The 57671-nt window shown below is 44.0% G+C and carries 52 protein-coding genes and 1 other annotated feature (2 of these 53 running past the window's edge); of the genes, 32 read left to right on the top strand and 20 right to left on the bottom strand.

Annotated elements, in window-relative coordinates:
• The gene (gene prfB / locus M3204_RS04030; RefSeq protein WP_251478782.1) for a peptide chain release factor 2 occupies nt 1-964 on the top strand (it extends 147 nt beyond the left edge of the window). Within the gene, nt 1-964 belong to an annotated coding region that runs on past the window's edge; the region does not span the whole gene.
• A gap of 75 nt (nt 965-1039) precedes the next feature.
• Here the strand turns inward: prfB and M3204_RS04025 are convergent.
• From M3204_RS04025 to M3204_RS04015, 4 genes are all read right to left on the bottom strand, one after another.
• The gene (locus M3204_RS04025; RefSeq protein ID WP_251478780.1) at nt 1040-1999 is read right to left on the bottom strand and encodes a nuclease-related domain-containing protein; all 960 of its coding nucleotides are present in this window, start codon (nt 1997-1999) and stop codon (nt 1040-1042) included.
• Between the two features lie 117 nt (nt 2000-2116).
• The gene (locus M3204_RS23640; RefSeq protein WP_285856893.1) at nt 2117-2245 is read right to left on the bottom strand and encodes a hypothetical protein; all 129 of its coding nucleotides are present in this window, start codon (nt 2243-2245) and stop codon (nt 2117-2119) included.
• A gap of 175 nt (nt 2246-2420) precedes the next feature.
• A complete protein-coding gene (locus M3204_RS04020) occupies nt 2421-4982 on the bottom strand; it encodes a CoA-disulfide reductase (protein ID WP_251478778.1) in 2562 nt (853 codons plus the stop codon).
• 24 nt (nt 4983-5006) lie between these two features.
• Nucleotides 5007-5309, bottom strand: coding sequence for an ArsR/SmtB family transcription factor (locus tag M3204_RS04015; RefSeq protein WP_251478776.1), 303 nt, complete (start codon nt 5307-5309; stop codon nt 5007-5009).
• A gap of 454 nt (nt 5310-5763) precedes the next feature.
• Here M3204_RS04015 and M3204_RS04010 point away from each other — a divergent pair, with 454 nt between their 5' ends.
• The 7 genes from M3204_RS04010 to M3204_RS03980 all read left to right on the top strand — a co-directional run bounded on the left by M3204_RS04010 (nt 5764) and on the right by M3204_RS03980 (nt 13887).
• Nucleotides 5764-6627, top strand: a complete 864-nt coding sequence (locus tag M3204_RS04010) for a YitT family protein (protein ID WP_251478774.1) — start codon at nt 5764-5766, stop codon at nt 6625-6627.
• 47 nt (nt 6628-6674) lie between these two features.
• The gene (gene cccB / locus M3204_RS04005; protein ID WP_435367716.1) at nt 6675-6989 is read left to right on the top strand and encodes a cytochrome c551; all 315 of its coding nucleotides are present in this window, start codon (nt 6675-6677) and stop codon (nt 6987-6989) included.
• 447 nt (nt 6990-7436) lie between these two features.
• The gene (ftsE, locus tag M3204_RS04000) at nt 7437-8123 is read left to right on the top strand and encodes a cell division ATP-binding protein FtsE (RefSeq protein ID WP_251478772.1); all 687 of its coding nucleotides are present in this window, start codon (nt 7437-7439) and stop codon (nt 8121-8123) included.
• On the top strand, nt 8113-9006 hold the full coding sequence (gene ftsX / locus M3204_RS03995; protein ID WP_251478770.1) for a permease-like cell division protein FtsX: 894 nt from the start codon (nt 8113-8115) through the stop codon (nt 9004-9006). Before ftsE ends, ftsX begins: the two co-directional genes overlap by 11 nt.
• 117 nt (nt 9007-9123) lie before the next feature.
• On the top strand, nt 9124-10443 hold the full coding sequence (locus tag M3204_RS03990; protein ID WP_251478768.1) for a murein hydrolase activator EnvC family protein: 1320 nt from the start codon (nt 9124-9126) through the stop codon (nt 10441-10443).
• A gap of 205 nt (nt 10444-10648) precedes the next feature.
• Nucleotides 10649-12100, top strand: a complete 1452-nt coding sequence (locus M3204_RS03985; RefSeq protein WP_251478766.1) for a S41 family peptidase — start codon at nt 10649-10651, stop codon at nt 12098-12100.
• 593 nt (nt 12101-12693) lie between these two features.
• Complete coding sequence (locus M3204_RS03980; protein WP_251478764.1) at nt 12694-13887, top strand: PDZ domain-containing protein; 1194 nt, start codon at nt 12694-12696, stop codon at nt 13885-13887.
• Between the two features lie 158 nt (nt 13888-14045).
• On the opposite strand, the gene M3204_RS03975 is transcribed toward M3204_RS03980, so the two are convergent.
• From M3204_RS03975 to M3204_RS03960, 4 genes are all read right to left on the bottom strand, one after another.
• Nucleotides 14046-15170: a Ger(x)C family spore germination protein gene (locus tag M3204_RS03975; RefSeq protein WP_251478762.1), complete on the bottom strand. Its 1125-nt coding sequence runs from the start codon at nt 15168-15170 to the stop codon at nt 14046-14048.
• Complete coding sequence (locus tag M3204_RS03970; protein ID WP_251478760.1) at nt 15151-16278, bottom strand: GerAB/ArcD/ProY family transporter; 1128 nt, start codon at nt 16276-16278, stop codon at nt 15151-15153. Before M3204_RS03970 ends, M3204_RS03975 begins: the two co-directional genes overlap by 20 nt.
• Before the next feature lie 16 nt (nt 16279-16294).
• The gene (locus tag M3204_RS03965; protein WP_251478757.1) at nt 16295-17806 is read right to left on the bottom strand and encodes a spore germination protein; all 1512 of its coding nucleotides are present in this window, start codon (nt 17804-17806) and stop codon (nt 16295-16297) included.
• Between the two features lie 189 nt (nt 17807-17995).
• Nucleotides 17996-19333 (bottom strand): sodium-dependent transporter, encoded by a 1338-nt coding sequence (locus M3204_RS03960; protein ID WP_251478755.1) that lies wholly within the window; start codon nt 19331-19333, stop codon nt 17996-17998.
• 85 nt (nt 19334-19418) lie between these two features.
• Nucleotides 19419-19634, bottom strand: a binding site (T-box leader).
• Nucleotides 19635-19760: 126 nt separating this feature from the next.
• On the opposite strand from M3204_RS03960, the gene M3204_RS03955 reads away from it, so the two are divergent.
• A complete protein-coding gene (locus tag M3204_RS03955) occupies nt 19761-20990 on the top strand; it encodes an MFS transporter (RefSeq protein ID WP_251478753.1) in 1230 nt (409 codons plus the stop codon).
• A 218-nt stretch (nt 20991-21208) separates the two neighbouring features.
• Here M3204_RS03955 and M3204_RS03950 read toward each other — a convergent pair whose 3' ends face one another.
• From M3204_RS03950 to M3204_RS03940, 3 genes are all read right to left on the bottom strand, one after another.
• Nucleotides 21209-21592: a hypothetical protein gene (locus M3204_RS03950; protein WP_251478751.1), complete on the bottom strand. Its 384-nt coding sequence runs from the start codon at nt 21590-21592 to the stop codon at nt 21209-21211.
• A 95-nt stretch (nt 21593-21687) separates the two neighbouring features.
• Entirely contained in the window at nt 21688-22881 is a 1194-nt protein-coding gene (gene chrA / locus M3204_RS03945; protein WP_251478748.1) for a chromate efflux transporter, read from the bottom strand.
• 108 nt (nt 22882-22989) lie between these two features.
• Nucleotides 22990-23298: a PadR family transcriptional regulator gene (locus M3204_RS03940; RefSeq protein ID WP_251478746.1), complete on the bottom strand. Its 309-nt coding sequence runs from the start codon at nt 23296-23298 to the stop codon at nt 22990-22992.
• A gap of 388 nt (nt 23299-23686) precedes the next feature.
• Here M3204_RS03940 and M3204_RS03935 point away from each other — a divergent pair, with 388 nt between their 5' ends.
• The 3 genes from M3204_RS03935 to M3204_RS03925 are packed head-to-tail and all read left to right on the top strand — an operon-like array spanning nt 23687 to nt 26639.
• Complete coding sequence (locus tag M3204_RS03935) at nt 23687-24313, top strand: hypothetical protein (protein ID WP_251478744.1); 627 nt, start codon at nt 23687-23689, stop codon at nt 24311-24313.
• Between the two features lies 1 nt (nt 24314).
• Nucleotides 24315-25682: a 4Fe-4S binding protein gene (locus tag M3204_RS03930; protein ID WP_251478742.1), complete on the top strand. Its 1368-nt coding sequence runs from the start codon at nt 24315-24317 to the stop codon at nt 25680-25682.
• 18 nt (nt 25683-25700) lie between these two features.
• On the top strand, nt 25701-26639 hold the full coding sequence (locus M3204_RS03925) for a F510_1955 family glycosylhydrolase (RefSeq protein ID WP_251478740.1): 939 nt from the start codon (nt 25701-25703) through the stop codon (nt 26637-26639).
• Nucleotides 26640-26943: 304 nt separating this feature from the next.
• On the opposite strand, the gene M3204_RS03920 is transcribed toward M3204_RS03925, so the two are convergent.
• Nucleotides 26944-27204: a hypothetical protein gene (locus M3204_RS03920; protein WP_251478737.1), complete on the bottom strand. Its 261-nt coding sequence runs from the start codon at nt 27202-27204 to the stop codon at nt 26944-26946.
• Nucleotides 27205-27377: 173 nt separating this feature from the next.
• On the opposite strand from M3204_RS03920, the gene M3204_RS03915 reads away from it, so the two are divergent.
• Entirely contained in the window at nt 27378-28013 is a 636-nt protein-coding gene (locus tag M3204_RS03915) for a nitrite reductase (RefSeq protein WP_251478735.1), read from the top strand.
• A gap of 149 nt (nt 28014-28162) precedes the next feature.
• Complete coding sequence (locus tag M3204_RS03910) at nt 28163-28684, top strand: hypothetical protein (RefSeq protein ID WP_251478734.1); 522 nt, start codon at nt 28163-28165, stop codon at nt 28682-28684.
• Nucleotides 28685-28937: 253 nt separating this feature from the next.
• Here M3204_RS03910 and M3204_RS03905 read toward each other — a convergent pair whose 3' ends face one another.
• Nucleotides 28938-30428, bottom strand: a complete 1491-nt coding sequence (locus M3204_RS03905) for a multicopper oxidase family protein (RefSeq protein ID WP_251478733.1) — start codon at nt 30426-30428, stop codon at nt 28938-28940.
• A gap of 359 nt (nt 30429-30787) precedes the next feature.
• On the opposite strand from M3204_RS03905, the gene M3204_RS03900 reads away from it, so the two are divergent.
• The 6 genes from M3204_RS03900 (at nt 30788) to M3204_RS03875 (ending at nt 36316) form a co-directional block, all read left to right on the top strand.
• The gene (locus M3204_RS03900; protein ID WP_251478732.1) at nt 30788-31261 is read left to right on the top strand and encodes a hypothetical protein; all 474 of its coding nucleotides are present in this window, start codon (nt 30788-30790) and stop codon (nt 31259-31261) included.
• On the top strand, nt 31248-31760 hold the full coding sequence (locus M3204_RS03895) for a hypothetical protein (protein WP_251478731.1): 513 nt from the start codon (nt 31248-31250) through the stop codon (nt 31758-31760). Before M3204_RS03900 ends, M3204_RS03895 begins: the two co-directional genes overlap by 14 nt.
• 51 nt (nt 31761-31811) lie before the next feature.
• Nucleotides 31812-32657 carry an ABC transporter permease subunit gene (locus M3204_RS03890; RefSeq protein WP_251478729.1) on the top strand — a complete coding sequence of 282 codons (846 nt, stop codon included), beginning with the start codon at nt 31812-31814 and terminating at the stop codon, nt 32655-32657.
• Complete coding sequence (locus M3204_RS03885) at nt 32654-33586, top strand: peptide ABC transporter permease (protein ID WP_251478728.1); 933 nt, start codon at nt 32654-32656, stop codon at nt 33584-33586. The genes M3204_RS03890 and M3204_RS03885 overlap by 4 nt, the downstream gene beginning before the upstream one ends.
• 230 nt (nt 33587-33816) lie before the next feature.
• The gene (locus M3204_RS03880; RefSeq protein ID WP_251478727.1) at nt 33817-35676 is read left to right on the top strand and encodes a GAF domain-containing sensor histidine kinase; all 1860 of its coding nucleotides are present in this window, start codon (nt 33817-33819) and stop codon (nt 35674-35676) included.
• A complete protein-coding gene (locus M3204_RS03875; RefSeq protein ID WP_251478726.1) occupies nt 35651-36316 on the top strand; it encodes a response regulator in 666 nt (221 codons plus the stop codon). Before M3204_RS03880 ends, M3204_RS03875 begins: the two co-directional genes overlap by 26 nt.
• A gap of 268 nt (nt 36317-36584) precedes the next feature.
• Here the strand turns inward: M3204_RS03875 and M3204_RS23635 are convergent, their stop codons facing one another.
• Entirely contained in the window at nt 36585-36710 is a 126-nt protein-coding gene (locus tag M3204_RS23635) for a hypothetical protein (RefSeq protein ID WP_285856892.1), read from the bottom strand.
• Between the two features lie 258 nt (nt 36711-36968).
• Between M3204_RS23635 and M3204_RS03870 the strand changes: the two genes are divergently transcribed.
• From M3204_RS03870 to M3204_RS03815, 12 genes are all read left to right on the top strand, one after another.
• Entirely contained in the window at nt 36969-38396 is a 1428-nt protein-coding gene (locus tag M3204_RS03870; protein WP_251478725.1) for a S8 family serine peptidase, read from the top strand.
• Between the two features lie 256 nt (nt 38397-38652).
• Complete coding sequence (locus tag M3204_RS03865) at nt 38653-41121, top strand: S8 family serine peptidase (protein ID WP_251478724.1); 2469 nt, start codon at nt 38653-38655, stop codon at nt 41119-41121.
• Between the two features lie 152 nt (nt 41122-41273).
• Nucleotides 41274-42995 carry a methyl-accepting chemotaxis protein gene (locus M3204_RS03860; protein WP_251478723.1) on the top strand — a complete coding sequence of 574 codons (1722 nt, stop codon included), beginning with the start codon at nt 41274-41276 and terminating at the stop codon, nt 42993-42995.
• A gap of 202 nt (nt 42996-43197) precedes the next feature.
• A complete protein-coding gene (locus M3204_RS03855; RefSeq protein WP_251478722.1) occupies nt 43198-43764 on the top strand; it encodes a DNA-binding protein in 567 nt (188 codons plus the stop codon).
• A 133-nt stretch (nt 43765-43897) separates the two neighbouring features.
• Nucleotides 43898-45142 carry an EAL and HDOD domain-containing protein gene (locus M3204_RS03850; RefSeq protein WP_251478721.1) on the top strand — a complete coding sequence of 415 codons (1245 nt, stop codon included), beginning with the start codon at nt 43898-43900 and terminating at the stop codon, nt 45140-45142.
• Between the two features lie 144 nt (nt 45143-45286).
• Nucleotides 45287-45520, top strand: a complete 234-nt coding sequence (locus M3204_RS03845) for a CsbA family protein (RefSeq protein WP_251478720.1) — start codon at nt 45287-45289, stop codon at nt 45518-45520.
• 383 nt (nt 45521-45903) lie between these two features.
• Complete coding sequence (uvrB, locus tag M3204_RS03840; protein WP_251478719.1) at nt 45904-47883, top strand: excinuclease ABC subunit UvrB; 1980 nt, start codon at nt 45904-45906, stop codon at nt 47881-47883.
• 9 nt (nt 47884-47892) lie between these two features.
• Nucleotides 47893-50772: an excinuclease ABC subunit UvrA gene (gene uvrA / locus M3204_RS03835; RefSeq protein ID WP_251478718.1), complete on the top strand. Its 2880-nt coding sequence runs from the start codon at nt 47893-47895 to the stop codon at nt 50770-50772.
• Nucleotides 50773-51000: 228 nt separating this feature from the next.
• The gene (locus M3204_RS03830) at nt 51001-51318 is read left to right on the top strand and encodes a DUF4870 domain-containing protein (protein WP_251478717.1); all 318 of its coding nucleotides are present in this window, start codon (nt 51001-51003) and stop codon (nt 51316-51318) included.
• A gap of 17 nt (nt 51319-51335) precedes the next feature.
• Complete coding sequence (locus tag M3204_RS03825; RefSeq protein WP_251478716.1) at nt 51336-52445, top strand: DUF4097 family beta strand repeat-containing protein; 1110 nt, start codon at nt 51336-51338, stop codon at nt 52443-52445.
• Between the two features lie 13 nt (nt 52446-52458).
• Nucleotides 52459-52650 (top strand): PspC domain-containing protein, encoded by a 192-nt coding sequence (locus M3204_RS03820; protein WP_251478715.1) that lies wholly within the window; start codon nt 52459-52461, stop codon nt 52648-52650.
• 2 nt (nt 52651-52652) lie between these two features.
• Nucleotides 52653-53009: a phage holin family protein gene (locus M3204_RS03815; RefSeq protein ID WP_251478714.1), complete on the top strand. Its 357-nt coding sequence runs from the start codon at nt 52653-52655 to the stop codon at nt 53007-53009.
• Nucleotides 53010-53053: 44 nt separating this feature from the next.
• Here the strand turns inward: M3204_RS03815 and M3204_RS03810 are convergent, their stop codons facing one another.
• From M3204_RS03810 to murQ, 6 genes are all read right to left on the bottom strand, one after another.
• Complete coding sequence (locus M3204_RS03810; RefSeq protein WP_353056024.1) at nt 53054-53779, bottom strand: N-acetylmuramoyl-L-alanine amidase; 726 nt, start codon at nt 53777-53779, stop codon at nt 53054-53056.
• A gap of 108 nt (nt 53780-53887) precedes the next feature.
• Complete coding sequence (locus M3204_RS03805; protein WP_251478712.1) at nt 53888-54115, bottom strand: DUF2164 domain-containing protein; 228 nt, start codon at nt 54113-54115, stop codon at nt 53888-53890.
• A 193-nt stretch (nt 54116-54308) separates the two neighbouring features.
• Nucleotides 54309-55034 (bottom strand): GntR family transcriptional regulator, encoded by a 726-nt coding sequence (locus tag M3204_RS03800; protein WP_251478710.1) that lies wholly within the window; start codon nt 55032-55034, stop codon nt 54309-54311.
• Between the two features lie 42 nt (nt 55035-55076).
• The gene (gene nagB, locus M3204_RS03795) at nt 55077-55802 is read right to left on the bottom strand and encodes a glucosamine-6-phosphate deaminase (protein ID WP_251478708.1); all 726 of its coding nucleotides are present in this window, start codon (nt 55800-55802) and stop codon (nt 55077-55079) included.
• Nucleotides 55803-55816: 14 nt separating this feature from the next.
• Nucleotides 55817-57010 (bottom strand): N-acetylglucosamine-6-phosphate deacetylase, encoded by a 1194-nt coding sequence (gene nagA / locus M3204_RS03790; RefSeq protein ID WP_251478706.1) that lies wholly within the window; start codon nt 57008-57010, stop codon nt 55817-55819.
• Nucleotides 57011-57181: 171 nt separating this feature from the next.
• A protein-coding gene (gene murQ, locus M3204_RS03785; protein WP_251478703.1) for an N-acetylmuramic acid 6-phosphate etherase crosses the window boundary here: on the bottom strand, nt 57182-57671 show its 3' portion. 413 nt of this gene lie beyond the right edge of the window; 490 of the gene's 903 nt are visible here — the last part of the coding sequence; the start codon falls outside the window, past its right edge — the gene reads right to left on this strand; it ends in the stop codon at nt 57182-57184.

The raw sequence follows: 57671 nt of genomic DNA, 5'->3' as shown, positions 1-57671 counted from the left end.
GCAAAACGCTCAGAGTGTTATTAACGAAACGAATGGGCTGAAGGAACAGGTAAATGTGTTTCATGAGCTTTATGAAACATATGAGAATCTTGATCTGACTTTTGAACTTGTAAAAGAGGAAGATGACGCTGAACTAAGAGAAGAGCTTGAAAAGGAGCTCATTGAGTTTAAAGACCGCATGAGCGAGTTTGAGCTTCAGCTTCTGCTGAGTGAAGAGCATGATAAAAACAATGCGATCCTTGAACTGCACCCAGGAGCGGGCGGAACGGAATCTCAGGACTGGGGCTCGATGCTTCTGAGGATGTATACGCGCTGGGCGGAAAAGCGCGGCTTCAAGGTCGAGACGCTTGATTACCTTCCTGGTGATGAGGCCGGAATAAAGAGCGTGACATTGGCGATCAAGGGACATAATGCTTATGGTTATCTTAAGGCTGAAAAAGGGGTGCACCGTTTAGTGCGTATTTCTCCGTTTGACTCTTCAGGCCGCCGCCATACATCCTTCGTTTCCTGCGAAGTGATGCCGGAATTCAACAATGAAATCGAGATCGACATCCGTACTGAAGACCTGAAAATCGATACGTACCGTGCGAGCGGTGCCGGCGGTCAGCATATCAATACGACTGACTCAGCTGTCCGGATCACGCACTTGCCAACAGGTGTGGTTGTATCATCACAGGCAGAACGTTCACAGATCAAGAACCGTGAAACGTCGATGAAAATGCTTAAGGCTAAGCTTTACCAGCGAGAAATCGAGCAGCAGCAAGCGGAACTCGATGAAATCCGCGGCGAGCAAAAAGAAATCGGCTGGGGCAGCCAAATCCGTTCCTATGTGTTCCATCCATATTCAATGGTTAAGGACCACCGCACAAGTGCCGAATCCGGTAACGTCCAGGCTGTCATGGACGGGGATATTGATATGTTTATTGATGCTTACTTGAGGTCGAAGCTGACTTTGGGTGAATAATTGTACTGATGCCGAAATGCATTGGTGAAAAAATAACCTTTAAGATTAGCCCCAGCCAGAACTTGGCGGGGCTTTTTATTGTGGTGTGTAATAGCAGCTTCTGCGCGCAGCCCCATGGCATTCCAGGTCCATGCTTGCAAGTAGCTTGGTGGCAAGTTTAGGAGAGTGTATGTGAAGGAATATCCGAAATTGCTTATTGGTTATTGTATCGCTGATCAGGAGGAAATAATCTTCGATTGCCTGCTTATGTGCATCCTTGGAAGTGGTCCCGCAGTGTGGGCAATTCCAGGTGCCGCCGTATCGCTCCATTGCATATTGAAAACAGGAGGGGCATTGAACACCTGTCAGATAGTCAGACGGGGCGATTTTAAACTGGTGAAGATGAGATCCTGGTAGGACATCACTCTTCAATAAAAGTTTGCTCAGATTTTTTTGTTCTCTTAAAGAAAGAATCTCTTTTTTATATTTAGATATGAACTCTTCGATTTTAAAGATGATTTTTCCTGGAGGACAGACACGCTGGTAGATTTCCTGATCATTAAATGGGTTGCGTAATGAAGTTGAAGGATTGCTGCTGAAGACTATATACTCAATAGGGAGCTGAGGGAAATGGTGAAGTTTAAGCCATTTTTGTAAAAGCAGACGGTGTCTTTTTGCCTGAAGGATGGGATCTTCGTAAGTATCTGTTTTGTCATTAAATGTTCGTTCCATTTGATTAAAAGAAGAATTGAAGGTGAGAGTGCCTGCCATATTCTTAGCTTCGATAATGAGTGCAAACGAGGGAGAAAGGAGCAAGGAATCCATTTGGAAGTAGGCTTGACCTGAATTGAGCCGAAGTCCTTGGAATATGTGGAATTCATCTTGGTGAAGGAGGCTGGTGTAATAGTCTAAAGCTTCTTCACCTTTATGGCCCGCCCGAGCTTTCAGAGAATCCTGAATTACTTCCGGGAGTTTGGGGTGATTTACAGGTAACCTTCTTTGAACAGCATCATTTACTTTGATACGCAGTGGGAAAATTCTTCTTTTTACGATCAAAATTGTCTCATTCCTTTCGTTCTATTTAAATACGGTAAAAAGATTCGCTAACATGTGGTGAAACTCCTGCTTTTTGCAGGCTTAAGGGTCAGTTATTTTAAAATGGGAGAGTGAAGCCTACACCATCACTACGAAATGAATGATAATCACTACGAAAAATGGCTTCATCACTACGAAAATGCTGCGAATCACTACGAAAATCGGATTAATCACTACTATTTTCGCCCTAATCACTACTTTTTCCATATAAATGGATACACCCCGATACAGACCCAAGGGCCAATTACCTTTTTTCAGCAACCCCAAACCCAAGGGCCAATTACCTTTTTTCAGCAACCCCAAACCCGCAGACAGATGCACCTCCTCTAATAACAGCTAACAAAAAAGCGGCCCTTCGCAGAAGGCCGCTCTCCAATCCATATTAGATAAACAAATTCAATCCAGAATCCTCAGCATCGCCCAGATAAGCAGCCACGCCGCCAATCTCGACTCCATCTATCAGTTCTTCCTTAGCAATGCCCATGAGGTCCATGCTCATGCCGCAGGCAACTAGTTTTACGCCGGCATCCATTGCGTTTTTCATCAATGTTTCGAGACTGTCGACGTTATGGTTGGCCATGACGGTTTTGATCATCTTGGCGCCCATGCCGCCCATGTTCATTTTAGATAGCGGCAGATCGTTTACGCCTTTTGGCATCATCATGCTGAACATTTTTGCCATCATGTCTTTTTCTGTAGCCGGTGCGTCGCCGCGTTTGAGGATGTTCAGTCCCCAGAAAGTGAAGAACAATGTGACTTCTTTTCCCATTGCAGCCGCGCCGGAAGCGATGATGAATGTTGCGATTGCCTTATCCAGATCGCCGCTGAAGACGACCATTGTCGCGCCGTTTTTAGCTGGAGCAGCCGGGATGCCAGTTGGAATCTCAGCCGGAGCCGCAACAGTGTTCACAGGCACCACTACGTTCCCTTTCATGATCTGTGCTTTGAACTTCTTATCTTCAAACTTGTTGCTGACAAGCTTGTTGCCCGTCTTGTCGCACCAGGCTTTGATATCCTTTGCGAAGCCAGGGTCGGTTGCGTGGACTTCAAGCACTTCGCCGTCTTTCATGTCACCGATTGTCTTATACACCTTCATGATCGGGCCAGGGCAAGACAGGCCGCAAGCATCAAGTGTAGTCGTAACAGCGGGTGGAGCAGTATCCACAGCAGTTACCGGAGCAGCTTTTTCAGCGACTGCCACACTTGCTTGTGCAGATCCGGCAGTGATTTCTGCTGCCGCCTTGCGCCTGGCAACACCGTTGTCGCTGATTGGCGTACCGCAGTTTTCACTTGCATCTGGCTCGTATACACAAGAGTACGTCTTGTAGCCCCCGTCAAGATTGCGCACTTTGAAGCCAGCTTGCATGAGAATTCGTGTAGCAAGGTAGCCGCGAAGGCCGACTTGACAGTATACATAGATGTCTTGATCGTTCGGTATTTCACTAAGGCGTGCGCGAAGATCTCCAAGCGGAATGTTTACAGAGCCTTCGATCATGCCCATTTCCCGCTCAATTGGTTCACGGACATCGATCAGATAGCCGCCGTTTGCAAGGATGTCATTGATTTCATGCCATTGAACTGTTTCCACAAGTCCTTCAGCGATATTTTTAGCAGCATAGCCAGCCATGTTGACTGGATCTTTAGCAGAAGAGTATGGAGGCGCATATGCAAGCTCAAGATCTGGCAGGTCAAAAATCGTCATGCCGCCTTTAATTGCAGTTGCCAAAACGTCGATTCGCTTATCTGCTCCATCGTAGGATACAGCCTGAGCACCAAAGATCTTTCCGGTCTCGCGGTCAAAAATCAATTTCAGCGCGATTGGGAAGGCACCTGGATAGTATCCAGCGTGCGAGCTTGGATGAACGTGCACGACCTCATAAGAAATGCCAAGTCGCTTCAACGTTTTTTCATTATTGCCTGTAGCGGCTACGGTCATGTCGAACACCTTGGCAATGGATGTGCCCAGTGTGCCCTGGTATTTAACATCAATTCCGTTGATTAGGTCAGCGACAATACGTCCCTGGCGGTTGGCCGGCCATGCAAGCGGGATATGTGTTGCCTGTCCGTTGATGTAATCTTTTACCTCAACAGCATCGCCGATTGCGTAGATGCTTTCGTCAGCAGTCTGCAGGCGTTCGTTCACACGGATTGCGCCGCGAAGGCCAAGCTCAAGTCCAGCTTCCTTCGCCAGCTTGTTCTCCGGTGCTACGCCAATCGCCAAGATGATCAGATCGGTTGCGATTTGCTTGCCACTGTTCAGGTTGATCAGCTTGCCGTTCTGTTCGAAAGATTTCACGCCGTCTTCAAGGACAAGGTTCACGCCTTTTTCACGAAGGTGCTGATGTAAAATTGAAGCCATTTCAAAGTCGATCGGCGCCATGATTTGGTCGGCCATTTCGACCAGTGTTACTTCGACACCGCGATCCCAAAGGTTTTCCGCCATTTCCACGCCGATGAAACCGCCGCCGATGACAGTCGCTTTCTTCGGCATTTGCTCGTCAACATATGCTTTGATTTTATCGGTATCCGGAATGTTGCGGAGTGTGAACAATGCTTCCGCCTTATCGATACCAGGAATAGGAGGTTTGATTGGGCTGGCGCCTGGTGATAAAACAAGGACGTCATAGTTTTCTTCGTATGTTTCGCCTGTTTTCAGATTTTTAATTTCAACCACTTTGCGCTCGCGGTCAATCCGAGTCACTTCGCTTAAATTGCGGATGTCCATGTTGAATTTCTTTGACATGCCTTCAACGGTTTGTAAAAGCAATGCGTCGCGCTCCTGGATGGCGCCGCCGATATAATAAGGAAGTCCGCAGTTTGCGAAAGAAATGTATTCACCGCGTTCGACCATCACGATTTCTGTGTTTTCATCTAATCTTCTTAAGCGTGCAGCCGTAGTAGCGCCGCCAGCAACTCCACCAACGATAATAACTTTTTTAGCCATATTGATTACCCTCTTTCTGAGAATTTATATATTCGAATTTTGCGATTTGATTAAAAGGAGAAAAACGTTTTTTATTTCATCATTTGCTAAATTGTAAGTCACTTCATTGCCATTGCGAATTCCGCTAATCACTCCCGCACTTTTCAGTCTGGCAAGATGCTGGGATACGGTTGATTGCGGAAGCTTAAGTCCCTTGTAAAGGGAAGTGACATTGCAGCTGCCATCCCTGAGCCTGTCAATAATCTGCAGGCGGACTGGATGGGCGATTGCTTTTAGCAATTCGGACGACTTTTCGTAAACATCCGAGTTGCAGGAAAGACTAATCATGTGATCGCCTCCTTATACGTGAAATATATCACAAAGTACGACTAGGGGTAAGGGTATTTAAGTAAACGTCAAAAATTGTTCATAATTTCACAAACTCATATAAAAACAGACAGCTTTTTCTTGCAATTCAATTTGAAACAAGTTGTTTCTATATATCTTAATTGGTTAGGTCACCATAAAAGCAATCCGAAGATGTGTCTTCAATCATTCATGAAGGCAGTATTTAGGGGGATTTGCAGGAACAAAAAAGTAAGCACGAGAACCGTCCCCATGCTCCTTTAATGCGGTACATCGTTAGCGTTTACAGAAAATTCGACACATGCTATACTCACTGACGGCAAATGGTTCGTCTAGCTAACAACAGGGGTTTTACCACGCCTGCTGAGGGTTAGGTGAATCATTTCAAAAAGGGCAGTCGTCTGCACTTGGTAATAATAAAAAAGGGGATAGTAAGTTGAGGAAGAGGCGTAATCAGACAACAAATCCAACTTTAGAAAAGTTGATTGAGTATTTATATGTATTGATTGGATCGGGTATTGTAGCAATTTCATTCAATGTGTTCCTGCTTCCTAACCGGGTTGCTTCCGGGGGAGTGAGCGGAATCAGTACGATACTGGATGCTACGATTGGTTGGGAACCTGCGTATGTTCAGTGGGCATTCAATATTCCATTGTTTATTGCAGGGGTTGTTTTACTGGGAAGGCAATATGGGTATAAAACTCTCGCAGGGACCATTTTCCTTCCATTTGTTGTTTTCTTAACAAATGATATTAAACCCTGGACATTGGATCCCTTGCTGGGATCACTGTTTGGCGGTATCGGTGTTGGTCTGGGACTCGGAATTGTCTTCAGGGGAAATGCGTCAACTGGCGGTACAGATCTAGCGGCACAAATCATCCATAAATACACTGGACTTTCACTTGGAACCTGTGTAGCGATGATTGACGGTCTCATTGTACTGTCAGCGGCTATTGTATTCGATATTGAGAGAGGTCTTTATGCATTGATCGGCCTTTATGTAACAAGTAAAACGATTGACCTTGTGCAAGTCGGGATCGGGCGTTCCAAGATGGCTATGGTCATTACCAACCGTCAGGAAGAAGTTCGAGAAGCAATTTTGAATAAAATTGACCGTGGAGTGACAAAACTATCAGCATACGGCGGCTATACCGACCAAGAACGGCCAATTATCATGTGTGTCGTGGACCAGACGGAGTTCACAAAATTGAAACAATTGGTCCAATCCATTGACCCTGCTGCGTTTGTCATCGTTATGGATGCTTCAGAGGTATTGGGTGAGGGTTTTAAAAGGAGTTAAATTTGGTATAAAATAGTCGTGTATGCAAAATTTTCTTAGGGGGAGTTATGTTGAAGAAAAAATTATTGGCTTTATTAATGGGAACCTCCATAGCACTGGCAGCTTGCGGCGGCGGCGGCGATGAAGCTGGCGGCGACAAAGCTGGTGCTGATCCAGAAAAACTTTTTAACCAGAAATGCTCAAGCTGCCATGGCGGAAATCTTGAAGGCGGTGTAGGACCTAAGTTAAGCGATGTTGGATCTCGTCTATCTCAGGAAGACATCGAAGGGATCATTGCCAAAGGCCAGGGTTCAATGCCTGCGAAACTGTTAGAGGGCGACGATGCATCCGCAGTCGCTGAATGGCTTGCAAACAAAAAATAAGCTTTAATAAGGAAACGTCCTGAAAAATGATCAGGGCGTTTTTTTTATGCCTATTTCCAATTGTATAATAGGTATAATGCTGCCTTTATGCATTTTTGTAAAATCGCCAAATTATTGAGCAATTCAGCAAGCTTCACATTTTGTTCATACATAATTTGTCAAACCTTCGTTACAAAACTGAAATGAAACTGAAGATTTAACCTATTTTAAAATGCTATTAAAGATAAAATTATAAAGGTAACTGGCTAAATGGGTAGTCTAAAATATGGTAAAAATAATAGATTTGTTTAGCATTAGAGGAAGTAAATGGATATAAAATACTAATTTGAAAAGAAACTGTAATAATTAAATAGGTTTTTTTACTAGATAGAGATGCTATAATAGGTTTGTTGCAAATTGTCGAAGTTTAGCCGAGTGATAAGACTAACTTTCTAAGGTGATACAGAAATGATAGATATGCAAGATGTTTATAAAACGTACCGGAACGGCATAACTGCCGCTAATGGGATAAATGTTCATATAGATGCAGGTGAATTTTTATACGTAGTAGGGCCCAGCGGCGCTGGAAAATCTACTTTTATAAAGATGATGTACCGAGAAGTAAAGCCTACTAAAGGTTCGATCATTATTAATGGTGTAAACCTGGCAAAGCTGAAGGATAGCAAAGTCCCTTTGCTGCGACGAAATATCGGTGTCGTGTTCCAGGACTTCAAATTGCTGCCGACTCTCTCAGTCTATGAAAATGTCGCGTTTGCGATGGAAGTTATAGAAGAACAGCCACAATATATCAAAAAGCGTGTACTGGAAACTTTGGAGCTTGTGGGCCTAAAACATAAAGCAAGATCTCTTCCGACTGAACTGTCAGGCGGAGAACAGCAGCGTGTTGCCATCGCTCGTTCAATAGTGAACGCACCTAAAGTGGTGATTGCCGATGAGCCGACAGGAAACCTTGACCCGGATACATCATGGGAAATCATGAAGATTTTTGAAGAGATTAATTTGAGGGGAACCACGATTGTCATGGCCACCCATAATAAAGAAATCGTCAACACAATCCAGCATCGCGTCATTGCGATTGAAAATGGCAGGATTGCGCGTGATGATATGAAAGGTGAATACGGATATGAAAGCTAGAACATTTCGCCGCCATGTCCGAGAGAGCTTCAAGAGTTTAGGCAGGAACGGCTGGATGACTTTTGCCTCCGTAAGTGCCGTAACTGTTACTTTGCTTTTGGTCGGTGTCTTTTTCGTCATTATGATGAATCTTAATAAAGTCGCAACCACGATTGAGGAAGATGTAGAAATCCGAGTGCATGTGGATGTGGCAGCGAACGACAAAGATAAAGAGATATTGGAACAGCGTATTAACCAGGTTGCTGGGATTAAAAGTGTAACCTATTCTCCAAAGGAAAAAGAACTTGAAAGTTTAATAGAAAGCCTTGGGGACGAAGGGGAAGCTTTTCAGCTGTTTGAACAAGATAATCCTTTAAATGATGTCTTCGTCATAAAGACGAAAAATCCTACTGATACAATGAAAGTTGCCAAACAGATAGAGAAAATGGAATATGTCGCTACTGTAAAGTATGGGCAAGGCAAGGTAGAACAGCTTTTCAGCTTTATAAAAGTCAGCCGGAATGTCGGTTTAGTGTTGATTGTCGGGCTGCTTTTTACAGCGATGTTCCTGATTTCCAACACAATAAAAATCACGATTATGGCCCGTAAACGGGAAATTGAAATCATGAGGCTCGTTGGGGCTACAAATGGATTCATCAGATGGCCGTTTTTCCTGGAAGGCCTCTGGTTAGGAATTCTTGGTGCCATGATACCGATTGGCATAGTATCTGCAGCATATTTTTATGCTTATGACTTCTTGAATGAAAAGCTGAAAGATCATTTTATCAAATTACTTGAATTTAACCCGTTTGTTTACCAGCTGTCAGCAATCCTGATCATTATGGGAGCTGCAATTGGAATCTGGGGAAGTCTCATGTCAGTCCGCAAGTTTTTAAGGGTGTAAAAGGTGAGTTTCCGGAATTTTCCTGGAAACTTTCCCTAAACACTACATAATCAATAGACGATAGATAGAAAGACAAAGTTACGAAACTATCATAAGTATGAGAGGGGTATAATCCTAGTGAAAAAACAGATACTCTCACTAGCAGTAGTCAGTACTTTAAGCCTGGGTTCTTTATTAAGCCCGTTAACAGTGGAACATGCATCAGCAACAAGCATTTCGGAAATGCAAAAACAGAAAAAAGAACTTCAAAATCAACGTTCGGGCATTAATGCTGAAATAAATGTTAAGAAATCAAAAATTGGCGAGCTTCAGACTGAGCAGCAAAACGTGAATGACCAAATCAAAAGACTAGATTTGGCTGTGGAAGATGCCGAAAAGAAAATAGCAGAGAAGAACGCTGAAATTACGCAGACAACTGCTGAAATCGAAAAGCTAAAAGTGGAAATTGAAGTATTGGTCAAACGCATCGACAAGCGAAATGAATTGCTTAAGAACAAAGCTCGTTCCTTCCAGGAGAACGGTGGAACTGTGAACTATCTTGATGTACTTCTTGGAGCGCAGAGCTTCAGCGATTTTGTTGACCGTGTAAATGCAGTTACAACAATCGTACAAGCAGATAAGGACATTCTGCAGCAGCATAAGATAGATAAAGAAGAGCTTGAAACGAAACAAAATCAGGTAGAAACAAAGCTTGCTAGTCTTCAGGGAATGAAAAAGGAATTAGAGGGACTGAAAGTTAAGCTAAATGGACAAATCAAAGAAAAGAATAAATTGATGAGCACGCTTAAGCATGAAGAAGAACAAATGCATGCGGAATCAATGGAGATGGCAGAAGCAGCAGACATCATTGCTGCACAGGAAGCTGCGTTGCAGCAGGCTATCGCGCTAGAAAAGAAGCGCCAGGCAGCCGTTGCAGCTGAGCGAGCTAGACAAGCAGAACTTGCAAGACAGAGAGCTGCAGCAGCAGCTAAGGCAAAGACAAGCGGAGGTGGATCAGCAGTTTCAACACCTGATCCAGTTGAAGCAGCGCCTCCTGCCTCAAGCGGTATCCTGCAAATGCCAGCAAGCGGCCGTTTAACTTCGGGCATTGGACAGCGCTGGGGAACTTTCCATGCTGGTATTGACATTGCCAATAAAGCTGGTAATGTACCAATCTTTGCTGCAACAGATGGTGTCGTAATCCGTTCCTACTATTCGTCCAGCTATGGAAATGCAATCTTTATTGCACACTCCATTAATGGGCAAACATATACAACTGTTTATGCCCATATGAGCAACCGTATGGTAAGCAATGGACAAGTTGTATCTAGAGGCCAGAGAATTGGAACGATGGGTAACACTGGTCAGTCTTACGGCCAGCACTTGCATTTCGAATTGCATAAAGGTTCTTGGAATGCTTCTAAATCTAATGCAGTTAATCCAATGCCATACTTTTAAGTAAAATCGTCAGGAAGAGACATCGGTCTCTTCCTTTTTTATTTTCCCGATTAAAAGTCTTAGAAACTTGTAAATTATAACCATCTGGAAGTCCGCTCTAAAATTAATCCTTCATACCCTGTCCCTGTTCGTCATATAATTGGAATCATAGAAATTTTTTACGGCAGAGGAGCAGATTTTGCGGTAAACGGGGAGGAGCATGGCAATGGAACGGAAGTGGGTTGCCTTTTTGATGGCGGGTTCTCTGCTCACAGGAGCGGGGAGTACATACGCCGGAATGCAATGGTACGAAAGCAAAGCGGGCATTTTGGAACGGCAGATTGTGCCTCAGCAGCAAAATGCACAGGCGGAGTCGAATAATCCTGAAAGTCTTGAAAAAGTTGAACAGGCTTACAGCTTGATTTTTAACAGTTATGTTGAAAAAGTTGAAGAAAATAAGCTTGTTGAAGGTGCGATCCAGGGAATGCTTTCAACCTTGAAGGATCCGTATTCCGTCTATATGGACAAGGAAACGGCTAAGCAATTCAATGACACTCTGGAGTCTTCTTTCGAAGGAATTGGAGCTGAAGTCAGTTCGGTTGATGGAAAGATTGTGATTGTTTCACCGTTCAAGGATTCGCCGGCGGAAAAAGCAGGCTTGAAGCCGAATGATCAAATTGTGAAGGTGGACGGGGAAAGTATCGAGGGTTTGGACCTTTACGAGGCCACATTGAAAATCCGTGGTAAAAAGGGAACAGCTGTCGTGCTGGAGATCGAGAGGAAAGGCTTGAAGGAGCCTTTAAATGTAAAAGTGATCCGAGATGAGATTCCGCAGATTACGGTCCATGCGGATATGAAGAAGGTTAATGGCGAAAAGGTTGGCTATTTGGAAATCACCTCGTTCTCAGAGGATACATCAAAGGAATTCAATAAAGAACTTAAGGCTCTTGAAAAAGATGGGATGGATTCGCTATTGATTGATGTGCGCGGAAATCCTGGCGGACTGCTCTCTAGCGTCGAAGAAATTTTACGTGAATTGATTTCCAAGGAGAAGCCGCTCTACCAAATTGAAGAGCGGGATGGAGAAAAGACACGTTATTTTTCTAACCTGGAAAAAGTGAAGGATTACCCGGTTGGCGTGCTGACGGATAAAGGGAGTGCTTCGGCTTCGGAAATTTTAGCAGGGGCGCTAAAGGAAGCCGGCGGCTACCCGGTAATTGGTGAGAAAACATTCGGCAAGGGTACAGTCCAGCAGGCCGTGCCGATGGGCGATGGCAGCAATATCAAGCTGACTTTGTTCAAGTGGCTCACACCTGACGGGAACTGGATTCATAAAAAGGGAATCGAACCAACAGTAGAAGTAAGCCAGCCGGCGCTGTATGATACTCATCCTATCCAGATCGATAAGCCGCTTAAGCTGGACATGAATAACGAGCAGGTAAAAAATGCGCAGGAAATCTTGGTGGGACTTGGTTTTGAACCTGGACGTACGGATGGCTATTTCAGTAATCGCACAGAAATTGCTGTCAAAGCGTTCCAGCGAAAGAATGGAAGGAACGTTACGGGCATCATTGACGCCAAAACAGCTACCGCTCTGGAAGATGCGGCAAGAGAAGCGATGAAACAAGAAGAAAACGATATCCAGCTTCAGACAGCATTGAGACTGATGGCAAAATAAGATTCATTTTACGCTGCACTTCGATTGAGGTGCAGCGTTTTTTATTGGTAGCTAACAAGTTTTTTGGTAGTGATTTGGAAAAAGTAGAGATTATGGTTGAAATCGTAGAGATTATGCTGATTTTCGTAGAGATTAGTGTAGATTTCGTAGAGATTTTGGTGATGTTCGTAGAGATTAGTGCAATTTTCGTAGATATTGGTGTAGGTTTTGTAGTAATGATCGCTCATTTATTGTTATCATGCATCATTCCGTTGTAATGATCGCTTATTTATTGTTATCATGCATCATTCCGTTGTAATGATCGCTTATTTATTGTTATCATGCATCATGCCGTGATGATGATCGCTCATTTCTTAGTGTTATGCATCATATCTTTTACTGAAAAGTTCATGGGAAGAACCCTGGAGGTGGATTATTCCTTAATTCATTCCTTACTAAGTAGATTTTCAAACTATTGCTGCTATTATATTCATGTTTGCAAAAAATCCCATCACGATTCCTAAACTATTGATAGGTTTTAACCATCAGATTTGATAGAATAAGCTTAATATCATACTAAAATCAATAATTAATTAAAGGCTGGTGACATAGGGGTGGCACAGGATTGGTTCATTGAACTTCTAAAAGGGACGGGCAGGCTTCTGCTTCACCCTGTGTTCTATTATTCTATAATTTTGTCCGCGATTCTTGGTGTATCGCGGGTTAAGCGGGAACGGAAAAACTTCACTGTCAGGGCAGAGGATGCTTTTTTTGAACTCAGGCAGCTGTTTCCAATAGGATTTCTGGTTGGCCTCATGATTTCGATTGTTACTGTAGCGGCAGGGATTCCGATTCCATTTGCAGCGATTATTTTAGTTGGTGCATTCACGCTGCTATTAAGCCTGACAACAAGGGTAAGAATGCTGGCACCTGCGTATACATTAGGTGCTGCGTTTTTTGCGATGATTTTCCTCGCTGGAAAAGACATCAACCTTCCATTAATAGGAGACTTATTTAGTAATCTTGATGAAAAAATCTACCCATCAATCGCAATTCTTTTAGCGCTTTTAACAATCGGGGAAGGATTCCTTATTTTACGGAACGGAAAAAAGGGTACGTCGCCAAAGCTCATTAAGAGCAAACGCGGCCAAACGGTTGGTGTGCATGAAGTAAAGCGTCTATGGGTCGTTCCAGTATTCCTGTTGGTGCCTGGCACCGTACTGACGATGCCGTTCGAATGGTGGCCAGTATTCTCGATCGGAGACAATACATATTCACTGATTCTTGTTCCATTGGCAGTTGGCGTGCACCAACAGATCCAGGGGATGCTTCCTAAAGAAGCTGTCCAGCAGCTTGGCAGCCGCGTGATCGGTCTTGGGATTCTCATCACTCTCGTTGCGGGAGCTGGATATTGGTTCCCGATTGCGTCAATCGCTGCTGTGGCACTTGCGATTATTGGCCGCGAAGCACTCACGCTAAGCCAGAAGCTGCAGGAGGACAACCGGCCGTTTTATTTTTCAAAAAAGAACCATGGAGTCATGATCCTGGGGATCTTACCGGAATCTCCAGCAGATAAAATGGCTCTTGGGGTGGGCGAACTGGTCACGAAGGTGAATGGAACCAACGTCCATGATGAAAAAACATTCTACGAAGCGCTATCCCGCAACAGGGCACATTGTAAGTTGGAAGTTCTCGACACGAACGGGCAAATACGATTCGTGCAAAGGGCATTGTATGAAGGCGATCATCACGAGCTCGGAATTCTGTTCGTTCAGGATGAGAAGAAGTGGGATAGTGCGGCCGTATAATGAAATTTGGCTGTGTAATATGTCATTGTTGATTATGGAATCAGCAGTCTGGTTTAACACATCCTTAAATCTAAATAAGTACGGCGGGTGGCACAATATAAGCCACCCGCCGTTTTATTTAGACACGTGCACGTCATGCATGGGATTTTAACACAATCTTATTCCACAACCCCGGTCCTCAATATTTCAAAGTCAATATCAACGTTCACCTTGCTTTCCGGGTACATCTTATGCCATTTTTCTGTCGTCAGATTCGATTTTCGGACGCTTTTTCGGTAGACTTCCCCAAATCCGAATGGATCGGACCCGGCTTCCTGGGCTTTTGCTATTAATGCTTCAACGTCAGTTTTTATTTTTTCGGCAAGCTTCTCTTCAAGCAGCTTTAAGTTGTTGGGATTCTTGATATCCAGGGTTTGGTTGATTTCCAAAAGCCTGGTTTTCAGTTTTATTTTAAGTGTGAATTCTAAGTTTTCCTTACTCTTTAGCTTGATATCACTTTTGCTATTGATAGTATCGATCACTACTGCTAATTCTCTGGGTGATTGAGCCTGGTTTACAATAGTAAATCCATCTTTACTGATAATTAACTCCACGGATCCAGCCTCGTAGCGGTCATTGATTAATTTTAAAAAAAAGGCTTCTGTCGAGTTGATCTTGCCAACCATTCTATCGGTATTCATAAGGGCCATACCTGTGATTTTAATTTCGCCATTCCCACCCTTTATAGTAGGCAGGACGGGATCAATCCCATCTGCATAGTAATCGTGCATTGTTTCCTGCAAAGTAGAGGAAGGAATTGTTTCCCCCTTAATATTCTGATCCAGTTCCTTATAAATAAGCTGACTGATATCTGTGAAGTGAGTGTTTTTCTGATTAATCAAACTATTGGCGCTTCCTTCTACGACTGCAAGATAAGTAAGGTCGCTGATAGAAGGATCGCGAGCCAGGGTGTCCGCAAGGTTAATGAGGCCCAGTTTCACGACTTCTTCACTTAAAAGTGCTACCCGAAGCTGCCCTGACTGCAATTTTTTAGGGCTTTTTAAATCTGCCTTGATCCTGGCCCCTTTGCTGGTAGAGGCTTTTGCCGTCAGGATAGCAGAATTCTGTGGCGCTTCCGGGTCGATATGGAGCAGCACCATCGTTGCTAATACCTCCCCATCTTCTGTAACATCATAACCAACCGTCGTGACTAATCCCATCCGTTCAAGTGTTTTAGGATCAGCGCAGGCAGATAGCAGGACAACAAGTATGATAGCTATTAGCTTAATTACTATTTTCCACATTGGCCCCACCTTTTTTCCGGAAAAATTTCTTCTTGATCAACACAGCTGCAAAAAGGAGAAAAGGATAGCAAAATACAATATAAAAGGCTCCTTTGGCAAAATAGTCATTCATCATATTAATCTCCATCCGATTCAAAGGATAAAGGAGGCTTAGGTAAAGGAACGCCAATAAAAGCCAGTTGATCTTTTTCTCTTTTTTACCGACAATCCTTGCTATTCCACGGGAAGCCGACCAAAGGTAAAACATGAGATTTGGCAGGATTAACAGAACCCAGAAGGTAATGGCTACGTATTCAAACCTTTCGATGAAAGGAAAGCGGACGATCTTAAAGAGTGACAATGTACCCCAAATCGTTCTTTCCAGCTGGCCGCCGCTAAAATAAGCAAGAGACACCACCATCAGCCCAAGATATAGAATAGTCGTGAATAATAATCCATATTGCATATGCTTGTGAACCCTGTCCTTTTCCTTTAAAAAAGGATAAATGACAAAGATGATTTCAAAGCCGATAATCGTGAAGGTCATTTGTTTAGCCCCTTTTAAAATTTCCGTGACGCTCGATTCTAAAATGGGAAATAAATAATCCCAATTCGTGAATTGGAAGGGGTAAGCAAGCAGGAGGATCAGCCATAATGACAAGATCACACTAAAGAAGCTGACACCGACAATTGTCCGCAGCCCTCCATTCAAGCCATAAAACACAAGAAAAACTAACGTAAAAGACAGCAGCCAGTTAGGGAGTTCAGGAAACACCCATGCCTGGATGACTTCGATATAATTGCGGACGATGACATGGAAGCCGCCAAGACTGTAGAGGACATATAATATATTCATTAAGTTGCCGAGCCATTTCCCGAATACATCATACTGAATGCCATAAAGGTCAGAGCATGCGTAGGCGGCCAATGTTTTAACCATGACAAAGCCAACGATGGCAGAAGCCACTCCGCTAAGGATGACTGAGATCCAGGCATCATGCTTGGCTTCAAGGTAAATAATTCTTTGGAAACCTTGAATCCCAACTCCCAGCTGCATAGAGTGCACAACGAAGATGAGCAGGAAAGTATTGACCATATTTTGAGGTTTTGGCTCGATAAGCACCTTCATTTAGAACACCACAACTTTATTCTTTCTTGTTGGATTTGCGAATTCGGTATTTGAACCGATCCTTTGGCCTCGCCTGAAGAGGTCTGAGATTTGTGAAGCCGATGGGCAGGCGAATGATACTATCCCGCCAGTCTGCAAAGCGCGGCGGATAAAATGGAGCCAGAAAAGGCGTTCCCAGGCTTGTCTGCCTGATTAGATGAATCAGCAGGAAGCAAAACCCAATCATCAGACCATAAAATCCCCACAAGCCGGCTAGTATGATCAATGGGAAGCGCAGTACTCTGATGACATTCCCCATCATATAGTTAGGTGTTGTAAATGAGGCCAGGGCGCTGACAGCAATGATGATAATCAGGATATTGCTCGTAAATCCGGCCTCAACAGCAGCAGTCCCGACAACAATACCGCCAACGATACCCATCGTCTGGCCAACCTTTGTCGGCAGCCGTGCTCCAGCCTCCCGCAGGAGTTCAATCATCGCCTCGAGAAGCAAAGCCTCGATAATGGGAGGAAACGGTACCCTCGATCTGGATTCTCCCAAAGGGACGAGCAGTGTCTGCGGGATGATTTCATAATGGAAGGTGAGGGCAGCTACATATATCGCCGTAAAAAAGATCGAAACAATCATGGAAAAAATGCGCATCAGCCTTAGGAAGGTAGCGATTTGCCACCTTACACTCTCATCCTCCATGCTTTGGAAAAATTCGATAAATGTCTGTGGACAGCCTATCACCTGCACACTGCCATCCACGAGGACAATCATCTTGCCATTGAGAAGCCACGAACAGGCTCGGTCAGGGCGCTCTGTCATCAGCATCTGTGGAAAAATTGCATATGAATTGTCTTCAATTAGTTGTACAAGGGTAGAGCTGTCAAGGACACTGTCGACTTTGATATTTTTAATCCTTTCCCGAAGTCTGTCTACCATCTCTTCATCCGCAATCCCTTTCATATAAAGGATTGAGACACCCGAATTCGTTTGTTTTCCCAGCGAAAAGCTTTCATTGCATACGTTTGGATTGGTGAGATACCTTCTTATCAGGGAGATATTTGTAGCCAGGCTTTCATTAAAGGCGATTTGCGGACCCAAAACCTGTGACTCATTTTCCGGGCGCGTTAATGAACGATGCTCCTGCGTCCCAATCGATGCCGATACGATGCAAGGATGACCGGATGTATGGATCAGCACAGCACCTTTCAGCATTGTATCGACCGCTTCTACAATGAATGGGTATTTAGCAACATTCGATACATTGATGTCTTTAAGAATTTGATCTGGTGATACCTTTCCATCATGAAGGCATGCCAGTATATCCCCATGCAGCATTTTATTATCAATTAAGGAATCTAAAAAAATAAGCGTAATCCCGTTCGGCCGGTCCTTGATATTTAAATCAGCACTATTATGGAGCCGCTTCTTCATCTCGTTAATAAAATCCTCTGTATCAGCAGGGATCATTTCACGCTCTTCGATATTTTCCTGATTCATGCTGTTAAGTGAGTCTGCTTTCTTTTTCTTGAAAAACATCCAATCCCCCCGATGCATTCATCTAATCAACAGGTTTTGCTTTAAAGGGTAAAATTATACTACTGCTAGTTTGTGTGAATGGATGAAAGAGAAGATAGCAGAACATTGAGTACAATTCATAAAAAAAGAAGCCGACGAGACGTCAGCTTCCTTCTTATTAGATGTTCTCTATAATTCGTTATGCCCTGCTTATAATATTCCCAATGAATCCAGGAAAACAACGACAATCACGATTGGCACGACAAAACGCATGACATTGTACCAAAGATTGAACAGCCAGCTTCCGCCTTTTGAATGCTGCAGAAGCTCCTGGCGCAAAACTTCTTTCTTGATTTTAAGCGGGACGAAGATTGAGATTAATAGCACGCCAAGCGGCATTAGTATATTGCTGACCAGAAAGTCTGCTGCATCAAAGATGCTTTTTCCAAACACTGTTACTTCAGCGATCGTACCGAACGAAAGGGCAGAAGGGATGCCTAACAGGAAAATAAGCCCGCCGGCAATCCAAGAAAAAGCAGCTCGTTTTTTCGGGTTGCCTTTAGCCAGAGTGGCAACGACAATCTCAAGCATCGAGAATGCTGAAGTCAAGGTCGCGAATAAGAACAAAGCAAGGAATAGCAGGAGGAACAATTCGCCAAAGACCAATTTTTCAAAAACAGCAGGGAGGACGATGAACAATAGTCCCGGTCCTTCAGCAGGTTCAAAGCCAAGCGAAAAGACGGCTGGGAATATTGCAAGCCCGGCTAGAAGCGCGATAAACAAGTTCATCCCTACTACCGAAAGGGCGGGCTGGACGATGCTCTCCTTTTTCGGCAGGTAGGAACTGTACGTCACCATCACTGAAACGCCGACACTTAATGAGAAAAAGGATTGTCCCATGGCAAACAGGACACTTTCTGAGGTGATGCTTGAGAAATCAGGCTCAAGGAAGAATTTTACCCCTTCCAGCGCATTTTCTAATGTTAATGAACGGACAATTAAAATAATGAATAAAACGAACAATGCCGGCATCAGGATTTTGCTCGCTTTTTCAATGCCCTGCTGGACACCTTTAGCCACAACTGCAATTGTAATTAGTAAGAATGCAGCCTGGGCAGCAAGCACGCTCCAGGAGCTGCTGATGGTCTGGCCAAATAGTTCGCCATAATTAGCACCATCCTCGATAATTCCTCCTGCCAGTCCCTTTACAAAGTAGAGGCTGATCCATCCTCCGACAACGCTGTAAAAGCTGAGCAAAACGAAGCAGGTGACCACACCAAGTATGCCTATCCAGTACCACTTGCTTTTTGGTGCAATCTCTAAATATGCCCGGATTGCTTCCTTGCCTGTACTGCGTCCGATAACGAACTCGGCCAGCAGCAAAGGCAGCCCAATGAAAAGCGAAAATAAGATAAACATCAGGAAAAATGCCCCGCCGCCGCTGACACCTGTCACATACGGCAGCTTCCAAATCGCCCCGATCCCGATTGCCGAACCGGCAGCTGCTAATACGAATCCAATCTTAGATGACCACTGTTCCTTTTCCATGTTAATCTCCCATTTCTCTCTATTTTTCAGCTGTAATGACTGATGTCAGGGCAAAATAAAAAACCACGCCGCTATCCATCATCTGGATAGGGACGTGGCTGAACACGCGGTACCACCCTATTTGGAAGCAAGCTGCTTCCCGCTCAAGTTTTAGATAACGGCCTAAACCGTTCCTTTTTGAAAATCCAAAAGGAAAAGCTCCAAGAACGAAATTCACCTAATCTTTGTATCAGTTTTCACCAACCACTGATTCTCTGCAAACAGGGAGACCGGCTTAATATACTCTCTTCAACGCTTCAACTTATTAAACTATTTTTCGAAATTATATTATGATAATGAGATTGTGTCAACCGCATGAGTAAAAGATATTCTTTTTTCGCAACTTGCTGATATACTTATAAGGGTATTGTTGAGCAGAGGTGATAAAATGAAAAATGTTAAATTCGGCATTAAAGAGAACATTCTGCAATTTATGTTATTAGTAGTAACGAATCTTTTTGTAGGTTCGATGGTGGGAATCGAGCGGACTGTTCTTCCTTTGCTCGGGGAGGAACAGTTTGGACTGGCGTCAGCCAGTGCAGCACTGTCCTTCATTATCAGTTTTGGTTTTTCAAAAGCGATTGTGAACTATTTTGCTGGACAGATTGCCGACAAGCTGGGCCGAAAGAAAGTTTTGTTGCTGGGCTGGTCTGTCGGTCTCTTAGTGCCAATTCTCATCATTTTTGCTCATGAGTGGTGGGTAATCATCGTGGCAAATATTTTACTTGGAATCAACCAAGGTTTGGCCTGGTCGATGACCGTCAACATGAAAATTGATCTATCGAAAGCGGGTCAGCGAGGTACAGCGGTTGGTCTGAATGAATTTGCCGGTTATTCTGGTGTCGCGCTCATGGCAGCTGTCTCCGGCTATATTGCCTCATCGTATTCGCTAAGGCCAGAGCCTTTTTATCTTGGAATCGGGATTGTCCTTATTGGGATTCTCTTATCCCTTATAGTTAAAGACACAGGGGAACACCTAAAGCTCCAGATAAAAAATACGGCAGTTTATAATAAAGGCAATCAGCGTTCCTCCAAGGAAGTTTTTGCGCTGACAACGTGGAAGGATAAAGACCTTTCCAGCATCAGCTTTGCAGGGCTGTCGACGAATTTGAAGGATGGGATGGCGTGGGGCCTTTTCCCAATATTTTTTACCGCGGCTGGGTTGAGTGTTGGGGAATTCGGTACGATCGTAGCAGTTTACCCTGCTGCCTGGGGATTCTTCCAGCTATTTACCGGGGTATTAAGTGATAAGGTGGGCAGAAAGCTGCTGATCACTTATGGGATGTGGCTACAGGCTGCTGCCTTGTGGTTCATTTTGTTCTCCAGCCAGTTTTGGTTATGGATTGTTGGCGCCATCCTTCTAGGCTTGGGGACTGCCATGGTTTACCCAACGCTTCAGGCGGCAATCAGCGATGTGGCTGCTCCGGAATGGCGGGCTTCCTCAATGGGTGTTTATCGGTTCTGGCGTGACAGCGGCTATGCCTTCGGCGCTTTGTTTGCAGGGATCATAGCGGACGTTCTTGGCGTGAATTGGGCTATAGGGCTTGTAGCATTTCTTCCTTTGCTTGCAGGTGTTAATACATTTTTTCGCCTGAAAGAAACCCTTGTGCAAAAATAAAAGCAAAACCTTGGCTTTTTACAGAGCCAAGGTTTTTTAGAAAGGTTCTTTTCGTAAACTTTTTTGCTTTCACAGACAGAAGTAAAAATCGGCAACTGGATTTTTACGATTTTTAATGCATTCCCTGTTTGGAAACCTCATGGAAAAGAGCTCGTCGTCAAGAGATATACGGGATAAGAACTTTGTTCGAAAAACAACAATCTGTGCGAAAACAGCCTTTAGAGAAAATAACCGATAAATGTCCCCGCCATCAAAATGAAAATTCCTGTAAAGCCCATGGTATACAACAACAGGTTTCTGCTGCCGTTCCTTTTGGCGAGCAAATATTGTTTGTAGGTTAATTTTCCATTAGAGAATTGGAGACCCAATTCGTTCGGCTCAATATGATATTGTTTACCATCTGCGTCTTCTAAAAGGACCTTTTTGATCAGTGGCAGATCGGATATGTGTTTTAGCTGAGAAGCTAGAGTGGTGTCCGAATCAACTTTAACACTTGTATCGCCTAAAAAATCAATCCGCACCAATTTATATCTAGAGCCCTTATTAATCTTTTCAGTGAAGCTATATGCCTGAAGTTCGAGTGCATTGCTTGAAAAACACATGTTTTTCACCTCTTTAAATATAAGTATGCAACGATTAATCCTTTTGCACAACATGAAAAAACCTTGGCTTCAGAAGCCAAGGTTTATAGGTAGTTCTAAAAAACAACCGATAACAGCAGTCCGCCGACAGCTCCGGTCACTACTACGATCCAAGGGGAAAGCTTCCAGTAAACGAGCATGCTGAACAAGACAGCAGCGAATACAAAATCAATCGGTGCCAAAATCGAGCTCGTCCAGATTGGGTGATAGAAAGCGGCGATCAGGATTCCGACTACAGCAGCGTTTACACCCATCAGAGCGCGGCTGATGTTGCTGTTGCGTCTTAAAGCATCCCAGAATGGCAGGGTACCGAGTATAAGCAGGAATGCCGGCAGGAATATAGCAACAGTAGCCAGCAATCCGCCTTGCCAACCGTTAATGATAGCTCCAATATAGGCAGCGAATGTGAACAATGGTCCCGGTACTGCCTGCGCAGCTCCGTATCCGGCCAGGAAGGCTTCTTCACTCAGCCAGCCTGTTGGCACGAATTCACGTTCAAGTAAAGGCAATACAACATGCCCGCCGCCAAAAACGAGTGATCCTGATCTGTAAAAGCTGTCGAACATCGCAATCCAGTTCAAAGCAGTGGCTTCACGTAAAATAGGGAGGAGAATAAGCAATCCAAAAAATAGGCCCAATGAGACGTATCCAACACCTTTGGAGATCGGGAAATGCATTCTTGAATCATCCTCGGCATTATGAGATTTGAATAAAATATACCCCATAATCGCAGCGACGATTATGACGCCAACTTGAGTGAAAGCCGTTTGCCATAGCAAAGTGGCAGCGAGCGCAAACAGAGCGATCGATTTTCTCGGAAGGTCAGGAGTGAGTTTTTGCGCCATTCCCAATACAGCATGGGCGACAACAGCGACGGCGACAATTTTAAGGCCGTGAATCCAGCCTGCGTCTCCAACATCAAATCCCTGAAGAATCAGGGCGAAAATAATTAGCGCTAAAACCGAAGGAATAGTAAAGCCGAGAAAGGCGAATAGGCCGCCTAACAGGCCACCACGCATCAGCCCTACACCGATGCCGACCTGGCTGCTTGCCGGACCAGGGAGGAATTGGCATAATGCCACTAGATCTGCGTAGCTTTTTTCATCCATCCACTTTCTGCGGCGGACATATTCTTCATGGAAATATCCCAGGTGGGCAACCGGTCCTCCAAATGAAGTGAGACCCAGCCGGGTAGAAACCATCAGAATTTCCATGAGTGACTGAAATGTTACACTCTTTTTTTCTGTCATTTTCACTTCTCCTCCTTGACTATAATAACGGATTGAAATCTTCCGAAAGATTGGTAAGGTTGGTTGATGAAAAAAACATTCACTCTAACACAAACCTATGACCATCAATCAATCTTTGATCTCCTTGAATAATTCATAAGCTTTCTTTTGTGCTTCCTCCAGCACACTATTTCCCTTATCAGTAGTGCGATAGTATTTTCGTATTTTTCCATCCACGTTTTTTTCTTCTTTCAACAGAAGCCCATCAGATTCCATTGTGTGAAGAATCGGATACAGTGTACCGGCACTTAAGCTGTAGCCATGTTCCTTAAGCTCTTCCAGCATCCATAAGCCAAAAATCGGATGCTCTTTTGCATGGTGCAAAATGTGGATGTGGATGAATCCGAGAAAAAGCTTCCTTAGAACTTTATCCTCCATCTTAATCCTTCTTTCCTTGATATCGAAATTCAATAACGATTACCGATATCATTTTAGCAAAAGAACGGGATTATTCAACAGTTTTGAGAAAATAGATGACTAAAGGTGAAGTTAATACTTTTTCAGAGCCTATATAAATGGTGGGGTTTTATTTCAGGGGCAGATTTATAGTGGCATATAGATAATAGTCATTTCAACGGCTGGACACAGGCCGTTTTTTACTGTAAACACCGTCATAAATAGGCTTTTACAATCTGTTGAACAAAGAAGTCTTTTTGAGAAAGTGCATTATTTATCCATATAAAAAGCATAAAAACTGCACAGTTTCATTCTAAATTTAAGCTAAATCTAAGGATTCTATCCAAACGATAAACAGGAGGTGGCAGTGTTGAAGAAGAAATACATCCCTTTATTTATATTAAGTTTTCTTTTAACCTTTAACATCAGCGTATTGGCCGATGAAGGACATGATCATGAAGACAAAATTAAGAATGCTGCTGAGAATTTCAGGAATGGGAAAACAGAAAGCTCCACTCAGCATTCAGATGGTGCCCAGGCTGACAGCCACCATGAGGATGGAAACAGCCATGGTGGAGATGATCCTGATGGCGGAGAGGAAAGCAGTCATGGAGATGGCGGTAACCATCAAGATGGAGGTAGCGGCCATGATGATAGCGGCTCACATGAAGAAGATTCCGGTCATGATGACGGCGAGTCACATGATGGAGGAGTTACCGGCCATGATGACGGCAAGACACATGATGAAGGAGATTCCAGTCATGATGACGACGAATCACATGATGAAGGAGATACCGGCCATGATGATGGCGGCTCACATGAAGAAGGTTCCAGCCATAGTGATACGGGCGAGCACGGGGAATCAGGCGTCCACGATGAAGAGGCTATCGTTGAACCAGGTCCGGATTATAAGATTTTGGGTGCCTTCGGTACAGTAAATCTGGCTTTCCTCATAATTGGAATCAGGAACAAGTGGTTCAGAAGGAAGGGTGAATGACATGTCGATGCCTGAAAAACAGCATACTAAACAAAAAGAGCCATTCAATCTATTATCGATTCCGATTCTTAAAAAGTTCATCCAAAGTAAATGGTACCCAGGAATTTTTCAGTGGATGGTCATCTTCGTTTTCTCGATTATTGTCTTTGAATTGGTCGCTGGCACGATCAGTCCGCACCGGAATTTCGGGACGACGATGACATGGGTGCTCTGGTGGCCGTTAATTCCAGTCATGTTCATTGCTGCAGGGCGGTTCTGGTGTGCGATCTGTCCCTTTGGGAAACTTAGTGATATTGTCAGGAAGCTTGTCGGAGCTGAACGGCCGATGCCAAAGTTTCTCCGGAAATATGGCATTTGGCTGATCGATATATTCTTTATTGCGATTACCTATAGTGATCATGTTTGGGGAATCGTCGAATCGCCTCGGGGTTCTGGATACTTGCTGTTGCTTTTGGTGACAATGGTCGTGGTGACATCGGTTTTTTATGAAAGAAGGACCTTTTGTAAAACACTTTGCTTCCTCGGCGGCCTGGCAGGAAACTATTCCCGGTCAGGAGCGCTTGAACTGAGAGGGACTCCGGATATATGCAAAACATGTAAATCGCAGTCCTGCTTTAAGGGAAGCGAAAAAGCAGAAGGCTGTCCGATGTTCCAATATGTCAGGACTATGGATTCTAGCGCTGAATGCAATGTTTGCGGAAACTGTGTGAAAAATTGCCCTAATGACTCCATCAGGCTCTCTGTACGAGTACCAACAAAAGAGATATGGGGACTTAAGAATCCAAAGCTTGAACATGCTTCTTTGGCAGCCGTTATCATGGGTATCGTCTTCGTCCAGAATATTACAATGCTTGAAATCTGGCAGGATATCCTTTTGGCTATAGGGTCAGTAACAGGAACTGCAAACTATGTCGTCAACTTCACGGTTGCCTATATCATTTCAATGGCCTTGCCGATCCTGATGCTTATAGGTACTGCAAAAATTGCCTCGTTTATGGGAATGGACGGGTCGGTTAAAAAAATCTTCACCCGGTTTGGGTATGCGATCATTCCGCTTGATCTTGCCGGGCACCTTGGACATAACCTATTCCATATTATTACCGAAGGAAAAGCGGTTTGGTACAATTCAGCTGCCCTGGTTGGAATGAAAGTAAATTCTGGCGACCTTAGCCTGGCATCGACATCCACTGTCCAGATGCTGCAATATGCCATCATCGTGCTTGGATTCTTCGGATCTTCTTACACAGCTTATAAGCTTGGAAACAAAGCGAAATTCAAATCGATGCTCCCAATTTACTTATTTATGATTTTACTTGCATTGATCAATATTTACTTGTTCTCATTGCCTATGAACCATCGAGTCCATTAACAGAAAGAGGGGATTAGAATGAAAAAATACGGAGTTATAGCCGCACTAATCACGGCTGCGGTCATTATATCGGGATGCAGCTCATCCACGGAAGCAAGCAAGGAGGAAACAAAGATTGATAAAGGCTTTAAAGCCGAGCACTTACACGGTCTTGCCTATGGAGCTGACCAGAATATCTATGTTGCCACCCATGAAGGGATGCTGGCAACTGGGAGCGATGGCGGGAATTGGGTGCTGAAGGGAAACTATGATTTTGATTTTATGGGATTCAATGTCATGAGTGACGGGACGATGATCACGAGCGGCCATCCTGGTAAAACTTCTAATCTGCCAAATCCTTTAGGCGTTATGATCAGCGACAACAACGGCTCAAAATGGGATTCAAAATCGCTGCTCGGAAAAGTCGATTTTCATATTTTAGCTTCAAACTTCAGCAATCCAAAGGTCATTTACGGAGTCAATCAGATGGACAGCGGCAGCTATAAGGCAGGAATTTATAAGAGTACAGATAAAGGGGGGAACTGGGAAAGAATTGACTCAGTTGGTCTTCCTCAGGATTTGCATCAGATTTACTCCCTGATCTCGATGCCGGATGATGAAAATACTCTCCTGGCCGGCACAGAAATGGGTGTTCTTAAGTCCAGTGATGGAGGGGAGAATTGGGAGTCGCTCGACCAGAAAAGGTTAATTACTGCCATCAATGTTCTTCCAGATTCAAAGGATCTGATCAGCTATTCGATTACAAATGAAGCAGCAGGGATCATGGTCAGCAAGGATGGTGGCCAAACGTGGGAGAATAGAGGCTTAGACCTTGGCCAGGATGCTGTCGCCTACTTCGGAATCAATCCAAATGATGCGAACAAGATGGCCATTTCCACATTTGAAAACAGTGTGTTCACTTCCGATAATGGAGGGGAGAACTGGGTTGCGCTGATGGAAAAGGGAATTGTTAAATAGCGAAATATAATTTTAAAGGAGCCATCACAATTGATATGTGATGGCTTCTGCAAAAGAGGGGCGAATGCGAATGAATCAGCAGCAGGCTATGAGGTTTATCATCCGGAATAAGGAAAGGGAAGCGCAGGACAGGAAAGAAAAGAGATATAAGAACAGTTTTGATAGTGGTTTTTGGAAACCCATTAGAAAGCTCATTACCCTTTTAAAAGCTTAATATAAAAATGAGTAAAAGGTTGATGAAGGAAATCCTAATCATTGACGATGAAAAGCGAATTGCAGAATGAATGCCATTCTTCAAATCCCTCTATCCGATGATCACTACGAAAAAGACTCTAATCACTACGAAATTGCCGATGATCACTACGAAAAAGCCAATAATCATTACGAAATTGCCGATGATCACTACGAAAAAGACCCTAATCACTACGAAATTGCCGATGATCACTACGAAAAAGACCCTAATCACTACGAAAAAGACCCTAATCACTACGAAATTGCCGATGATCACTACGAAAAAGACCCTAATCACTACGAAATTGCCGGTAATCACTACGAAAAGAACCATAATCACTACTTTTTACAATTTTTGTAAAATAAAAAGAAAGGTATCACCATTAAATCGGAATACTAAACCAACAGTCAACAGCCTTAAAAAGTACAATCGCTATTTCAATCTATGATAAAATAAAATTGTTTTTCTATTCGAAAAAGTAAGATAGTTATAGGGAGGGAGTAACCATGTCTGCACCCGAAAAAATGATTAAGATTGCCGTGAACGGTGGGATAAACTTTGGTTCAAAGCTTTCTGCCAGGCAGCTGATCGTTTTAGCTAAGTATATGGATGACTGCCAGGAGCTGGAATTGACTACGTTTCAGCAGCTGTACATTGAAATACCGGAAGGCCGGAAAGACGAGGCTGTAGCAGAATTTGAACAAGCAGGACTCAGCTGTTATCCGGTTGGGAACTTTGTGAAAAGCCTAAGAACGTGTAATTTTTGCAAAGGGGCCGAAGAAGAAGGCATGCCCGTGGCCATCGAGCTTAATAAGCGAATTGCAGGCATACCTGTTCCGTTTACCTTAAAGCCTGCGTACACAGGCTGCCCTGTTGGATGTGGTGAACCGCTGATCAATGATATCGGCATCATGAAAATAAATGATGGCTATAACTTATATGCAGGCGGCAAGTCAAAAGGCCAGGACGCCGCACCAGGAACCTTGCTCTTCGAAAAGCTAACACCTGAAAAACTTTATCTTAAGGTAGAAAAGCTGCTCGAAATATACGGAGAACACGGAAAGAGACGGGAGCAAATGCATAAGTTCATCAACCGCTTTGGCAAAGAACAGCTTATGGAGCTTCTAAGTGTAAACGAATAATTCATCTTCATGCTTTATAGGCTGGAGTGAACCAACTGGAGAATAGCCAGCTGAAAACAAACATGTAAGCATGAGGACGATTGCAGGTCCTCATGCTTTTTTCGATTTGCGGGTATGATAGGTAAAGAATTGAAAGGCGGTGGAAAAAGATGTCCAGTGCTGCATTTACAAGGTTTGTTAAAGCCAGCGGATTATTACTTATTGCAATTTTTTCAGGTCTATTCATCCTTGGCTTCGTAATTGGAGAAACGGACTTGATGAGTGAACTCTTCGAAAAAATAGGAACAATCGCCGAAATAGGGGCAATTGCAGCTTTTTCCCTTTGGGTAATAAGGATTTTATTGATGCAGTTAAAGAAAAGGGAATTTACATATCTAAGATGGGTTCAGCTTGCGTTTAAATTCTTGAAAGAGCACCATATATTGATTGGCTGGGCAGCTTTTTCTGCAGCGTTTGCCCATGGTACATATTTTCTGCTGCAAACGTCAGAAGAAACGGAAAGTATTTATAGCGGGTTGGTCACTCTGATCGGGTTTACAGTCCTCGTAACATTTGGCCTGTTCCTCGACAATCGGGGGAAAGGGAGGAAGTATCTTAAATATAAGAAAATCCATCAGGGCATTTCAGTCCTCTTTGGGATTGCGCTGGTGGTTCATTTGCTGTTTGGTTAAGTCGTTTTTTAAAAAGGCTGTTATCGAATTGGTTGATGCTTTCGATTAGGCCATTCACCGGAGAAGAAGTGAAGAAAAAGAGACGAAATTAAGAGGGGAGAAGGTCTTTGAGGTCTGGCCAGTAGAATTAGTACAAATGTCGAACCCTTCAATAGGATAGGGTCAGTAACAAAGGATTTCAGCCGCAGAGAAAACCACCCGTTCTCTCACGGGTGGTTATTATTATTGGGTGTTTTCGTCGAAAAGAGCCTATTTATTGAACGTCAAACTGTCCCATCATCCCGGCATCCTCGTGCTCAAGGATATGGCAGTGGTACATGAAAATTCCTTTGTGATCGAATGTGGCAATCGCCCTGACCTTCTCGCCGGGATAGACGAGAATCGTATCCTTCCAGCCCGTTTCATTGGCTGGCGGCGGATTGCCGTCTCGGTCAAGAATCAGGAATTGGGTGCCGTGAGCGTGGAATGGATGCGCCATGCCGCCATTTCCGCCCATCATTCCAGTGCTTTCATTCGAAATCTCCCAAATTTCTGTATCATGAAGCTTAAGTTCCTCGTCCACTCTGTCCATGTCCATCTGCTTCCCGTTGATCGTGACATTCCGGCCCATTCCGGCCATGACGAATTCCCTTGTTCTAGTGGCAGTCGACGGATCGACATCCGGAATATCCGCTAATTGTGCAGGGATTTCAGAAGGACCTGTTTGTTCACCAGTCACAACGAACTTCATGAATGATGTTCCCTGATCGGTCAGTTCGACAGTTTCTCCTTCTTTGAAAGTCGAGAAATCGACGATCAGTTCAGCCCTTTCCGCAGAACTAAGCACAAGATTATTCATTTTCACAGGCTGTTCTAACAGGCCGCCATCACTTCCAATTTGGTAAAATTCCTGCCCATTGCTCAGGCTGAAATTATAAATCCTAGCATTCGATCCATTCAGCAGGCGGAATCTCACCTTGCCTTTCGGTACTTCAACATAAGGATTAACGGCTCCGTTGACCATGATTGTGTCACCTTGAAGACCCATCATCACATCATGCATACTTAAATCGTAATCAAAGCTGCCATCGGAATCCAGCTGCTTGTCCTGGACAATCAACGGGATATCATTTACACCATAATCTTTGGGAATATCGAGTCTTTCAGATACCTCATCATCGATTAAAAATAATCCAGCCAGCCCTTTGTATACATGCTCTCCTGTTTTATCGAGTAGGTGAGGGTGATACCATAAAGTCGCTGCTGGCTGTTCGATTTTGAACTGGGGATTCCAGGTTGTGTCTGGCTGGATTCCAGTATGCGGGCCGCCGTCCTGCTCTCCATCCACTTCAAGTCCGTGCCAATGGATTGTAGTAGCTTCACCAAGCTCATTTTTTACCTTTATCGATACTTCTTCTCCTTTTTTAACCCGGATAACCGGTCCGAGATAATCTCCGTTGTATCCAAATGTGTCCGTTTCTTTTCCTTTTAGGAATTCCATTGATCCCTTTTGTGCGACAAGGCTGAACTCGGCTTTACCCGGTTCCGGATTCTTGTCTTCCAGGATCGGCGGGATTGGCAAAGGTTTTTCTCCGTCGGAAAAGGAATCATTATTTACATTGTTATTGGAACCACCCATCATGCCTTGTCCCATTCCGCCTTGCTCAGGCACATTGCCTCCCATGCCCATATTTCTCATGAAAAGCCAGCCGCCCGCCACGACTAATAAGATGATTATGATTGCAGCCAAACCAGCTTTTTTCATTCCCAAGGACCTCCTCATGAAGTTTTTTTAGTTTTTCCAAGCTATCAAACTTAAATACGTTATACCTCGTACTGTATTTTAAAAGCCTGTTTTTTCAAAAGCAACTAAAAGACCGCAAATCCGCTAAGTATGCATTTTCTGTGGAGTTTATTCAAAGATCAAATGGAGCAGGTATAAAAAAATATAAAGAGGATTGATCGATATGTTACCGCCAGGATTCGAAGGTAAACACATATATAGATGGCTCTTAAACAAGTGGGAATGAAATCATAGCTCTTTACGAAGAAAGGATAGTAAACGATAAATTTGGAAACATATATGAGGTAAGGCTGCTAAATTCATTTCAAAAGGATGTCATTATGGCACTTTCGATTTATTTGACAATCACGATCCTGCTGCTGCATTTTGCTTTTTATATAAAGAAGCCGTTAAACTTCCTGCAAAACTCGCTTGTTTTCATGGTGATTGCGATCATTACCCGTCAATGCTTGACTCTTTCAGCATTGGAATGGGGTTTATTTAAGATGACCGAGGATGATTGGCTATTCGTCTGTTTATTATTGTGCCGTGATCTGTTTACGCCGATGATTTCCGTCATTTTCGTGAATTTCTACGTGCGGGGAGAATATAAACTTGCTTCCTTCCTCATCTCGCTTGCTGTCCTTCTTGGTCTGCACGAACTTGCGGTCCAACTTGGAATCTTGACTTACATCCACTGGAACTTCTTTTACACGATTTTGTTGAACACAGGATTCCTGCTGGCTGCACTTGGCGTTTTAAAATTGATTTACTTCATAAAGATTCGGGAGAACCGCCAAAATGAAAACATATGATAATGCATTTAATGAAAATGAGTGGTTTGTGATTGTCAGCATCATTATTTTGAATCTGGCAATTTGGGTAGTTCCTAAAATCTTCACCAAACTCGAGGCAATAACTTATTATATTTTCGGCATTTACATAGGGTTATTTTATGATCATACGATCAGCATCAAGCCGTGGGACTTTTATGATGTAAATGATACATCTGCCTATCAGTTCATAGATTTCTTGAGCTATATCATGTATGGTCCGTACGGGTATTTTTTTCTTTATTTTTATGTAAAATGGAACATCAACGGATTCAAAATTATCTTTTATATCTTAGTGTGGTCTTCGTTTTCAATACTGATGGAATGGATCAGCTTGAAGGTTGGGCTATTCCACTTTGACAAGGGCTATAAAATGTACTGGTCGTTCCCGATTTATCTGCTGTCTCAAAGTATGATGATTATTTTCTATCACTTATGTGTTAGATCACATAAGTCTACACATGAAATAACTGGAAAATAAATGAAAAGTCAACTATAATTTAAGGACTTGAGCTGTATGAGAGGATTCATTATGGTAAAACATGGATTGCGTTTGGCACAGATCGTTTTGCAATACATAATTGGGGTTTTTATTTTTATATTAATCGGCAATTTGCCGATCCTTTTGCGGGATTTGACCCTTGATACAGAGAGTTATATTAATGGCGTCAAGGTTCTTATCGTGAAAATCTTTACCTTGAGCGATTTGACATATGATGGTGAGCATGAAATGCTGCCGGCTGTCATTGACCGGTATTTTTTATCGATGAAAACATTGAGCATTGCCTTCATCGCGGCACTCGGCATGGCATTCTTGCTTTCCTATTTGATTGTCCTTTTATTTGAGAAGAAGAAAGACCATATTTTAAGTTTTATAGAAATAATCAGGTCTGTTCCTGATGTTCTTTGGATGTTCCTGCTTCAAGTCTTCTTCATCTGGATTTTTAAGGCATATGGTGTTAAATTAGTCCAAACCGTTTCATTAGGCGCTGATAACCAGGCCGTGCTGCTTCCGCTCTTAAGTCTCAGCCTCCCGATTTTTCTATTTCTGACTCAGATTATCGTGCTGAAAATCTTTGAGGAATTGGATAAACAATACGTAACTTTTGCCAAAGCAAAGGGATTATCGTATCTGTATCTGCTGAATATCCATGTGATCCGCAACATAAGGCAGGATTTGCTTGGCCACTGTAAAACCATCATTTGGATGATGCTCTCCACCCTTGTAATGGTCGAGTATATTTTTAACATGGATGGATTGATGTTGTTCAATATCAAGCATATTTCCGTTGAGCTTTTCGTCTTGAGCTCCATTTTATTTTTCACGCCATTTTTTATTATTTATAGATTAATAGATTTAAGAAGGTTATCAATATGACAAAATTATTAAAGACGAAAAAATTCATATTCGGGGTGTCTTTCCTTATTTTGCTGATGACTGCAAGTATTATGAATACCGTTTTGAATGACGGGAAAATAAGGCAGGCACCGCTTTTTTACGATGAAAAAGGAAATATCGAGAAGGCTCCGCCATATCCGCCATTCGATGTCTATCTCTTCGGTTCGGATATGTATGGATATGACATGCTCCATACCGTTATAGAAGGAGCGAAGTACTCAATTGGAATTGTCCTGATCGTTGCTTTCTTCAGGATGCTGTTTTCCATCGGGTTCAGCTATATTCTTTTCCGTGTGCCAGAACGGATATTCAATGTGATTAAGGCGATATCAGAGCCGTTATCCTTTTTTCCGCAGACTCTTATTGCGTACTTCCTGTTGCGTACGGTTGTCATGTATACGATAGAGGGGTTCCATCACCCTTTTTGGGTGAGAGCGCTATATGAATTTATCATTTTAATCATGGTGGCACTGCCATCCTTGACGGTTCAGCTAATTGAACAAAAACGCCGTGTCTGGAATGAAGAATTTGTTGAGTCCGCTATTACCCTTGGCGGCAGCAAACGCCATATATATATTAAGCATATCCTTCCTCAACTTTATGAAGAGTGGATATTGATGTTCGGCCAGCAGTTTTTGCAAGTGCTGACATTGCTTGTCCATCTTGGGGTTATGTTCATTCTGTTTGGTGGGACTATTATCGGTGACGGTGATCCGCCTTCATCGGTGACTCACGAATGGGCCGGGTTGATTGGGCTTAATAAACGCTTCATGCTTGCACATGAATGGATTGTCTATGTTCCGATCCTGTTCTTCACACTGACCGCTTTGAGCGTGGCGATGATCAATAAAGCGTTGAGCGACTGGTTCAAGCATAAGGACATGGTTCGGAACAATAGGGGCATTTAAAGGAATAGGACTCTATAACACTTTCGTACTATAAAAATAACCCGTTTGATGAATAGTATTGATGATGGAATTTTGTCATAATAATTTTCAACAAAACTCTTTTGGAGTTTGGCCCATTCATTGGCTAGTGGCACCCCCATTCGGCCAGTGAGTGGGTTTTATTTGTGTTTTAGGGAAAGCCGCTGTAAAATTAATTGACTGAAAATTCTAAACTATAGGAGGTGCAAGGCTTGAACCAGGCACTTTCACAAAGAAGGGAAAAGTATTCAAAGCTGTTCATGAATTCGATTTCCCTGATTGGCTGGATTCTGATTCTTTTTTCTTTTGTAAAATTGGAGCACCCCGGCGAACCGATTGTTTTAGGTCTTTTATTTTTATTTCTGCTTATTAGCGAGTACTATCCAATGCCGGTTTGGAGAGGGCAGACCGCGATTACCTTCCCGGTTGTTTACGTGCTGTTTTTGCTCTATGGGTTCTCCTACACAGCGATTGCCTACGCGGGGGCGGTACTGATTGTGAACCTCATCCACCAGCGGCCGCTCAGGACGGTATTCTTCAACCCAGCACAGCTCGTGCTGAGTTTTTATGCCGCTGCCGTTACGCTGCCACTTATCCAGCCGCTGCTCGATAAGATGGCGCTCACACCGATCATTCAGGGAATCTTTGAATATATCATTCTTTTAGCAGTCTATGTTGTGATCAACAACTTGATTGTTGACCTTGTCCTTTTCATCAGGCCGCAGAATTATTCATTTAAAATGTGGAAGCACAAAACCATTACAGAGATGAACAGTGCGGCGATATCTTTGATTTATGGCATCACGCTTTATGTTGTTGGAAGCCAGAATCGCGGTGAAATCGATGTTTTTGCCTACTTTTTCTTTTTCTCACCGCTCGTCGGCATTTCGCTTTTGAGTGCGACGATTGCCCGGCTTAGAAGGGAAAAGAACCGTTTGAAGCTGCTTTTTTCTATTACGACCGAATTGAACCAGATGCTCCCATCCCAGGACTGGCTCTCGGCCCTGAGAGGCAGCTTTAACGAATTGATCGGCGCTGAGGCCAGCTTATTATGGATCAAAAGAGACGGTGAGTGGGAGCTGAGTTTTAAGGATGGAAGAGCACTTGGGGATTGTAAAATGCCGTCTGCCGCTTTTGATGAATTTAAGGAAATGAGACATCCGGTTATCTATAATGACCGCAAAAAAGCTGGCGGTGCCGCGGCAGATTGTTTTGACGACGACGTAAAAGCGTTCGTCTATTCACCGCTAGTGATCGAAAACGAAACGATCGGTATGTTCATCATCGCCAGGAGCCGGACGAAAAGCTTTCAGGACGATGATGTCCAGTCGATCGCGACGCTTGCCAACCAGCTGGCAGTCATCATCAAGACCCGCATGCTTTTTACCGAAAAAGAAAAGCGGATTGTGCTTGAGGAGCGAAACCGGATTGCCCGGGATATTCATGACGGTGTTGCCCAGACGCTTGCCGGGGCAGTGATGAAGCTGGAAACGGCGGGCAAGAAATTCAACAAAAATCCTGAGGAAACAAGGAAGCTTGTCGATGAAAGCGTCCTTGGTCTAAGAGAAAGTTTGAAAGAGGTACGCGAATCGATCTATGCGCTGCGACCTTACCCGACGGAAAGAGCTAAGCTGGCAGAAGCAATTTTACGAAAAATTGAAGCTGTCCAAAAGGAATATAAGCAGGAAATCGCGTTTGAAATCAGGGGGCAGGAGCAGGAACTCAGCCCAATGGTCGAAAAAGTCTTGTTTGATACATTCCAGGAAAGCCTGCAAAATGCGATCAAGCATTCACAGGCGGCCAAAATTGAGATTCTTCTAAGCTATCAATCTGAACATATCTTATTGAAAATCAAGGATGACGGCAGCGGGTTTTCACTGTTCCAGGCAATGCTTAAGGCCAGGAACCAGCCGCATTTTGGAATCCTGCAGATGAACGATGCAGCAGAAAAAATCAACGCATCGCTGCAAATCGACAGCAAGGAAGGCTCTGGGACAGAAGTAGTCATTACCGTTCCAAGAATGGGAATTGAGGGGGGAAGCATCAATGATCAGGCTCATGCTAGTGGATGATCACGCCGTACTAAGGGATGGATTGCGAAACATTATTTCTTTAGTTGATGATATTGAAGTTGTAGGCGAAGCGGTTTCCGGCGACGATGCACTTTTACAGGTGGAACAATGCAAGCCTGACATGATCTTGATGGACATCAACATGCCGATGAAAAACGGCGTTGAAGTGACTGGGATATTGAAAAAGAAATTCCCGCATATAAAAATCCTCGTGCTGACGATGCACAGCCATGAGGAATACTTCATGTCTGCCATTCGTGAGGGAGCGGACGGATATTTATTGAAGGACGCTCCATCCGACCAGGTCGTCGAAGCGATCCGCACTGTCGCCCGCGGCGAATCGGTCATCCACCCGTCGATGACGCGGAAGCTGCTCGCCTTCCACCAGCAAAAACAAACACAGCAGGAGGACACAACACTGACAGAGCGCGAGAAGGAAGTATTGCTCTGCCTGGTTGAAGGGCTCAGCAACAAGGAGACTGCCGACCGCCTCTTTATCAGCGACAAAACCGTCAAAATCCATGTGAGCAAAATATTCAAAAAGCTGAACGTCAAAAGCCGGTCACAGGTCGTCATCCACGCCGTCCAGCACCAGCTCGTCCCAATTCCGCCCGCTTCTAATGGGACCCAGGACCGATAACACCACTTTATATGGGGGAAGACCCCCAGAGATTAAGGAGTTCCATGAAGGAGCTCTTTTTTTGTTATGTAGGAAGTAAGAATTTTTAGCACGGTCTTGTTCCCTGCAGAATTTTGTGTCACTTCCGTATTTTGATATAAATTTGGCGCAGTCTAAGCAAAATTGATTCATTAATTTATATTCTAAGGTGAATTCCTCCTTTTTTGATACTATACTCGCAGATTTGAGGAAAAAAAGCTGCTCAGTATACGACGTGTCTGATGAAGATTTAATCTGGAAAATAAATCACTACGAAAAGGATCAGAATCACTACGAAAATCGCGATAATCACTACGAAAAAGAAGATAATCACTACGAAATTCCCCATAATCACTACGAAAACAACGATAATCACTACTTTTTACATTTTTTTGTAAAACAAAAAGAGGTGGATTAATGGAAAAGCCACTCCAATTAATAAAGTAACACCCTCAAAGCGGAATTCTAAGAGGAAAAGCATAGCCCTTTTCCATTGTCGGTTTTTCTTTTGTTACTACTTTAGTAGTAACCAAGATTAGTACTGTAGTTATTATTTTTTAAACCGAATGCAGAATGGTTTTAATGTAAATATTGTGGGAATATTAAGAAAAATAGCTAAGGAGCTGAAAATTGAATGAAGTTGAAAGCCGCCTTTTTATCATTTATCCTTATGGCCGCGACGGTCTTTGCTTCGCTTGTTCCCGGAACAACGACAAAGGCAATTGAGCCTGTGAAAGCGGTGGTTGACGCCGAGTTGACGAAATCACTTTTAACGGCGATTGGCCCGGTTGAAGCGATCGTTACTTTTAAAAGTGAGGAAGGAGTTTTGCCTGAGCAGCTAAACCTTCTGAAGAATCTCGGCATTACTAAAGGTGTGAGCTTGAACAGCCTGCCAATTGCCGGAATTTTAGCGACAAGATCACAAATTGACAAGCTCGCGCAAAGTGATCAAGTTTTATCCATCTATTTAAACAAGAAGCTTGCTTATGAAAATGCTGAAGCGACAGATATTACAGGAGTTGACCAGGTCCGCACAGACGAAACGATGCGGAAGCTGAATGGCGGATTGCCTGTCACCGGAAAAGGAATTGGCGTCGTCATCAATGACAGCGGCGTCGACGGCACACATAAGGATTTGGAATTTGGCAGTCATCTGGTTCAAAACGTCCTCGGTGCAACAAACCTGCATGCGATTGATGCCCTGCTGCCGATTACGTATGTTGAAAACGTGCCAAACACAGATACGAGTTCAGGACATGGTACTCATGTTGCTGGAATCGTTGGCGGCACTGGCGCAATGTCAGGCGGGAAATATGAAGGAGTCGCCCCGGGCGCTAACCTGATTGGCTACGGGTCTGGCGCAGCGGTAGCGATGCTTGATACGATTGGCGGTTTTGATTACGCGTTGACACACCAGCAGCAATATAACATCCGCGTGATCACCAATTCATGGGGAGACACAAGTGACGCGGGAACAGACTTTGATCCATACAATCCTATTAATATAGCAACTAAACGATTATATGACCGCGGAATCGTAACCGTATTCTCAGCAGGGAATTCAGGACCTGACGCGAAGACGATTTCCGGTAACTATAAAAAAGCTCCTTGGGTTGTAACAGTTGCTGCCGGTGATAAATCCGGCAAGCTAGCCGATTTTTCATCACGCGGTGAAGAGGGAAGAGGCGGAACCGTAACGGTCGATGGCCAGTCATGGAAATGGGCAGACCAGCCGACTATAACATCACCTGGTGTCGACATCATTTCCACAAGAGTCATCAGCCCGCTTGTGGCGCTCGGTGCAACAGCCGACGTTGAATATATTGAACCTGCTTATCTGCCGTATTACACGACGATGAGCGGAACATCGATGGCCGCTCCGCACGTAGCCGGAATCATCGCCCTGATGCTCGAAGCGAATCCATTGCTGTCGCCGTCTCAAGTAAAATCGGTGCTGGAGAACACAGCGACTGCAATGCCAGATTACGCAGTCTGGGAAGTCGGCGCTGGGTATGTGAATGCCTATAAAGCTGTGGATGCATCTTTTAAAATGAAAAAGTAATTTATTTGATCTCCCTTGCGAGAGCAGGGGAGTTTTTTTAAGGGGATATTTTCTTTCTGGATTTCTCGTTCACCCATTTTGTGGAAAAATCTGCACGCACTCCTAAGCACTACTCCATCTATAACTTTTGTACGATTCAATAATAGTCATTCCGGAATCCAATTTTACAACCTTTGAAGAATAGTTTTCATTTAATGTTTTCTTGATAATCAAGTTAGGAATATTCAAAATTTTTATAATGTGAGAGGAGAATACGATGAAACGTTTTATGTATCTGTTAGTTGCCCTGTTGCTTATTTTTCCATCCTTTATTGCCCAGCAGGGGAAGGCTGGCGCAGCCACGAATGGCTCGGCGGTTATTGATCCGCTGGTCGGCAAGGCCCTGGACACTGCGAGCTCCCTCGAAGTCATCGTCACTTTCAAAGGTGATGGAGCACCAAACGCTGCGCAATTGTCATTGTTAAAAACGCTTGGAATTGAAACGGGAATCAGCATGAAATCACTGCCGATTGCCGGAGTGATCGCAACAAAAAGCCAAATTGAAAAGCTGGCAGCTAACCCTGAGGTCCAGTCCATTTACCTGAACAAAAAGCTTTCCTACTTCAATGCTGATGCAACAGCGATCACTGGAGTGGATAAAGCGAGAACAGACGACAGTTTCCGCCAGGCGAATGGCGGCCTGCCTGTATCAGGCAAGGGAATCGGCGTAGTCGTTAACGATAGCGGCGTCGATGGTACTCATAAGGATCACGAGTTAGGTAAAAATCTTGTCCAGAACGTTCTGGGCTCCACAAACCTGAATGCCCTTGCACCAGGCTTGCTGCCTGTCACATACCAGGAAAACGTTCCAAACACGGATACGAACTCCGGGCATGGCACCCATGTTGCTGGAACTGTTGGCGGAACAGGCGCCATGTCTGGCGGCAAGTATGAAGGTGCTGCACCAGGTGCTGACTTGATCGGCTACGGGTCAGGCGCTGCCTTGTTTGTCCTCGATGGAATCGGCGGTTTCGACTACGCGATCACGCACCAGTCGCAATACAATATCCGCGTCATCACAAACTCCTGGGGTTCATCGGGCGACTTCGATCCGAATGACCCGATCAACATTGCCAGCAAGAAAGCATACGACCGCGGAATTACCGTTCTTTTCGCAGCAGGAAATGAAGGACCTGGAGAAAACACCCACAACCCTTACGCAAAAGCTCCTTGGGTAATATCTGTAGCTGCTGGAGTAAAAGATGGCACACTTGCTGATTTCTCTTCGAGAGGAACAAAGGGTGTAGGCGGAACTTTTACAATGGATGGCAAGGAATGGACCTGGAAGGATGAACCGACCGTCACTGCTCCGGGGGTTGATATCGTTTCAACCCGAGTTATTGCTCCAGTTTCCAGCCTCGCAGCCGACCAGGATGCAACAACGATCGAACCTGCGTATCTGCCATACTACACGACTATGAGCGGAACATCGATGGCCACTCCGCATGTGGCTGGAATTGTCGCACTGATGTTTGAGGCGAACCCGTTGCTGTCACCTGCAGAAGTGAAGCAGATTCTCGAACAGACCGCTACGAATATGCCAGGCTATGAAACTTGGGAAGTCGGTTTTGGCTACGTAAACGCTTATGCCGCAATCGATCAATCATTCAACGACACTTCTTATGGTAAAACTGTAAACGCAACACAGACATTCTACAGCAATGTTAAGTCTTCAACAGAACGCAAGGATTTTTCAATAGACTATAACCCTTTAACCTTCCTCTCAACAAATCAATATGAATTCACAGTTGAAGAAGGGATGTCCAGCCTTGTTGGAAAAGTCGCTGGCGCAGGGGTAATGGAACAAACGGGCAATCCTATCAATCTGGTATTAATCGCTCCGGATGGCAGCGAGTACAGCTCGGGTGTAAGCTTATTGTTCCCGCTTTCCTATGACCGTACCGTATCTGTCACTTCTCCGGCACCAGGAACCTGGAAGGCAGAAATCCGCGGGCTTCGCGGTACAGATGCAAATCCGCTTGGAGTGGCACTGCCTGAAACGGTGAAAGGTGAGTTGGCCTTCACCAAAGTCAGCGGCTTCTCAGGCTTGAATGATCTCACAGGACATCCAGCGGCTGATGCGATTAAAATGGGCGTAAGTGAACGCTTGTTTGACGGCTATTCAAATGGAGCTTTCAAACCTGATGCCCTTTTAACAAGAGCTGAACTGGCAAAATATTTGGTAATGGGAGCGGAAATTAAGCAGTCATTGCCACAGACTTCAAGCTTTACCGATGTCGCGAGTGCCGATCTCCCATTCGTTGAAGCAACAGCCGCCAAGGGAGCAGCTTTCCGCGACCAGCAGCAAATTCAGAAGGGGGTTATTTTACCGAAAGCAGCCGGCAAATTTGCTCCTAAAGACGGTGTGACACGCGCGGAACTTGCTTACTCTTTAGTCCAGGCTTTAGGCTTGCAAAAAGAAGCAGAAGAATTTGAAGGTCAGCTTACAGTTCAGTATAACGATGAAAGAATTGCCATCGGGGATGCAGCTGACGTACCAGCACACTTAAAAGGCTATGTCCAATTAGCGCTTGACTTGAACATCCTTAACGCGAAATTCGCAGTGACCCAGGGACCTTACGATCTAAAACCAAAGGTAACGGCTGCATTCAGCCCAGGCGTTAAAAATACGCGCGGAGACTTTGCGGTTGCGATGACACGTTATTATAATGCTTTTCTAAAATAAGGTGAAATGAGAACAGGCCCATTGGTCTGTTCTTTTCTATTTTAAAATAATTTACCCCGAGAAGTATTTTACAATATAACCAAATAAAGTAAAATAAGAGTAATAGGTCTTTGTTCCTATAAAATATATGCTGCATAAGGAGAATAAACTGCATGGGTAAAAGCATCAAAATCAAAATGTTGCTTATTTTTTCGGGGTTAATCTTGATTTCTGGTTTATTTATTGGCTATTTATCTATTAAATCGTCAGAAAATCTGGTTGAAGAAACGGTCAGCGAACAAGCAGCCGGAATATCTCAGCGAGCTGCCGATCTTATTAAAATACAAGAATATAAAGAAATTCTTGAATCAGGGGAAACGGAGTATTACAAAGAGCTGCGCACCCAGTTAAATGAAATAAGGGAATCGAATGGCCTTACATATATATACACAATGAAAAGAGAAAAATCAGGCGAGGGCTACAAATACTACTATATTGTAGATGGAATGCCATTAAATTCAGATGATGCCTCCCAGCTCGGTGATGAAGAGAAAGGGATGGATGATTATCCTGCCATCGTCCGGGCTTTTGAAACAGGGAAGACAGAGATGGAAATGACCAATACAGAGGAATATGGCGGATTAGTTTCTGCCTATGTACCAATTAAAACAGAATCTGGTGAGATTATAGGTATTGTCGGCTCTGACTTTGATGTTACAAAGGTCTACAAAGGGATAGAAGCAAACACGCTGAAGATGCTCCTAATTATTGCGAGTATTTTAGTCATTAGCATTATTATTACTGTAGCAGTAACACTTTCAATTACAAAGCCCATCCAGCTTTTATCCAAAAATACGGCAGCCATCGGCAGCGGGAATCTAACCGTCAGTGTCGAATCTAAACGACAGGATGAAATTGGCCAATTAACTCTATCCTTCAACAAGATGCTCCAGGATTTAAGGGGGATTATCCAAACGATTAATAACTATAGTCTGGAGTTGAATGAAACTTCATCTTTACTGCTAACCAAGGCAAATGAAACAAAATCAGCTAGCAGGGAAATTGCGGTTACCATGGAAGAAATCTCAGGAAATTCGTTTTCACAGCATCAAAGCCTGAACGAAAGTGTACGAGTGATAGAAGAGATGTCTCAAGGTGTAAACCATATTGCAGATTCATCTTCAACAGCCTCTGAATTGGCAGTACGTACACTAAATGAAGTCAGCAATGGACATCAGAAGCTGGAACAGGTAATCAGTCAAATGCAGACGATCAGTAATTCTGTTAATCGCTCTTCATCATTGATTCTGACATTGAAAGGGCACTCGGATGAAATTTCACAGATCGTTGAAATTATAAGCGGCATTTCTTCCCAAACCAATTTGCTGGCTTTGAATGCAGCAATTGAAGCGGCACGTGCAGGTGAATCAGGAAAAGGTTTTGCAGTAGTTGCTGAGGAAGTCAGAAAGCTTGCTGAGCTATCTGCAAAGTCGACAGAAAACATCCAAGCCATTATTGAGCGCATAAATGGGGACACAAAAAATACAGCAACTGCCATGGATGTAGTGCTTAAAGATGTAAAACAAGGGATGGATGTTGTTTCTGAAGCAGGAAAAGTATTTAATTCTATCCAGTCATCAATCAAAGGGGTCGCAAGCCAAATCGAAGAAGTGACCGCTACTTCAGAAGAAATGTCGGCTTCAGCTGAAGAAATTACTGCTTCAGCCGTTGAGACAGCAAAAATTGCAGAACAAGCAGCAGTTAGTACACAACAGACGGTTTCTATTACAAATAGACAAGATAACCTTATTGCAGATATGGCTCAATCTGTGGAAGGTTTATCTACCATGTCAGCAAAATTAAGGGAACTAACTGGAAATTTTAAATTAGAATAAAAAATAAAGCAGCTAACCACAGGGTAGCTGCTTTTATTATTTCTTGATGAATGTTAATATGGATAGCACTATTGGAAAATGAATGTAAAATTACATGAAATACAGTTATGGGTATTCTTTAGTGCGCTAAAATGTGTTTTAATTAGCCAAGGAAAAATCAAAGTATAAGTAATTTTAGATTGAAGGATGGGTTGTATCTAAGATGAAATACGCAGCTGAAGACATACAACTGATAAAAGACCAAGTTGGAGCATTTCCCCTTTCTACTATCGCAAAAAAGTTGAACCGCAGCATTGTGGCCCTAGAAGTGAAGATTACGAGAATGGGCCTTTCCCACACGAAGTCCTACACAGGTATGCTTACAGCCGGTGAGTTGGCAAAAAACCTTAACATCGACAGAAACACTGTCATGCAGTGGATCCTGAACCATGACCTCGATTCCCATCAGCGAGTTACCAGGAATAAAAAGAAATTCACATTCATCAATATAGAGGATTTTTGGATTTGGGCGGACAAAAACCGTTATAAAATAGACTTTTCAAAACTAGAGCCCAATTCGCTTCCTCCTGAACCCGATTGGGTGGCTGGAGAGCGAAAGATTACGAAGCAAGTCACGAATTATAAAGTCTGGACGAAGCAGGAGGAAAAGCTGCTGCTTGAATGGCACTGCTGCGGAAAATCTCTCTCAGAGATTTCTGGTATGCTTGGGAGAACAAGTGATTCAATCCGCAAAAAAATCAAACGACTCACTGAAAAACATTACCCATGACATATTTTCATAAATATTGGTAAATTTCATTGTGCTCTTGAAATACTTGACAATTAATAGTATATTTTTCCTACAATACTATTGTTTTATTTTTTCAATTTTGTTTTTTGTTATGTTTTCAGGGGGAATCAAGATGGATATTTATGTTGCCCGCCAGCCAATTTTTGATATAAATGATAAGGCCGTTGCCTATGAACTGCTTTACAGAAGCAGTACGGTGAATAATTATCAGCACACAAATGGAGATCAAGCCACAACAGATGTGATTGTTAATAGTTTTTTGAATATAGGTATCAAGGAGTTATCGAATGGTAAGCCGTGTTTTATTAATTTTACCGAAAAACTATTGAAGCTTGGCGTGCCTTCTTACTTTAATCCATTATCCATTGTGGTGGAAATCCTTGAGACAGTTGAATTGAATGAGGAAATTCTTAATATTTGTAAAGAACTTAAGACACATGGATATACCATTGCTCTTGATGATTTCTTTGTTTCCCAGTGGAATGACCTTACAATTCAATTATTGAATTATATTGATATTATCAAGATTGATTTTAGGTCGACCAGCCGTTCAGACAGACAGGAAATGATCCGCTTTATAAAAGACCGCAATATTCAATTCCTTGCCGAAAAAGTGGAAACAATAGAAGAATATTTGCAGGCCAAAGAAGATGGTTTTGTTTACTTCCAGGGTTTTTATTTTAGCAAACCTGTCATTTTGAATAGTTATGATATACCGTCCTATTACCATTCTTATTTTCAAATTTTAAAAGAAATCGAGAGTCCAGAGCCCGATCTTGAAAAAATCAAAGATGTGATAGAAAAGGATATATCGCTATCTTATAAACTGCTGAGACTGATTAATAATCCTGTGTTTCGTCCACGGAATGAGGTTTCTTCCATCAAGCAAGCTATTATTCTACTTGGTCTCAATGAAATCAAGAAATGGATTTACGTTTTGGCGATAAGAGGAGTAGAAAAATGGACTGATGGCGGTTCAAAGGAAAGGGAAATCATCGAACTGTCTCTCAAACGAGGTAAGCTTGGAGAATTAATTGGCAAAAAGGTTGGCAGGGAAGTGTTGGCTTCAAAATATTTCTTATTGGGGATGTTTTCCCTAATGGATTCCTTACTGCATCACCCAATGGACACCTTGCTTGAAGACCTACCATTGAGCAATGAACTGAAGGATGCGTTGTCAGGTGAAAAGAATGATGAATACGCGATGCTTCAATTTTTAAAGGATGTTGAGCATGCATTCCTCGAAAACCAGGAGCTCATGTTCAATCCAACTTCTATGCCGAAAGAGGAACTTTTTAGGTTGTATGCGGAGGCAAGTGATTGGGCTACTAAAGTCTTAAATGATGTAAGTATATAAAAGGTTCTAAGCATGCTGAGGTTTAAATCCCGTCTGCATGCTTTTCTGCATGGATTAGTTTCTTGTAACACGCAGTTAAAACAGATATATTCTTAGATAAGAGATTTTATAATTTTTTGTCATTTTGTTAAAATGAGGTGTTTTTTGGTGCTGAAATATTTATCCGCACTTTTACTGCCCGGATTCATGGTGTTGTTTTTTACCAGGGTTGCCTATAATCATATACTTGCGCTTGTGTTGACGGTTGCCTTGATTGCAGCTTCTGTTTATAAAGGGTACACGGATTCATTCCTGTTGATTGTCATTGATGCTTTTTCATTGACGCTCGGTTTTTATTTTGCGAACCAGATGATGAAGAGGAACAGGAAGCAACAGTAACAATTTTTTTAAATAAGTAAGCCTGTCGAATATTGTTCGACGGGCTTTTTAGCATCGAAAAGGAAGCAGCCATCTTCAATCAAACGTTTGATTAACTAAAATCTGAGTTCCTTCAGCATTTTCCGCAATACGAAATATAACAATTAGAATGTTTGTTCGCTTTTTGTTGGTTTGTTTTACCTGCTTTGTGGTAGAATGAGGATATGACTTTTTGACAACAATGTATGACTTATATAGAGGTAAGCTTTTTTCGAGATGGTTGCCGAACCAAGAATACTTTATGAATTGCAAAAATCCAGAAGCCGGTTTTTACTTTTGCTTGTGATCGCAACAAAGTTTACGAAAAGAGCCTAGAAGAAACTAAAATTACAGGAGGCTTTTCTGTGAAGGATCAATTTGAATTAGTCTCGAAATATTCCCCGCAGGGAGACCAGCCTGCGGCGATTGAAGAGCTGGTTAAAGGCATTCGCGAAAACAAGAAGCACCAGACACTCCTTGGGGCAACAGGTACAGGGAAAACGTTCACGATCTCCAATGTAATCAAGGAGATCAACAAGCCGACGCTGATCATTGCCCATAACAAAACGCTGGCTGGCCAGCTTTACAGCGAGTTCAAGGAATTTTTCCCGAACAATGCTGTAGAGTACTTTGTCAGCTACTACGATTATTATCAGCCGGAAGCTTATGTACCACAGACTGATACATTCATTGAAAAGGACGCCAGCATCAATGATGAGATCGATAAGCTGCGCCACTCCGCTACGTCTTCGTTGTTCGAACGCAAAGATGTCATCATCATTGCCAGTGTCTCGTGCATCTATGGCCTCGGTAATCCGGAAGAATACCGTGACATGGTCGTATCGCTGAGAACGGGGATGGAAATTGAACGGAATAAGCTATTGCACAGGCTCGTCGATGTCCAATATGAACGGAATGACATAGACTTCAAGCGGGGGACTTTCCGTGTCCGCGGTGATGTGGTCGAAATCTTCCCAGTCTCACGGGATGAGCACTGTATGCGGATCGAATTTTTCGGAGATGAGATTGAACGAATCCGCGAGGTGGATGCGCTGACCGGTGAGATTATCGGTGAACGCGATCATGTAGCGATTTTCCCGGCATCCCACTTCGTAACCCGTGAGGAAAAGCTGAGGATTGCGATTGAAAACATTGAAAAGGAACTGGAAGAACGCCTTGAGGTGCTTCGTGCAGAGGAAAAACTGCTTGAAGCCCAGAGGCTTGAGCAGAGGACGAGGTATGACCTTGAAATGATGCGTGAAATGGGCTTCTGCTCGGGCATCGAAAACTACTCGCGCCACCTGACTTTAAGGCCGGCGGGAGCAACGCCATATACGCTGCTCGATTACTTCCCGAAAGACTTTTTGATTGTTGTGGATGAGTCGCATGTTACATTGCCGCAAATAAGGGGAATGTTTAATGGTGACCAGGCGCGTAAACAGGTTCTTGTCGACCACGGCTTCCGACTGCCATCGGCTATGGATAACCGCCCGCTCACGTTTGCGGAGTTTGAAGAGCATGTCAGCCAGGCTGTATTTGTTTCGGCAACTCCTGGTCCTTATGAACTGGAGCACACACCTGAAATGGTCCAGCAGATCATTCGTCCAACAGGATTGCTTGATCCGACAATCGATGTAAGGCCGATCGAAGGCCAAATCGATGACCTGATCGGTGAAATCCAGGACCGCGCGAAACGAAACGAACGTGTCCTGATTACGACTTTAACGAAAAAAATGTCTGAGGACCTTACCGATTACCTGAAGGAAATCGGCATCAAGGTCCAGTACCTCCATTCTGAGGTCAAGACGCTTGAACGGATTGAGATTATCCGAGAGCTCCGGCTTGGCAAATATGATGTCCTTGTGGGGATCAACCTTTTAAGGGAAGGACTTGATATTCCAGAGGTTTCACTGGTAGCAATCCTTGATGCTGATAAGGAAGGCTTCCTCCGTTCTGAAAGATCACTCATCCAGACAATGGGCCGTGCCGCCAGGAATGAACGCGGGCATGTCATCATGTATGCAGACAAGATGACGAACTCGATGGAACTGGCAATCGGCGAAACGAAGCGCCGCCGTGCCATCCAGGAAGAGCATAACGCGAAGCATGGCATCACACCAATGACGATCCAGAAGGAAATCCGCGATGTGATCCGTGCAACAATTGCTGCTGAGGACCAGGAAGCATACAACCCGGCAGAAGGCTTGAAGAAGCTTACCAAGAAAGATCGCGAACAAGTGATTTTAAATATGGAAAAGGAAATGAAGGAAGCGGCGAAGGCACTCAACTTCGAACGGGCTGCCGAGCTGCGTGACCTCATTCTTGAGTTAAAAGCGGAAGGATGACGATAAAACATGGCTATGGATAAACTGATAGTTAAAGGCGCCAGGGCCCATAACTTAAAAAATATAGATGTCACCATTCCGAGAGATAAGCTTGTCGTGCTGACAGGGCTTTCCGGTTCAGGGAAGTCGTCGCTTGCTTTTGATACTATTTATGCTGAAGGGCAGCGCCGCTATGTAGAGTCTTTATCGGCATATGCGCGCCAATTCCTCGGCCAGATGGACAAGCCGGATGTCGATTCAATCGAGGGATTATCCCCGGCAATCTCGATCGACCAGAAAACAACAAGCCGAAATCCGCGTTCAACGGTAGGAACGGTTACGGAAATCTATGATTATTTGCGATTATTGTTTGCGAGGGTAGGACGTCCAGTCTGCCCGGTGCATAACATCGAAATTTCATCCCAGACAATCGAGCAAATGGTCGACCGTGTGCTTGAATATCCGGAAAGATCAAAGCTGCAAATCCTTGCACCGCTTGTTTCCGGCAGAAAGGGTACACATGTCAAAGTCCTTGAAGATGTGAAAAAGCAAGGCTACGTCCGCGTCCGTGTCGACGGAGAAATGTATGATCTTGGTGATGACATTGAACTGGAAAAAAACAAGAAGCATTCAATTGAAGTCGTCATCGACAGGATTGTCATAAAGGAAGGCGTTGCTGCCCGTCTGGCGGACTCTTTGGAAGCCGCTCTTAAGCTTGGCGAAGGCAATGTCCTGATTGACGTAATTGGCGAAGAAGAATTAGTGTTCAGCGAAAATCACGCCTGCCCGATTTGCGGTTTCTCGATCGGCGAGCTGGAACCACGCATGTTCTCATTCAACAGTCCATTCGGGGCTTGCCCGGAATGTGACGGACTTGGTGCGAAGCTTGAAGTCGACGTTGATCTCGTCGTTCCGAACAAGGAGCTCTCGCTAAAACAGCATGCTATTGCGCCTTGGGAACCGACGAGTTCACAATATTACCCGCAGCTGCTTGAGGCAGTCTGCAACCACTATGGAATCGATATGGATGTTCCGGCTAAAGACCTGCCAGACCATGAGATGGATAAAATCCTCTACGGTTCGGACAAAGACCGTATTTATTTCCGGTATGAAAACGACTGGGGACAAATCCGTGAAAACTATATTGTTTTTGAGGGGGTCCTCAAAAACATCGAGCGCCGTTATAAGGAAACAGGTTCTGACTTTATCCGTGAACAAATGGAAAAATATATGGGTGAGCACGCCTGCCCGACATGTAAAGGCTATAGACTGAAGCGTGAAACACTTGCTGTCCTTGTAGATGGCCGCCATATTGGTGAAGTCACTGCATTGTCTGTCGAGGAAGCACACCAATTTTTCCAGAGCCTGGAGCTTTCTGAAAAAGAAATGAAAATTGCCAACATGATTTTCCGTGAAATCACGGAGCGTCTAGGCTTCTTGATCAATGTCGGGTTGGACTATCTGACACTTAGCCGTGCAGCTGGAACCCTTTCAGGTGGTGAAGCGCAGCGAATCAGGCTTGCGACACAGATTGGCTCGCGTCTGACTGGTGTCCTTTACATTCTCGACGAGCCATCGATCGGCTTGCATCAGCGCGACAATGACAGGCTGATCGATACGCTGAAAAACATGCGAGACATTGGCAATACGCTGATTGTCGTCGAGCATGACGAAGATACGATGCTCGCGGCAGATCACCTGATTGATATAGGTCCTGGAGCAGGTGTCCATGGCGGGGAAATCATCTCGCAGGGGACTCCTGCAGAGGTTATGGATGACCCGAACTCATTGACTGGCCAGTATCTTTCCGGGAAAAGGTTCATCCCGCTGCCAATCGAGCGCCGCAAACCAGACGGCCGCTATATCGAAATCAAAGGAGCGAAGGAAAACAACCTTAAGAATGTCAATGTGAAATTCCCGCTTGGAACGTTTATGGCTGTCACGGGTGTATCAGGTTCTGGTAAAAGTACGCTGATCAATGAAATCCTTCATAAATCGCTCGCGATGAAGCTTCACCGTGCAAAGAGCAAGCCAGGCGAGTTTAGGGAAATCAAAGGTGTCGAGCACCTCGACAAGGTCATCGATATCGACCAGTCGCCAATCGGCCGTACACCAAGGTCGAACCCGGCAACGTATACAGGCGTTTTTGATGATATCCGCGATGTGTTTGCATCGACGAATGAAGCGAAGGTACGGGGCTATAAAAAGGGACGCTTCAGCTTCAATGTTAAAGGCGGACGCTGCGAAGCCTGCCGCGGCGACGGAATCATCAAGATCGAGATGCACTTCCTGCCGGATGTTTACGTGCCATGCGAAGTCTGCCATGGCAAGCGTTACAACCGGGAAACGCTTGAAGTGAAGTATAAAGGTAAAAATATTTCAGATATCCTCGATATGACGGTTGAGGCTGCGGTGGAATTTTTCGCGAATATTCCTAAAATCGCGCGCAAACTGCAGACCATATATGATGTAGGCCTAGGCTACATCACGCTCGGCCAGCCGGCAACCACCTTATCCGGAGGGGAAGCGCAGCGCGTCAAGCTTGCTTCCGAACTGCACCGCCGCTCAACCGGACGCTCGCTCTATATCCTGGACGAACCGACGACAGGTCTTCATGTCGATGACATTTCCCGCCTGTTAGTCGTGCTTCAGCGTCTCGTGGAAAATGGCGACACGGTGCTTGTGATCGAACACAACCTTGACGTCATCAAGGCTGCCGATTATATCGTCGATCTCGGTCCGGAAGGCGGAGACCGTGGCGGAACAATCCTGTCAACTGGAACACCAGAACAGATCGCAGAAGTTCCTGAATCGTATACAGGCAAGTACCTGAAGCCAGTCCTCGAACGCGACCGACTGCGGATGAAAGATCAAATCGAGAAAAAAGAAAAGAGTACGAGCAACGCTTAATATAGTTGATAAAGCTCTTCCCGTCAGGGGAAGGGCTTTTTTTTAGGAGGCTGTGTTGACAATTGAAATCAGTGAATAGTGGAAAATTTCTATTGAATTGTTCACACAATCTTCGATAAGATTGCTTGATTTTCGCGAGGGTTTGCATATAATTTGTCGAACTTATTTCATAAAGACATGAAACTTCTTGGGCTCCGCTGCGTATTAATTGCTAAGGAGATGAAAAGGATGGATATGAAGCGAGTACTGTCTGCGTTTTGCTATTTTAGTATTTTGTTCGCAGGAATCCTGTTCCCCTTAGTGGCATACTTTGCCTCGGAGGACCTGGAAGTGAAGCAGCATGCAAAATCGGCTTTACTGTCTCACCTTATCCCGCTGATTCCGCTGCCACTGATACTGTTATCAGTCTATTATGAAATCACAATGGGCACAGGGGAATTCCCTGTACTGGTGATCATTAGCGGCATCTTGATGGCTGTAGTGGGTTTCATTGTGCTGATTTGGAATTTGGTTAAAGGTATAAAAGTGCTTAATATAAAGATTTAATGTGAGGAGGAAGAAACATGAAGGAAGAACGGAAACGGATTTTAAAGCTTGTTGAAGAAGGAAAAATGACGGTGGATGAAGCTTTATTCCTGATTGAACAGCTTGAGCTGGGAAATACAAAGACAGACCAAAAAACGACGGCCCTGTCCACAGCTGTGAAATTTGAAGAGGCTAAAAAGGAAGACTACTATACTTACACATTCAACTCAATGAAAGACAAGGTTCTCGATTTTGTTGATACGGCATTCAAGAAAATCAAAGATCTTGATCTTGATTTGAACTTTGGGCAATCCGTCGACATCACTCACATTTTCCAGCAGGGGGATGCTTTTTTGAACCAGGTGGATATTGATATGGCAAATGGTTCTGTCGAAGTGATTCCATGGGATCAGAAGGATGTCCGTATTGAGTGCAGTGCTAAAGTATACAGGGTTGAGAACCAGGATGAGGCTCGCAGAAAATTTTTAGAGGATGCAATTTTTGAGATAGAAGGCCAAAGGCTCCGTTTTTCAGTCCAGCAAAAGTGGATGAAGGTCGATGCTGTTGTCCATATTCCGAAAGAAGAATATGAAAATGTGCGAATCCGCCTGTTTAATGGTTCAATCCAGAGTGAAAACTTAAATGTGAAGGATTGCCGTGCTAAAACAGCAAATGGGAAGGTCCTGATGGAAGGTCTTGAGTGCGGCAAACTGGAAGCAGAAACAGTAAGCGGCCACATTGGCATTCACAGAAGTGCAGTAAGGGACCTTGAAGCTGAAACGATTCATGGAGCAATCAAGGCTGACGGCTACTTCAAGCAGGTCGATTTGCAGTCGTTCAACGGAAATCTTACTTGCACCGTGAATAATAATGATTGTGAAACTGTCGAGGTAAAAGCGACTACCGGGAGCATCGATGTTTTCCTCCCAGAGAAGACGCCAGCAAGCGGTGAACTGAAATCGAATCTTGGCGGCTTCAGCATTGAGCTAGATGGAATTCAGGTAGTTGAGGAGAAAAGCGATATGGTCCAGAAGACGCTCCGCTTCAAGCCAGCAGAAGGAGGCCTTCATGCTGTAAGACTATATGCAGATACAAAAACAGGCTCCATCGCGGTGAAGAAAATAGAAGGAGCCGATCTACAAAAATAGGAAGGTGTAAAAGATGAAATTAACCCGTTCACGGACGAATAGAATGTTGGCAGGAGTAATCGGGGGAATGGCAGAATCCTTCGGGATAAATGCAGCTCTCCTGAGAATCATATTTGTGATTTTATTATTCAGCACAGCCTTCTTTCCGATGGCTGCCATCTATTTAGTGCTTGTATTCGTTCTTTCAAACAAGGAAGGCTATTAACCATGAGATGGCTGCTCGGTATTGTTATAAATGCCATTCTTTTTATGGCACTTGCCGGTTATTTTGAGAAAGAGATTTACTTATCGGGGTTCGGGGCCGCTCTGGGGGCAAGCTTTGTCCTTTCAATCCTGAATGTTTTAGTTAAGCCGATATTAATCTTGCTGACACTTCCGGTCACGGTCCTCAGCCTTGGATTATTCCTGTTCGTCATCAATGGGATTACGCTGATGCTGACTGACAGCCTGATGGGCAGCTCGTTCGAGATTGCTGGATTTGGGATGGCATTGCTGACGGCAATCATCATGTCGGTGGCAAACCTGATTATCCAAAATACTATTTTAAGGGAATCGAAGAAATAGACCAAAAGGAATGGCCGGCACGGTATGATGTGTCGGCCTTTCCTTTATTCAGAATCAATATAGGCATCAAAGCCAGCCTTTCTTAAACGCTCTGCAAGCTCTTCAGCATTTTGCTCATTTTCGAATGCCCCAGCCTGGACCTTGTAAATTCTAGCTTTCTTTGAAGATGGGGCAGCTGATGGAGCTTTAGAAGGGGCAGGTGCCGCATTCTCTTTTCGCTGCAGCTTAAATTGATCGGCTAATGCTTTGACAATTGCTTCTGCTACGGTCTTACGATACGTTTCCGAACGAAGCAATTGGATTTCATTCGAGTTGGTCATAAATCCGCATTCCGCGAGCACGGCATCCATCTTTGTTTCCCGGAGGACATGGAAATCGGCTGTTTTCACACCGCGATTATCCAAGCCTGTAGCTACGACTAGATTGCGTTGGATCTTTTGGGCAAGCTGATATGCCACTGGAGGTCTTGATGGATATACGTAAGTCTCAATTCCGCCTACATTATTCCAGCCTCCGCTCCCGAATGCATTGGCATGTATGGAAACAAATATATCCACGTTCAGGCTGTTTGCCTTGTTCGTCCTTGATTGCAATGGAACATCTTCCTGATCAGAATGAGAAAAATAGACTGTTACATTTTTATAGTTTGCCAGCAGCTGCTTTGCGTGATTGGCCACAGCCCTGGTAAATTCATATTCTCTCATTCCATCAGGACTTCGCTTACCCGGGGTGTTATAGCCATGCCCAGCATCGAGCATGATCTTCATCATTCATCACACCTTCCGATAAAAGATTTCCTTACAAAGTATATATATGAACAAAGACCGAAAAAGGACATAGCTCTATACCCTAAAAGAATCATATTTAATGTCCAAGTACTATTTATTGAGCTCGAAAATATCCTCAATCCGCTCCGATATAAATTCATGCGCATCCTGCACACCACAATTATAAAAATGTGGTGCCAGTTTATCGGCAACAAATTCCAGCGTCAGCAAAGCGGCAAGGTCCCCGAGCTCCTCACTTCGCTCTTCCAGGAAATAACGCTTTATTTCATCAATCATCTGACTCTTTGCATGATCATCAATCTTAAAATTTTTAAGCATACCTGATACTGCTCCTTTATGTTAATCTTTTACCCCATTCTAGCGTATTGAGACAAAGTTTTCATCTTCCCAATGCGGGTGCAATTGAGTTTCGACATAGGCTTTCGATTATTTCCGTGGAAATAAGCTAAATGCCACTCCGTTTTCGACAATTAAAAAGAGATCCAACCTCACTGGTTGAATCTCTAAACAATCAAGAACGCTGCATAGTATGGACAAATTTATAACGGTCAGCACGATAGGCGGACTTTACGAATTCGAAAGGAGTGCCATCCTTCAAATTAGACGATCTAAGAATCAACAGGACGGGGGACCCCTTGTCTATTTCTAGAAGGCGCAGCTCCTGGTCCTTGGCAATCGAAGCTTCGATTTCTTGAGTCGCTTCATGGATGGCAAGTGATAATTTTTCCTCAATATACTGGTAAAGGGACTGGTTGATGATTTCCTCAGTCAATCCTTTGACCAAATTGGCCGGGAGATATGTCGTTTCCAGAGCCATCGGCACATTATCAGCAAGCCTGACGCGTTTGATTTCATACACAGGCGTATTTTCGCTAAGTTTGAGGCGGTCAGCAATTTCCCGCCCGGCGGGGATGATTTCAAAGGACACCAGCCTGCTGCCAGGAGTGAATCCGCGCTCCCGCATATCCTCGGTAAAGCTAGTCAGTCCCTGCAATCGTTGTTCGACTTTCTTTTTATTTACAAATGTACCTTTCCCTTTTTGGCGGTACAGATAGCCGTCATTCACGAGATTTGTCAGTGCTTGTCTGATTGTCATCCGGCTGATCTGGAACATATCTGCATAAACACGTTCTGAGGGAATCGTCTCATCTGCCTGAAGCTCGCCGTTGTCTATTTGCGCTTTTATAAATTCTTCGAGCTGGTGATATATAGGAATTGGTGAATTTTTATCAATCATTGGCTATTCTCCTGACTGCTAACAATTTTTCAGAAGGGAGTATTACAGTAATGCGATTGCATCTTTATCCGCAAAAATGGTAACGTTTTGATGGTTTTTTAAGATGGAGGCGGGGAACTGTTCGTTAACATCTCCATTTATTAAACGTGCAAGCGCTTCTGCCTTTGAAGTCCCAGAAACAAGCAAAAGGATTTCCTTGCTTTCCATGATCGAGGCAATCCCCATCGTGATTGCCTGGGAAGGAACGTCCTCAAGCGATTCGAAAAATCTTGAGTTTGCCTTGCGTGTGCTTTCAGCAAGATTGATGATGTGCGTCCTGCTGTAAAAGGATGTTCCTGGTTCGTTAAAACCAATATGCCCATTTTGTCCGATTCCGAGAATCTGCAGGTCGATGCCACCGTGCTCCTGGATGAATGATTCATAGCGCTTGCTTTCTTCCTCAAGATCCTTCGCTGTGCCATCCGGTATATGTGTCTGTTCCAATGGAATGTCGATGTGGTCGAACAAATTTTCACACATAAAGTAGTGGTAGCTATTAGGATCTTTTTTTGGTATTCCGATATACTCATCCAGGTTGAATGTATTTATTTCTTTGTAAGTTGTCTTATTCTCTTGATGGTCTTCGATTAGCTTTTTATAAACGCCAGTAGGTGTGCTTCCGGTAGCCAGCCCGAGGTTCAGCTTTGGATTATCCTTGATCAGCGAGATGATTTTCCATGCTGCTTGCTGGCTAAGCTCCTCATAGCTGTTTGTTTCAATCAATTTCAACGTCATCACCTCTTTTAGACTTTTGCCTGGGAATCACGCTTGAAGCTGCTCGCTCCTCGACAGAACGCCATTGATACGTCAAAGTTTTCATCGAGGACAACGAGGTCGGCATCCTTGCCTTCCGCAATGCTGCCTTTTCGGTTGAAAATCTTTAGCTGTTTAGCGGGATTTTCACTGGCAAGCTTTACTGCTTCTTCAAGTCTGATTCCTGAGAATTCCATCATGTTTTTCAATGAATCTTTCATTTTTAAAATGCTGCCGGCAAGCGTACCATCGGCTAAAAACGCCTTCCCGTCGGCAACGCTTACTGCCTGTCCGCCGAGGTCATAAGTTCCGCTTTTAAGACATTTCGCCCGCATTGAGTCCGTGATTAAAATGACCCCGTCCGTGCCCTTTGCTCTTACAGATAAATCGATCATCTCGGGAACAACGTGGATTCCGTCCGCAATTATTTCAATTTTTAGCTCGTTAAAAAGCAATGCCGCGCCAGCAACACCAGGATCACGGTGATGCATTCCGCGCATCCCGTTGAACAAATGGGTGACATGTGTGGCGCCAGCTTTTACTGCATCAGCCATTTGAGCATAAGTAGCATCTGAATGGCCGACAGAAGCAATGACGTCGTTTTCGGCTAAATAAGTGATGAATTTATAGCCATTTTCTTTTTCCGGCGCCAGGGTCACAAGCCGGATATTATTACCGGAAGCTTCCTGCATTTTCGCGAACAAATCAATATCCGGAGCGATGATATGGTCAGCAGGCTGTGCGCCTTTACGGTCTTCATTGATAAAAGGGCCTTCTAGATGGATGCCGATTACTTCGGCTTTGCCAGGATGGTTATGATGGCCGATGTAATCTGCGGCGTTCTCTAACGCTTTGATAATGGCGTCTTTATCCTGTGTGATTGTTGTTGCCAGGAAACTGGTTGTCCCTTCCGCGGGCAGAACAGTTGCCATAATATTTATAGCCTCCGTGGTGGCGTCCATCGTATCGGCGCCTCCAGCTCCGTGGATATGGACATCAATGAATCCAGGTACCACCGTGCTGCTTTCAGAAAGCTCGATAATTTCAGTATCTCGGTCCAGAGCAGGCATGGTGGCAGCTGGTCCCGTTTCTGCAATCTTTCCGTTCTTTATATAAATGAATCCATTTTCAATCAATCCATTTTCTGTTAGTACCTTAGCGTTAACGAGCATTAATTCCTTCATTATTATCACCTGGAAATTTAGTCCTGTTTAGGCTTCTCATTACTTTACCTTATACCCTCTGTCAAACTCATTATACTAGTTGTAGCAGATGGTTGTCTATACCAGATGCCTATCTGCCTATTACTTACTGACTGGTCCGGACAGGTTGAGACGCGCATATTATTGCGCCGATTATTTGTAATGAGAGCTGATTGCATCGCGAAGGTAACCGTCATGATTCTCTAATAGGCTTTTAGCTTCAGTTCCCTTAAGGCCGGTGATAATCTGCAGGATTGCTGCTTTTGTATGATAGTTCTGTTCCTTGATAGCTGCTCTTGCTTCCTCATCGGATGCTCCAGTGGCCATTTTTACAATATTGACTGCGCGATTATGGAGTTTTTCGTTCGTCATCTGGACATCGACCATAAGATTGCCGTAGACCTTGCCCATTTTGATCATCGAAGCGGTGGATAGCATATTCAGTACGAGCTTTTGTGCTGTACCTGCTTTCATCCTCGTTGAACCGGTGATGACTTCAGGGCCGACGACAGCTGAAATCGTGTAATCCGAGATTTTCTCCATTTCGGAATCCTTGCTGCAAACGACAGAAACGGTTTGGGCACCAATTTTTTTAGCGTATTCCAGAGCACCGATCGTGTAGGGTGTCCGGCCGCTGGCTGCA

The sequence above is a fragment of the Mesobacillus subterraneus genome, from assembly GCF_023715485.1.
Lineage (GTDB): Bacteria > Bacillota > Bacilli > Bacillales > Cytobacillaceae > Mesobacillus > Mesobacillus subterraneus_B.
Note: the sequence above shows the minus strand (reverse complement) of the source record. Positions and strands in the feature narration are given on the sequence as shown.

Coding starts and splice junctions, on each gene's coding strand:
- M3204_RS23640 (WP_285856893.1), bottom strand. CDS start 2,245: ATGGAAAAAGTAGTGATTAGGGCGAAAATAGTAGTGATTAATCCGATT.
- M3204_RS04020 (WP_251478778.1), bottom strand. CDS start 4,982: ATGGCTAAAAAAGTTATTATCGTTGGTGGAGTTGCTGGCGGCGCTACT.
- M3204_RS04015 (WP_251478776.1), bottom strand. CDS start 5,309: ATGATTAGTCTTTCCTGCAACTCGGATGTTTACGAAAAGTCGTCCGAA.
- cccB (WP_435367716.1), top strand. CDS start 6,675: ATGTTGAAGAAAAAATTATTGGCTTTATTAATGGGAACCTCCATAGCA.
- ftsE (WP_251478772.1), top strand. CDS start 7,437: ATGATAGATATGCAAGATGTTTATAAAACGTACCGGAACGGCATAACT.
- ftsX (WP_251478770.1), top strand. CDS start 8,113: ATGAAAGCTAGAACATTTCGCCGCCATGTCCGAGAGAGCTTCAAGAGT.
- M3204_RS03985 (WP_251478766.1), top strand. CDS start 10,649: ATGGAACGGAAGTGGGTTGCCTTTTTGATGGCGGGTTCTCTGCTCACA.
- M3204_RS03975 (WP_251478762.1), bottom strand. CDS start 15,170: ATGTGGAAAATAGTAATTAAGCTAATAGCTATCATACTTGTTGTCCTG.
- M3204_RS03970 (WP_251478760.1), bottom strand. CDS start 16,278: ATGAAGGTGCTTATCGAGCCAAAACCTCAAAATATGGTCAATACTTTC.
- M3204_RS03965 (WP_251478757.1), bottom strand. CDS start 17,806: ATGTTTTTCAAGAAAAAGAAAGCAGACTCACTTAACAGCATGAATCAG.
- M3204_RS03960 (WP_251478755.1), bottom strand. CDS start 19,333: ATGGAAAAGGAACAGTGGTCATCTAAGATTGGATTCGTATTAGCAGCT.
- M3204_RS03955 (WP_251478753.1), top strand. CDS start 19,761: ATGAAAAATGTTAAATTCGGCATTAAAGAGAACATTCTGCAATTTATG.
- M3204_RS03950 (WP_251478751.1), bottom strand. CDS start 21,592: ATGTGTTTTTCAAGCAATGCACTCGAACTTCAGGCATATAGCTTCACT.
- chrA (WP_251478748.1), bottom strand. CDS start 22,881: ATGACAGAAAAAAAGAGTGTAACATTTCAGTCACTCATGGAAATTCTG.
- M3204_RS03940 (WP_251478746.1), bottom strand. CDS start 23,298: ATGGAGGATAAAGTTCTAAGGAAGCTTTTTCTCGGATTCATCCACATC.
- M3204_RS03930 (WP_251478742.1), top strand. CDS start 24,315: ATGTCGATGCCTGAAAAACAGCATACTAAACAAAAAGAGCCATTCAAT.
- M3204_RS03925 (WP_251478740.1), top strand. CDS start 25,701: ATGAAAAAATACGGAGTTATAGCCGCACTAATCACGGCTGCGGTCATT.
- M3204_RS03920 (WP_251478737.1), bottom strand. CDS start 27,204: ATGGTTCTTTTCGTAGTGATTACCGGCAATTTCGTAGTGATTAGGGTC.
- M3204_RS03915 (WP_251478735.1), top strand. CDS start 27,378: ATGTCTGCACCCGAAAAAATGATTAAGATTGCCGTGAACGGTGGGATA.
- M3204_RS03910 (WP_251478734.1), top strand. CDS start 28,163: ATGTCCAGTGCTGCATTTACAAGGTTTGTTAAAGCCAGCGGATTATTA.
- M3204_RS03905 (WP_251478733.1), bottom strand. CDS start 30,428: ATGAAAAAAGCTGGTTTGGCTGCAATCATAATCATCTTATTAGTCGTG.
- M3204_RS03900 (WP_251478732.1), top strand. CDS start 30,788: ATGGCACTTTCGATTTATTTGACAATCACGATCCTGCTGCTGCATTTT.
- M3204_RS03895 (WP_251478731.1), top strand. CDS start 31,248: ATGAAAACATATGATAATGCATTTAATGAAAATGAGTGGTTTGTGATT.
- M3204_RS03890 (WP_251478729.1), top strand. CDS start 31,812: ATGGTAAAACATGGATTGCGTTTGGCACAGATCGTTTTGCAATACATA.
- M3204_RS03885 (WP_251478728.1), top strand. CDS start 32,654: ATGACAAAATTATTAAAGACGAAAAAATTCATATTCGGGGTGTCTTTC.
- M3204_RS03875 (WP_251478726.1), top strand. CDS start 35,651: ATGATCAGGCTCATGCTAGTGGATGATCACGCCGTACTAAGGGATGGA.
- M3204_RS03870 (WP_251478725.1), top strand. CDS start 36,969: ATGAAGTTGAAAGCCGCCTTTTTATCATTTATCCTTATGGCCGCGACG.
- M3204_RS03865 (WP_251478724.1), top strand. CDS start 38,653: ATGAAACGTTTTATGTATCTGTTAGTTGCCCTGTTGCTTATTTTTCCA.
- M3204_RS03860 (WP_251478723.1), top strand. CDS start 41,274: ATGGGTAAAAGCATCAAAATCAAAATGTTGCTTATTTTTTCGGGGTTA.
- M3204_RS03855 (WP_251478722.1), top strand. CDS start 43,198: ATGAAATACGCAGCTGAAGACATACAACTGATAAAAGACCAAGTTGGA.
- M3204_RS03850 (WP_251478721.1), top strand. CDS start 43,898: ATGGATATTTATGTTGCCCGCCAGCCAATTTTTGATATAAATGATAAG.
- uvrA (WP_251478718.1), top strand. CDS start 47,893: ATGGCTATGGATAAACTGATAGTTAAAGGCGCCAGGGCCCATAACTTA.
- M3204_RS03830 (WP_251478717.1), top strand. CDS start 51,001: ATGGATATGAAGCGAGTACTGTCTGCGTTTTGCTATTTTAGTATTTTG.
- M3204_RS03825 (WP_251478716.1), top strand. CDS start 51,336: ATGAAGGAAGAACGGAAACGGATTTTAAAGCTTGTTGAAGAAGGAAAA.
- M3204_RS03820 (WP_251478715.1), top strand. CDS start 52,459: ATGAAATTAACCCGTTCACGGACGAATAGAATGTTGGCAGGAGTAATC.
- M3204_RS03815 (WP_251478714.1), top strand. CDS start 52,653: ATGAGATGGCTGCTCGGTATTGTTATAAATGCCATTCTTTTTATGGCA.
- M3204_RS03810 (WP_353056024.1), bottom strand. CDS start 53,779: ATGATGAAGATCATGCTCGATGCTGGGCATGGCTATAACACCCCGGGT.
- M3204_RS03805 (WP_251478712.1), bottom strand. CDS start 54,115: ATGCTTAAAAATTTTAAGATTGATGATCATGCAAAGAGTCAGATGATT.
- M3204_RS03800 (WP_251478710.1), bottom strand. CDS start 55,034: ATGATTGATAAAAATTCACCAATTCCTATATATCACCAGCTCGAAGAA.
- nagA (WP_251478706.1), bottom strand. CDS start 57,010: ATGAAGGAATTAATGCTCGTTAACGCTAAGGTACTAACAGAAAATGGA.